Below are 57671 nucleotides of genomic sequence, written 5' to 3'. Positions count from 1 at the left end.
CCTGGCCTGTGAGCTGCACCGCGACTGGCGCAACGATGTGGAAGGGCTGGGGGCGCTGTTCTCCAACCATATCCCGGACTACCGCAACCTGATCACCAGTTACACCACCCTGACGGCTGGCAAGTAACCGGGAAGGAAGCTGACGCTCAACGCGTCAGCTTCGTTGCGCTTGTCTGTGTCATTCCCGCCAGATATCCCGCACCTAAGGCGCTAGCCGCCAAGCAGTCAGACCCGTTCGAAAATCACCGCGATGCCCTGTCCACCGCCGATGCACATGGTGGCCAATGCGTAGCGGCCCTGAATGCGGTGCAATTCATGAATGGCCTTGGTCGCAATGATCGCGCCGGTTGCGCCCACCGGATGGCCCAGCGCGATGCCTGAACCATTGGGGTTGACCTTGGCCGGGTCCATGTCCAGCGCTTGCATCACGGCGCAGGCTTGGGCTGCGAAGGCGATATTGGCTTCGATCACGTCCATGTCGTTGATGCTCAAACCAGCGCGTTTCAGGGCCAGTTTCGTCGCCGGAATCGGGCCCAGCCCCATCAGTTCGGGTTCCACCCCGGCATGGGCGTACGCCACCAGGCGCGCCATGGGCGCGAGGTTGCCCGAGGTCACGGCGCTGGCGCTGGCCAACACCAGGGCGGCGGCACCATCGTTCAGGCCCGAGGCGTTACCGGCCGTGACCGTGCCGTCTTTCTTGAAAGCCGGGCGCATGCTTGCCAATTGCTCAAGGGTGGTGGCGCGCGGGTGTTCATCGACACTGAACAGCGTGCTGCCTTTGCGTGTCGTGATCTCGACCGGGGCTATTTGCTGATCAAAAAAGTGGTGTTCGAGTGCATGAGCGGCGCGCTGCTGATCGGCGTAGGCCAGGGCATCCTGGGTTTCGCGGTTGATGCCGTTGCGTTCAGCGATGTTCTCGGCAGTGATGCCCATGTGCATGCCTTGAAACGGATCGTGCAGCACCCCGAGCATGTAATCCTGCATCAGCCCGTTGCCCATGCGCGCCCCCCAGCGTGCAGCAGGCAGCAGGTAGGGCCCGCGGCTCATGGATTCCACCCCGGCGCCGATGGCAAATTCGGCGTCACCGAGCATCACGGTGTGGGCTGCTGAAATCACGGCTTGCAGGCCCGAGCCGCAGAGGCGATTGACGTTGAAGGCCGGGGTCTCTTTGGGGATGCCTGCGCGGATCGCCGCGACCCGCGCCACGTAGGCGTCGTGGGGGTCAGTAGGGATGACATTGCCCATCACCACGTGGCCGATGCGTTCGGGATCAACCTGACTGCTGGACAGCGCGGCCGTCACGGCAACGGTGGCGAGGTCGCACAGGGGCACGTCTTTCAGCGCGCCGCCGAAGGTGCCAATGGCGGTGCGCCGAGCGCTGAGGATAAAGATGTCAGAGGTGTGCATGAGGCGTCCTTATTGTTCTTGTTGATCTGTGGGGCCGGATTATTTCACAGCGCCAACGGCTGCGGACTAGTCCGTTTGAGGGGGAATTCGATAAGTGGCAATGCCTATAGATGGACGTTGCCGCTTCGCCGTCTACGCTGTCGGTTTCGCGGAGCCTGGCGATCAGGCCTTGCTCTCCCATCCCGATGCAAAGGAAATGCATGCCATGTCTACCGTAGACCGAAATGCGCTGATCGGCGCCTGGAAACTGGTGAGTTTTGTGGAGCGCGATACCAACACCGGTGTTGAATCCCACCCCATGGGCACGACCCCGGAAGGGATCATCCTGTATACGCCTGACGGCTATATGTCGGCGCAATTCTGTCCGCCCGGCCGCAATGACCTGGCCAGCAATGACCCGTTTGATGCCAGTGAACATGAGTACAAAGAAGCGGGTAAAACGTACTTTGCCTACAGCGGCCCGTTTTATGTGGATGAAGCGCGCGGACTGCTGGAGCACGAAATGTTTGTCAGCTTCTTTCCCAACTGGCGTGGGCAACGTCAAGTGCGTACCTGCCGCATTGAAGGCGACATGTTGTACCTGGCGCCGGACGTGCCCGTGAACTTCAATGGCTCGATGAAGCTCGCCAACCTGGCCTGGAAACGGGTCAACCCCAACCTCTAGCCCCTACGGCGTCAGGCCTTCAGCAGGGTGCGAAACGCGTCGATCGGTACAGGGCGACTGTGCAAATAGCCCTGATAGATGTGGCATTCCAGGCTCTGTAAAAACTGCAACTGCTGTTGCCGTTCGACGCCTTCGGCCACCACCTTGAGCTGCAGGCTATGGGCCATTGCCACGATGGCGCGGATGATTTCCGCGTCATTCGGGTCGTTGATGGCATCGCGCACGAATGACTGGTCAATTTTCAGCGTGTCGACCGGCAAGCGCTTAAGGTGCGTCAGCGACGAGTAACCGGTGCCAAAATCGTCCATCGCAAAGCTCACGCCCATGGCCGTGAGCTGATGCATTTTAGCGATGGTGTCTTCCAGGTTCTGGATCACGATGCCTTCGGTGATTTCCAGTTTGAGCATGGAACTGGGCAGGTCATGGGTCAGCAGGCTGCGTTGAACGCGATCAACGAAGTTGCTCTGGCGAAACTGGCGCGGGCTGATGTTCACGCACAAGCTGAAATCTTTGGCCTGGATCAGGCCGTCATTGAGCAAGGCACCGAAATCGCGGCAGGCTTGATCCAGAATCCAGGTGCCGACTTCAAGGATTAACCCGCTGTCCTCAAGGATTTTGATGAACTCGCTTGGCGACTGCGGCCCCAGTTGCGGGTGTTGCCAGCGCACCAGCGCTTCGGCGCCCACGATGCGTTGGGTGCGTGCATCGACCTGCGGCTGATAGTGCAGACTGAATTCGTTGCGTGCCAAGGCGGTGCGCAAATCACTTTCGATGCGCATGCGCTCACTGGCGGCGGCCTGCATGTCGGGGTGAAACAGTTGCGTGGTGTTGCGCCCCGAATCTTTGGCCCGGTACAGGGCAATGTCGGCGCGCTTGAACAAGTCGGCCGGGTTGGCGCCGTGGTCGGGAATCAGCGCGATGCCGATACTGGGGGTGACTTGCAGGCGCTGGCCATCGAGAAACATCGGCTCGGCCAACAATTCGCGTAGCGTGTCGGCCGTGGCGCGCACGTGCCGGGTCACTTCCTCCAGCGAGCCGTGCAGGCCGCTGAGCAAGACCACAAACTCGTCGCCGCCCAGTCGCGCCACGGTGTCTTCGACCCGCACGCTGGCTTCAAGCCGGGCGGTGATGATTTTCAGCACCGCATCGCCCACCGGATGCCCGAGCGAGTCGTTGATGTGCTTGAAGTGATCCAGGTCGAGGAACAGCAGGGCCCCGCGCATGTCATGCCGCGACAGCAGGGCGCTTTGCTGGGTCAGGCGATCCATCAGCAAGGCCCGATTGGGCAGGTTGGTGAGCGGGTCGTGATAGGCCAGATGACGCACCTGCGCCTGCGCGGCTTTCAATTGACTGATGTCACGGGCGATCAGCAGCAGGCAAGCGGTGTCGTTGAGGGTGATGCGTTCGATGGAGATCTCCACGTTAAGCAGATCGCCACGGCGTGAGCGCCCGAGGATTTCACGGTTGCTGATACGGCCTTTTTCTTCCAGTTCGTCCAGCAGCGCCTGACGCAGCGAGCTGTCACCCCAGATCCCCAGTTCGTAAGGGCTGCGGCCCATGACTTCGGCGCTGGTATAACCGGTCAGCCGGGTAAAGCCGTCGTTGACCTCCAGGTAACAGCCGGTGGCGTAGTCGCTGATGGTGATGGCGTCGGGGCTTGAGTGAAACGCCTTGGCGAATTTCTCTTCGCTGGCTTTAAGCACGGCTTCGGCCCGCTGTTGCTGGGTGATGTCGCGCAAGGTGGCGACCATGCAGGCGTGCCCATCCAGTTCGATGGAACGGCTGGACACCACACACGTCAGGGGGTCGGTATTTTTGTGCAATAACGAGACGGTCAGGTTGTGCTGCGCCGGGCCCTGAATGGCAGCCAGCAAGGGTCGTAAATGTGTGGCCTGGTGGTCGGGGTCTGCGCGCAGATCGTTCATGTCCCAGCCAAAGGTCTGACTGAAACTGGCATTGATCTCCATCACCTCACCGCTGACGGCCTGCAGCACGCAAATGGGGTCGGGGCTGGTCTGAAACACGCTGGCAAACTTTTCTTCGGAAGCGATCAGGCGTTGCTCGCGCTCCACTTGTTCGGTGATGTCGAGCAGGGTGCCCGCCATGCGCAGTGGCTGACCATCGTCGTCACGGTACAGGCGGGCGCGGCTTTCCAGGTAACGCGAGGCACCGTTTTCGAGCTGAACCCGGTAGGTCAGTTGGTAATTACCGGCCGGGCCTTCGCGCAAGGAGCGGTAGGCGTTGCGCATGTTGTAGCGTTCCTCGATGGGCACCCCTTCAAAAAACGCCTCGAACGATTCGTTGAACGCCACAGCCTCCAGACCGTGTAACTGGGCGGCGCGCGCCGAGCCGTAGAGCTGGCCGCTGGGAATGTGCCAGTCCCAGGTGCCCATCTGCGCTGAATCGAGGGCCAGGTCCAGTCGCTCCTGGCTGTCCTTGAGCGCTTGCTCGGCCTTGATGCGTTCGCTGGTGTCGAGAAACGTGCTGACCAGGTATTCCTCACCCTCCAGTTCGACTTTTTGGGCGCTGAGGATCCCGCCATGCAACTGGCCGTTACGGCCGCGCAATTGCACTTCCATGTCCACCGGTGCCTGTTCGCGGCGGATCGCCTGGATGAAAGCGTTGCGTTGCTGCGGGTCGGGCCACAGCCCCAACTCCAGCGTGGTCCGGCCAATGGCGTGCTGAACCGGCCAGCCGAGCAGGCTTTCAAAGCAATGGTTGGCTTCGCTGATCAGCCCGTCTTCAAGGCGCACCAACAGCACCATGTTCGGTGACAGGTGAAACAGGGTGGCAAAGCGTTCTTCCGAGTTGTTCAGGGCTTGCTGGCGCTGGCGTTGTTGGGTGACTTCTTGCAGGACGCCCATCATGCGGGGCTTGCCATCGGCGGTGGGCACCCGGCTGCCCCGGATCTCCAGCCAGTGCAGGGTGCCGTCTGGCCAGCGAATGCGGTGGTGAGTGCTGCGCTCCTGGGGGGCATTTTTGATCACCGCATCAAAGGCCTGCTGAGCCTTGGGCCAATCATCGAACGGCAAGGCCGATAACTGATTGAGGTTGCCCGGCAAGGTCTGGGTTGCCGGCAGGCCGAACAAGGCGTGGGAGCCCTCGGACCAACTGATGTCGCCGCTTTCCATGTCCCAGCACCATGCACCCAATTGCGCCGCTTTGAGCGCAGCGAGCAATTGCGGGGTCTGACGCCAGTTTTGTTCCAGCGTTACCGGATCGGTAGAGGGCAAACCGCTAGTAAGGTGCACAGGGTCAGCGGGTGTTGGCATTGGCTGCGGTCCTTGAACGGAAAAAGCGTCAGTACGGTCATGCGTCAGGCGCAGTGTGCCGCGTATCGACCTGGCCATCCAGCAGTGTCATGAAAGCGTGTGCGGCATTCGATAAAGTGCGTTCGGTATGCAAGATATAGCCTAGCTGGCGCGTCAGTTGTATGCCCGGCAAGCGGATCGATGCCACTTGCTCGTCGAGCATGGTGCGCGGCAGCACGCTCCAGGCCAGACCGATGGACACCATCATTTTGATGGTTTCCAGGTAGTTGGTGCTCATGGCGATATTGGGGGTCAACCCTTGTGCCTCGAACAGCCGCTGCACAATGTGGTGGGTAAAGGTGTTACCACCCGGAAACACCGCCGGGTGGTGTGCGATGTCTGCCAGGCTGATTGGCCCTTTGTGGGTCAGCGAGTGCTCAGGCGCGACGACAAAATCCAGCGGGTCATCCCACACCGGCACGGCGCGAATCAGTGAATGCGGTTCGGGCGCCAAGGTAATGACCGCCAGTTCGGCACGGCCATGGAGGATTTCTTCGTAGGCCACTTCTGAATCGAGGAACTGAATATCCAGCGCGACCTTGGGGTAAGTGCGGGTGAATTCACGCAGCAGGGGCGGCAAGCGGTGCAAGCCAATATGGTGGCTGGTAGCCAGTGTCAGGCGGCCGCTGACTTCTCCGTTGAGGTTGTTGAGCGCCCGGCGGGTGTCGTCGAGCACGTTGAGTATTTGATAGGCGCGGGGCAGCAGCGCACGGCCGGCCTCGGTCAGGCTGACTTCGCGGCCGAGTCGGTCGAACAGCCTGAGCTTGAGTTGTTGCTCAATGCTGGCGATGCGTTTGCTGATCGCCGGCTGGGTCAGGAACAACCGTTCGGCGGCACCCGAAAAGCTGCCGGTTTCTGCAATCGCAATGAAGGCATTGAGATTTGCGAGGTCCATGTTTCGAATTCCCTTTGGTTATCCAAACTATAAAAATTATGAATTTGAGTTATTGACTTTAACGCCATAGGATCGACCTCACAAGCCAAGTGGTTATTGGCGCAGAAAGTAGCTGATGAGGAACCGTGTGATGGCCGGCAAAACGCTTTACGACAAGCTCTGGGATTCGCATTTGGTCAAGCAGCGCGACGATGGCTCGGCGCTGATCTATATCGACCGTCACATCATTCATGAAGTGACCTCGCCGCAAGCGTTCGAAGGCTTGCGTCTGGCAGGGCGCAAGCCTTGGCGCATCGATGCCAATATCGCGACCCCGGACCATAACGTACCGACCACGCCGGAGCGCAAAGGCGGGATTGAAGCGATTGCCGATCAGGTTTCCCGTTTGCAAGTGCAAACCCTGGACGACAACTGCGACGAGTACGGCATCACCGAATTCAAAATGAACGACGTGCGTCAGGGCATCGTTCACGTGATCGGCCCTGAGCAGGGCGCCACATTGCCGGGCATGACCCTGGTCTGCGGCGACTCGCACACCTCGACCCATGGCGCGTTCGGCGCCTTGGCCCACGGTATTGGCACGTCTGAGGTCGAACACGTACTGGCCACCCAATGCCTTGTCGCTAAAAAAATGAAGAACATGTTGGTGCGCGTAGAAGGCCAACTGCCATTTGGGGTGACAGCCAAGGACATCGTGCTCGCGGTCATCGGCAAAATCGGCACGGCCGGTGGCAATGGTCACGCCATTGAGTTCGCCGGAAGCGCGATTCGCGACTTGTCCGTTGAAGGCCGCATGACCATTTGCAACATGGCCATTGAGGCGGGCGCGCGCGTCGGTCTGGTGGCAGCCGATGAGAAGACAGTCGATTACGTCAAGGGCCGCCCGTTCGCCCCCAAAGGCGCGGAGTGGGACCAGGCGGTTGAGGCCTGGAAATCACTGGTGTCGGATGCCGACGCAGTCTTCGACACGGTGGTCGAACTGGATGCGACCCTGATCAAGCCGCAGGTCAGCTGGGGCACTTCGCCGGAAATGGTGTTGGCCGTGGATCAGAATGTGCCCGATCCGGCGCAGGAAGCCGATCTGGTCAAGCGCGGTTCGATTGAGCGTGCGTTGAAGTACATGGGGTTAAGCGCCAATCAGGCGATCACGGATATCCAGCTGGATCGTGTGTTCATCGGATCGTGCACCAACTCGCGCATTGAAGACTTGCGCGCGGCGGCCGTGATCGCCAAAGGCCGCAAGGTGGCCTCGACCATCAAGCAGGCGATTGTGGTGCCGGGCTCGGGGTTGGTGAAGGCTCAGGCAGAAGCTGAAGGGCTGGACAGGATTTTCCTTGAAGCGGGTTTCGAATGGCGTGAGCCGGGGTGCTCGATGTGTCTGGCGATGAACCCTGACCGCCTTGAGTCGGGCGAGCACTGCGCTTCGACCTCCAACCGTAACTTTGAAGGGCGTCAGGGCGCCGGAGGCCGCACCCACTTGGTGAGCCCGGCAATGGCCGCTGCCGCGGCGGTAAACGGTCGTTTCATCGACGTCCGCGAATTGATTTAAGGAGCGCAGCATGAAAGCTTTTACCCAGCACACCGGTCTTGTTGCGCCTTTGGACCGTGCCAATGTGGACACGGACCAGATCATTCCCAAGCAGTTTTTGAAATCCATCAAGCGCACCGGGTTCGGCCCCAACTTGTTTGATGAGTGGCGCTACCTGGACGTGGGCCAGCCTTATCAAGACAACTCCAAACGGCCATTGAACAAAGATTTCGTGCTCAATGCCGAGCGTTACCAGGGCGCCAGCGTGTTGCTGGCGCGTGAAAACTTCGGCTGCGGTTCAAGCCGTGAACACGCACCGTGGGCGCTGGAAGAATATGGCTTTCGCAGCATCATCGCGCCGAGTTATGCCGATATCTTCTTCAATAACAGCTTCAAGAACGGTTTGTTGCCGATCATCCTGAGCGACGCCGAGATTGACGAACTGTTTGCTCAGGTTGAAGCCACACCGGGTTATCAGCTCAAGATCGACCTTGAGGCGCAGACGGTCACCCGCCCGGACGGCAAAGTGCTGAGCTTTGAAATCGATGCGTTTCGCAAGCACTGCCTGCTTAACGGTCTGGATGACATCGGTTTGACCTTGCAGGATGGCGATGCCATCGCTGCGTTTGAGAGCAAGCATCGCGCCAGTCAGCCCTGGTTGTTTCGCGACTGATTGCAAGCCCATGACCTGAAGGACACTCCAATGACCCGCACCGCTCAGCACAGTCAAGTCGTACAGAAACAGTTCGGTGAGCAGGCGTCGGCCTACCTGAACAGCACTGTTCATGCCCTGGGCGCCGAGTTTGCGCTGCTCCAGGCGGAGTTGGCCGGCAAGTCGGCGGCGCGGGTGCTGGACCTCGGCTGCGGGGCCGGGCACGTCAGTTTTCACGTGGCGTCGCTGGTCAAGGAGGTGGTCGCTTACGACCTTTCGCAGCAGATGCTGGATGTGGTGAGTCGCGCGGCCCTTGAGCGCGAGTTGCCGAATATCCGCACCGTACGCGGCGCCGCAGAGCGCTTGCCCTTTGCTGACGGCGAGTTCGATTACGTGCTGAGCCGTTATTCGGCCCATCACTGGAGCGATCTCGGTCAGGCCTTGCGCGAAGTACGGCGGGTACTCAAGCCCGGCGGTGTCGCTGCATTCATTGACGTGATGTCGCCGGGCAGCCCTTTGTTTGACACGTATTTGCAAACGGTTGAAGTGTTGCGCGACACCAGCCATGTGCGCGATTACGCGGCGGGTGAGTGGCTTGAGCAGGTCAGCCAGGCGGGGTTGCACACGCGCAGTACGCAGCGCCAGCGTTTGCGATTAGAGTTCGGCTCCTGGATTGCCCGTATGCGCACGCCCGACACCCTGAGCCACGCCATCCTCGCCTTGCAACAGTCCATGGGCGCCGAAGTGCGTGAGTATTTCGAGATTGACGCCGATGGCTCGTTCAGTACCGATGTGCTGGTGCTGTGGTGCGAAAAGTAAGCACGTCACACGATTAAAATTTTCGGATGCGCCTGCGGGGGCATCGATAGACAAAAAAAAGAGGAACCCATGAGCAAGCAGATTCTGATTCTTCCAGGTGACGGCATTGGTCCAGAAATCATGGCTCAGGCGGTCAAGGTGCTGGAGCTGGCCAACGACAAGTTTCAACTCGACTTCGCGTTGACCCATGACGTGATCGGCGGCGCCGCCATTGACCAGCATGGTGTGCCGCTGGCCGATGAGACCCTGGCCCGTGCCCGTGCGGCGGACGCGGTACTGTTGGGCGCGGTGGGCGGCCCTAAATGGGACACCCTCGAACGTGACATCCGTCCTGAACGGGGCCTGCTGAAAATTCGTGCGCAATTGGGGCTGTTCGGCAACTTGCGTCCTGCGATCCTTTACCCGCAACTGGCGGACGCATCGAGCCTCAAACCGGAAATCGTCGCGGGCCTGGACATCCTGATCGTTCGCGAATTGACCGGCGGCATTTACTTCGGTGCGCCACGCGGAACCCGCGAGCTGGACAATGGCGAGCGTCAGGCCTACGACACACTGCCCTACAGCGAAAGCGAAATTCGCCGCATTGCGCGGGTCGGTTTCGACATGGCCCGAGTGCGCGGCAAGAAGTTGTGCTCAGTCGACAAGGCCAACGTATTGGCGTCCAGCCAGTTGTGGCGTGAAGTTGTCGAGCAAGTGGCCAAGGAGTACCCGGACGTCGAATTGAGCCACATGTACGTCGACAATGCCGCGATGCAACTGGTTCGCGCGCCCAAGCAGTTCGACGTGATCGTCACCGACAACCTGTTCGGCGACATCCTCTCCGACGAGGCATCGATGCTCACCGGCTCCATCGGCATGCTGCCGTCGGCCTCTCTGGATGCCAATAACAAGGGCATGTACGAGCCGTGCCACGGTTCTGCGCCGGACATCGCGGGGCAGGGCATTGCCAACCCGCTGGCCACGATTTTGTCGGTCTCCATGATGCTGCGTTACAGCTTCAATCAGCAGGCAGCCGCCGATGCCATCGAGCAGGCGGTCAGCCTGGTTCTGGATCAGGGTTTGCGTACGGGTGACATCTGGTCGGCGGGGTGTACCAAGGTCGGTACACAGGAAATGGGCGATGCAGTAGTCGCCGCGCTGCAGAATCTGTAATCTCTCGGGCCCGTTACTTCCTGTTGGTGGAAGTAACGACCCCACTTTTTGTTAAAGGTGTAGTTGCGATGAAACGTGTAGGTCTGGTCGGTTGGCGCGGTATGGTCGGTTCCGTGCTCATGCAGCGGATGCTGGAAGAGCAGGATTTCGATCTTATTGAGCCGGTGTTTTTCACCACCTCCAATGTCGGTGGACAAGGTCCGTCCGTGGGCAAGGATATTGCTCCGCTCAAGGATGCCTACAACATTGAAGAGTTGAAAACCCTCGATGTGATCCTGACCTGCCAGGGCGGCGACTACACCACTGAGGTGTTTGCGAAGCTGCGTGAGGCAGGCTGGCAAGGTTATTGGATCGATGCTGCATCGAGCCTGCGCATGCAGGATGACGCGGTCATTATTCTGGACCCGGTCAACCGCAAGGTGATTGACCAGCAGCTGGATGCCGGCACCAAGAACTACGTGGGCGGCAACTGCACCGTGAGTTTGATGCTGATGGGCCTGGGCGGTCTGTTCGAGGCCGGTCTGGTGGAATGGATGAGCGCCATGACCTATCAGGCGGCTTCCGGTGCCGGCGCGCAGAACATGCGCGAGCTGATCAAGCAAATGGGCGCAACCCACGCCGCAGTCGCCGATGAACTGGCCAACCCGGCCAGCGCCATTCTCGACATCGACCGCAAAGTGGCGCAGGCCATGCGCAGCGATGCGTACCCGACCGAGCACTTCGGTGTGCCGCTGGCAGGCAGCCTGATCCCGTGGATCGACAAAGAACTGCCTAACGGCCAGAGTCGTGAAGAGTGGAAGGCGCAGGCCGAAACCAACAAGATTCTGGGTCGCTTCAAAAACCCGATTCCGGTTGACGGCATTTGCGTGCGCATCGGCGCCATGCGTTGCCATAGCCAGGCGTTGACCATCAAGTTGAACAAAGATGTGCCGATTGCCGACATCGAAGGGCTGATCAGCCAGCACAACCCTTGGGTCAAGCTGGTGCCCAATCAGCGTGAAATCAGCATGCAGGAGCTGAGCCCGACCAAAGTCACCGGCACCCTGAACGTGCCGGTCGGCCGTCTGCGCAAGCTGAACATGGGGTCGCAGTTCCTCGGCGCCTTCACGGTCGGTGACCAGCTGTTGTGGGGCGCGGCCGAACCGCTGCGCCGCATGCTGCGGATTTTGCTGGAGCGTTAATCCGCGCCGGTGATTTCAGACCCGCCCCTCGCAAGAGGCGCGGGTTTTTTTGTGCGCCGACGATGCACACCCTTTACAGCGCGCTGTGCGTTGCCTGGCGGGGTGGCGCCCGGTACAGTGCCGCTCCCACTGTTTCGCCTGAGGTAGATCCATGAGCCAGTCCTTTGATATCGCCGTCGTTGGCGCCACCGGCACTGTCGGCGAAACCATTGTGCACATTCTTGAAGAACGTGATTTTCCCGTCGGTGAGCTGCATTTGCTGGCCAGTCTGGAGTCCGCCGGAAGTTCGGTGCCTTACCGGGGCAAGAACGTGCGGGTGCGTGAAGTCGACGCATTTGATTTCACTCAGGTACGCATGGTGTTTTTTGCGGCAGGGCCTGCGGTCACGTTGAGTTTTGCCGACAAAGCCCGTGCAGCGGGGTGTGCCGTCATCGACCTGTCTGGAGCCTTGGCGCAGGCTCAGGCGCCTCAGGTCGTGCCGGAGGCCAATGCGCAGAAGCTGCAAGGTTTACCCAAACCCGTACAAGTCAGTAGCCCAAGCCCTTCGGCGACAGCGCTGGCGGTGGTGCTGGCCCCTTTGCGTGGGCTGCTGGACATTCAGCGGGTGAATGTCACCGCGTGCCTGGCGGTCTCGGCACAAGGGCGTGAAGCGGTGTCGGAGCTGGCGCGTCAGACGGCAGAGCTGCTTAATTTGCGCCCTTTGGAGTCGACGTTCTTTGACCGGCAAATGGCGTTCAATTTGCTGGCGCAGGTTGGCAAGCCAGATGCCCAGGGCCATGTGCCGCTGGAGAAGCGTCTGGTCAGCGAGCTGCGCGACGTGCTGGGCATGCCTGGTCTTAAGGTGTCGGTAACCTGCGTGCAGGCGCCGGTGTTTTTTGGCGACAGCTTCAGCGTCTCGGTGCAATTGGCAGGCCCGGTGGATCTGGACGCGGTTAATGCATTGCTCGAAGCAGCCGATAGCATCGAACTGGTCGAGGCGGGCGACTATCCTACAGCTGTGGGGGATGCGGTCGGTCAGGACGTTGTGTATGTAGGTCGTGTTCGTCACGGAGTTGACGATACTTCTGAACTTAATTTGTGGTTGACGTCAGATAACGTACGAAAAGGCGCCGCCTTGAACGCCGTGCAGGTGGCCGAGTTGTTGATAAAAGACCAACTGTAAAAGATACTTGGCGTCAATTTGCAAAATGATTCTAGCCAGACGGCCAATCGTTGCAGTTCAGTTGCTGTCAGGGCTCGCAAGGCGTAATAGGAGAACCGACCCGGTGGTGGTGTAATCCGGGCGGGGTCTTCAGGCAGCAGCTATACAGATCCCGTGGGACGGGGTCTGTACCAATAAGGAAGAGGCTATGGTTCAAGTTCGCAAATTAGTGTTAGCAATCGCCGCCGCTTCGGCGCTGTCATCCGGCATGGCACAGGCGCTTGGGCTCGGGGAGCTGACGCTGAAGTCGACGCAGAACCAGCCGCTGCTGGCTGAAATCGAATTGCTGGATGTCAAGGACTTGACCGCTGCCGAAGTGGTCCCCAGCCTGGCACCGGCTGAAGAGTTCTCCAAGGCAGGCGTTCAGCGCCCTGCGTTTCTGGATGACCTGCGCTTTACCCCGGTGATCAACCCGGAGGGCAAAAGCGTGTTGCGTGTGACCTCCAGTCAGCCGCTGTCAGAACCTTTCGTCAAATTTCTGGTGCAGGTCATGTGGCCCAATGGCCGCTTGCTGCGCGATTACAGCGTGTTGCTTGACCCGGCCAAATTTTCGCCGCAAACGGCTGCCGCTGCTGCAGCCACCCCGGCGGCTGCACCTGCGGGCAGCCCGGCGCAATACACCACCAGTGCCCGTGACACCCTTTGGGAAATTGCCGCGAAGGCGCGCAATGGCGGATCCGTCCAGCAAACCATGCTGGCGATTCAGGCGCTCAATCCCGATGCGTTTATCAATGGCAACATCAACCGCCTGAAAACCGGTCAGGTGCTGCGCTTGCCGGATGCGTCGCAAAGCACCCAATTACCGCACGCCAAGGCCTTGGCTGAAGTGGCCTCGCAGAACGCCGACTGGCGCAGCGGGCGTCGCACTGTGCCGTTGGCCCAGCAGTTGGATGCAACCGGGCGTAAAACCCCGGCGCTGGCAACGCCCAAAGAGGCGGTGGGCGACAATTTGAGCCTGGTCTCAGGGCAGGCGGCCAAGGGGGCTGGCAAAGGCGCGGCAGGTGATGTCAAACATTTAAGCGACAAGCTGGCGATGACCCAGGAAGGCCTGGATGCCAGCCGTCGAGAGAATGCCGAGCTGAAAAGCCGGATGCAGGATCTGCAAAGCCAGCTCGACAAGTTGCAACGTTTGATTGAGTTGAAAAACGATCAGTTGGCCAAGCTGCAGGCAGAGCCTGTGCCAACCGATCCTGCTGCGGCGATTCCGGCGCAATTGGCGGCGCAGGCAGCCGATGCCCCCGAAGCTGACATTCCGCCAGCCACTGAAGGAACACCGGCCACCGCCGTCCCTCCGGCGCCGGTGGATGACGCACAAGACCAGGAACGCAGTATTCAGGACCTGCTGGCCAGTCCGTTGCTGCTGGGTCTGGTCGGTGGCGGGGCCGTGTTGCTGTTGTTACTGCTGATGTTGCTGCTGGCGCGTCGCCGTAAAGCGCAACAGGCCGCCGAAAAACACCTGCGCATGGCGCGTGCGCTTGAAGAAGAGTCGGATTTCGCGGCTGATCTGGATATGCCGGAAAGCAGCTTTGAAGGCCTTGAAGTTCCGCCTCCAAGCGTCAAGCTCGCACCTGCACCTGCACCTGCACCTGCACCTGCACCTGCACCTGCACCTGCACCAGTTGTTGAGTCTGTGGCTCCCGCGGTTGCGGCAGCCACTGTCGCCGCGGCGGCAGTCGTGGCAGCGGCCACACAGTCCAAACCCGACAGCGATGTGCTGGACGAAGCCGAGCACCTGATTACCCGCCGCCAATTCAATGAGGCGCAAGAGCTGCTCACTTCAGCCATTGAGCAGGCGCCGCAACGCAGTGATTTGCGTCTGAAGCTGATGCAGGTCTATGGCGAACTGGGCGAGCGTGACGCGTTTATTGCCCAGGAGCGCCAGTTGGTTGCCAATGGCAAAAATCACGCTGAAGTCGAGCAGCTCAAGGCGCGCTATCCGGCCATGGCAGCTGCCGCCGCTGCCGGTATTGCTTCGGCGGCCCTGGCTGCCGAGCTGGATGCCCAGTTCGTCAAAGACATGCTTCAGGAAGAGCCGAATGCAGAGGCGCCCGTTTCCGCCGAGCCGGTGAGCGAGGCATTCGATGAAGATTTCGATCTGAGTCTGGATGATCTGGAGGCTGCATCCCCAGCGGTGGTTGCTCCGACTGTGGAACCTCAGGCTCCGGCACCTGCCGATGATGAGTTGAGCTTTGAGGCCGTGCTCGCCCAGCAGGCTGAAGCCCAGGCCGCCCATGATGACCTTGCTGACTTTGATTTGAACCTGCCGGACGATGAGCTTTCTGCTCCGACCCTGGCGGATGAGGATGTGCTGGGTCTGGAAGACGAGCTCAAGGGGTTGTCTGATGCCGAGACGCCGTTATTCGACATCAATGGCGTCGATGATCTGGATCTGCCCGCGGATTTCGACCTGTCATTGGCGGACGAAGAGGCACCGGCGGCGCCTGACAGCTTTTCGGTGGAGCTGGATGAAGTGAATGCCGAGCTGGAGCGTTTGTCGCAAAGCCTGGAACATCCACCGATTGCCGAGCCGTTTGTCGATACCGACAAATTTGCTGCTGACGATGCCGTGGAGCAGGGCGATGAACCCGAGTTCGACTTCCTGTCCGGCACGGACGAAACCGCTACCAAGCTCGATCTTGCGCAAGCGTATATCGATATGGGCGATGCGGAGGGTGCGCGGGACATCCTGATTGAAGTGCTTGGCGAAGGGAATACTGCGCAGCAGGCCGAGGCGAAAGAGATGTTGTCTGGGTTGGTCTGATCGCCAGCCCGTCATGCCAGCGGCAGCCAGGGTGGCTGCCGTTGTCGTTTTTGCGAGGTGGGCGCGGGTGCGTCTAATCATCGGTGTGGCGTATTTGTTTCATGGCGTCTTGGCGCGTGCGCCTTATAATGCCCGCCTTTGCGTACATGAGCAGGCTGTAAGTCCTTGGCAAATTTAGATAACGCAGCCGCTGAAATGGCTGCCGAAGGTTTTTCCCGCATCGCGCTGGGCGTTGAATACAAAGGGTCGCGGTACAGCGGCTGGCAGCGTCAGGCCAACGGGGTGCTGACCGTTCAGGAAACCCTTGAAGAGGCGCTGTCAAAAGTCGCCGCGTCCCCGGTTTCATTGTTGTGCGCAGGGCGTACCGATGCCGGTGTGCATGCCTGCGGGCAAGTGGTGCACTTTGACACGCAAGCTGAGCGCTCGCTCAAGGCGTGGGTGATGGGGGCCAATATCAATTTGCCCCATGACATCAGTGTGAGCTGGGCCAAAGTCATGCCGGCGCATTTTCATGCGCGGTTCAAAGCCATCGCGCGGCGCTATCGCTATGTCATTTATAACGATCAGATACGGCCGGCTCATTTGAATCAGGAAATCACCTGGAACCATCGTCCGCTGGATGTCGAGCGCATGGCCGAGGCGGCGCAGTACTTGTTGGGAGTGCATGACTTCAGCGCTTTTCGCGCCGGTCAGTGCCAGGCCAAATCACCGATCAAAGAAATGCATCACCTGCGGGTCACCCGTCACGGGCAGATGATTGTGCTGGACATCCGCGCCAGTGCGTTTCTGCATCACATGGTGCGCAATATTGCCGGCGTGCTGATGACCATTGGTGCCGGTGAGCGACCGGTGGAGTGGATCAAAGAGGTGCTGGAAAGCCGTCAACGTCGTTTGGGGGGTGTCACGGCGCACCCTTACGGCCTGTACCTGGTGCAGGTCGAGTACCACGATGAGTTTCAGTTGCCTGACCGGTACATCGGTCCGCATTTCCTGACCGGTTTTAGCGAACTGGCCGGCTGACGCCCGCGCACGCTTTTGTTACCATCCGCCACTTTCATGCACCAACCCGGAGGTGGAGTCGACATGTCAGCCGTTCGCAGCAAGATCTGCGGTATTACCTGCATAAAGGATGCGCTGGCCGCTGTAGAGTCCGGAGCGGATGCGATTGGCTTTGTGTTCTATGCCAAAAGCCCGCGCGCTGTAAGCGTTCAGCAAGCTCGCGCAATCATTGCGGCATTGCCTCCCTTCGTCACCACGGTCGGTCTTTTCGTCAATGCCAGCGCGTGTGAGCTCAACGAAACCCTCGACGCCGTACCGCTAGATCTTTTGCAGTTTCACGGCGACGAAACGCCGGAGCAGTGCGAAGGTTTTCACCGGCCTTATATAAAAGCGCTGCGTGTGAAGGCCGGCGATGACATTGCGCAAGCTTGCGCGCGGTATGGCAGCGCCAGCGGAATTTTGCTGGATGCCTACGTTGAAGGTGTGCCGGGGGGAACCGGCGAGGTCTTTGACTGGTCTTTGATACCTCGGGACCTGAGCAAGCCGATCATTCTGGCTGGCGGTTTGACACCCGATAATGTGGCAGACGCCATTCACCGCGTTCGTCCGTATGCCGTTGACGTGAGCGGCGGCGTTGAAAAGAGCAAGGGCATTAAGGATCACGACAAAATACGTGCCTTCATGCAGGCGGTTCGTGGAACAAACTGACGCGTGATGTGACGGTTGGCAGTCTGCCACCGTCCATCATTACCGCTGCCGTAAAGCGTGCGGGCCCGGTCGTTGGACGGGCAGAAATTAAAGTGGCAACCGCTCTGGAGCGTGTTGTCGGGAAGGCTGAGGGTTGCAGGGAGATGCCGGTTCGCCATGGGCTGACCGCAGGTGACTGCAATCATCGCCACACACCTAATGAATTTAGCTCAAGGGCATACACGGGGCCTGAACCAGGTGTTCAAGCCGCCCCGGTACTGGAGAAAAAAAGCATGAGCAACTGGTTGGTAGACAAACTGATTCCTTCGATCATGCGTTCGGAGGTCAAGAAGAGTTCGGTACCTGAAGGCCTGTGGCACAAATGCCCGTCCTGCGATGCAGTGCTTTATCGCCCTGAGTTGGAAAAGACCCTGGACGTTTGCCCTAAATGCAACCACCACATGCGCATCGGCGCGCGTGCACGCATTGATATCTTTTTGGACGCCGACGGCCGTGTCGAGCTGGGTGCCGACCTGGAACCGGTTGACCGCCTGAAGTTCCGCGACAGCAAAAAGTACAAGGATCGTCTGGTCGGCGCGCAGAAACAGACTGGCGAGAAAGACGCGCTGATTTCCATGAGCGGCACCCTGTTGGGCATGCCGGTCGTGGTGTCTGCCTTTGAATTCTCGTTCATGGGTGGCTCGATGGGTGCCATCGTTGGCGAGCGTTTTGTACGTGCCGCCAACCATGCGCTGGAAAACCGCTGCCCGATGATCTGCTTCGCGGCGTCCGGTGGCGCGCGCATGCAGGAAGCCCTGATTTCCCTGATGCAAATGGCCAAGACCTCCGCCGTGCTGGCACGCTTGCGCGAAGAGGGCATTCCGTTTATTTCCGTGTTGACCGATCCGGTGTACGGCGGCGTTTCGGCCAGTCTGGCGATGCTGGGCGATGTGATCGTTGCCGAGCCCAAGGCGTTGATCGGTTTTGCCGGCCCGCGTGTCATCGAGCAGACCGTGCGTGAAAAACTGCCGGAAGGTTTCCAGCGCAGTGAATTCCTGCTGGAACATGGGGCCATCGACCTGATCGTTTCGCGTCAAGAGCTGCGCCCGCGCCTGGGCAGCCTTCTGGCACAAATGATGGGCTTGCCGACGCCGGTGTACGTCGCGCCTCCTGTTGAAGCCATCGTTGTACCGCCGGCTCCGGCAAACCTATGACCCGGCGCACCCTTGGCCAATGGCTCGCTTACCTTGAGCAGTTGCATCCATCGGCCATCGACATGGGCCTGGAGCGCTCGCGAGAAGTAGCGAACCGTATGGGGCTGATCAAGCCAGCGCCTCGGGTGGTGACGGTCACGGGCACGAACGGCAAAGGCTCAACCTGTGCGTTTGTAGCGTCTTTGCTGCAAGCGCAAGGCCTGAAAGTGGGGGTGTATAACTCCCCGCATTTGCTGCGTTACAACGAGCGGGTGCAAATCGCGGGCGTTGAAGCGACGGACGAGCAGTTATGCGAAGCCTTTGCTGCGGTCGAGGCAGGTCGTGGTGAAATTTCCCTGACGTACTTTGAAGTCGGCACGCTGGCCGCTTTCTGGTTGTTCCAGCGGGCCGGGCTCGATGCGGTGGTGCTGGAAGTCGGGCTGGGCGGTCGGCTTGATACCGTCAATCTGGTGGATGCCGACCTGGCGTTGGTCACCAGCATTGGCGTCGATCATGTGGAATACCTGGGCAATACCCGAGAGTCTGTCGCGTACGAAAAGGCCGGTATCTTTCGTTCAGGCAAGCCTGCCCTGTGCGGTGATTTGAATCCGCCCCAGACGTTGCTGGATAAAGCCCATGAACTGGGTTGTCCGCTCTTTATTCGCGGCCGTGATTTCGACCTGGCTACCACCGAACAGGTGTGGCACTGGCGTGGACTGAGCGCGGACGGGAGCGTTATTGAACTGCGCGATCTGCCCCTGCTTGACTTGCCCATGGAAAACGCTGCCCTGGCGTTGCAAAGCTACGCGCTGAGCGGCTTGCCATGGCAGCCGGAGCGCATTGCGCAGGCGCTGCAGGCAACCCGTGTGACCGGCCGACTTGATCGTCGCTCGTTCAAGTGGCAGGGTAAAACCCTGAATCTGCTTCTGGATGTGGGTCACAACCCGCATGCCGCGCAGTATCTGGTTCGGCGCCTGATGCAGCGCGCGGTGACAGGCAAGCGCCTGGCCGTGTTTGGTTTGCTGGCAGATAAGGACCTGGACGGGGTGGTGGGTGAGTTTTCGGTGCCGGTCGAGCACTGGGCGGTAGCGCCGCTGGACACCCCCCGAACTCGCCCGGCGGCTGAGGTGGCGGCTGTCCTGCGACGTCAGGGCGCCTCTGTTTCAGAGCATGGCAGTGTCATGGCTGCGCTGGAGGCTCAGTGCGGGCGGGCCAGTGAGGCGGATGAAATTCTGTTGTTCGGGTCATTCTATTGTGTCGCCGAAGCCCTTGAATGGCTGGAGCGGCGCGCCACGGAGGAGGCTGCACATGGCTTTGCTGGATAAGGCGTACAAGCAGCGCATGGTGGGCGCGCTGGTGCTGGTGGCATTGGCGGTGATTTTTTTGCCAATGCTGTTTTCGCGTCAGGATGAGCAGCGTCAGATTCAGGTCGATGCCCCCACGGCGCCTCAAGTGCCCGTGATGCCGCAGGTTCAGGTTGAGCCGGTTGCAGTGCCCGAGCCGCAGGTCATTCCCGAAGAGCCTGCCCCGGTCGAGCAGGCCGTGGTGGCTGCGCCGCAACCGGAAGCTGTCGTGGTACCGCCGGTGGTCGCCAAGCCCGCTGTCGCGCCCAAGCCGCCAGCGGTCACCCCCGCACAAACGGTGGCGCAAGCGCCAGCCAAACTCGATACCACGCAAAAACGTGTCGATGGCAATGGTTTGCCAATCAGTTGGTCGGTGCAGTTGGTCAGTCTGTCCAATCGTGCCAGTGCCGATAACCTGCAAAAAACCCTTCGCAATCAAGGGTATAACGCATACGTTCGGAGCTCTGGCGGGATGAACCGGGTTTTTGTAGGGCCTTTGTTGGAGCGTGCAGAAGCCGACCGGCTGCGCGATTTACTGGGCAAGCAGCAAAATCTCAAGGGTTTTGTGGTTCGCTTTCAGCCTGAACGTGGCTGAGACTGAAAAAAGGTTCAATCTGTTACGTAATGCGCGTTCAAAGCGCCTTACCTGTGAGGCGGTGCTCTGCTAAAATGCGCCGCCTTATCTGTCTGTAGGCTGCACCGTGCCATTTACCTGGGTTGACTGGGCGATCGTTGCAACGATTGCCATTTCTGCACTGATCAGTTTGAAGCGTGGCTTCGTCAAAGAGGCATTGTCGCTGTGCACCTGGATCATTGCCGGTGTTGTCGCCTGGATGTTCGGTGGTTCCCTGTCGGAATATCTCTCTGCCTACATCGAAACACCTTCCGCCCGTGTCATCGCCGGGTGCACCATCATGTTTGTCGCCACCTTGCTGGTCGGCGCAATGATCAATTTTCTTATCGGCGAACTGATTCGCGTCACCGGGTTGTCCGGGACCGACCGGTTCCTTGGCATGGCCTTCGGCGCCGCGCGTGGCGCATTGCTGGTGGTCGTGGCGGTCGGGTTGTTAAGCCTGGGGCCGGTACAGCAGGACTCGTGGTGGCAAGAGTCACGGCTTTTGCCACAATTTCTATTGGTTGCCGACTGGTCGAAAAACCTCATTTTGGGGTTGAGCAGTCAGTGGCTCGCCAGCGGTATCAGCGTACCCGCTGATATTCCGTTCAAGGAGCACCTCTTGCCGGCTACCCAGCCCAAGTGAGCGGTGTTCAGTTCAGATCCATAAAGTAGGGGTTGCGTCGCATGTGTGGCATCGTCGGTATCGTCGGTAAGTCGAACGTCAATCAGGCGCTGTATGACGCGCTAACCGTCCTCCAGCACCGCGGCCAGGATGCTGCCGGTATTGTAACCAGCCATAACGGCCGGTTATTTCTGCGCAAGGACAACGGGCTGGTTCGTGACGTGTTTCATCAGCGTCACATGCAGCGCCTGGTCGGGAATGTTGGCATTGGCCACGTTCGCTACCCGACTGCAGGTAGCTCGACTTCAGCTGAAGCTCAGCCGTTTTATGTGAACTCGCCCTATGGCATTACCCTGGCGCATAACGGCAACCTGACCAACGTTGAGCAACTGGCCAAGGAGATCTACGAATCTGACTTGCGCCACGTCAACACCAACTCCGATTCGGAAGTGCTGCTGAACGTGTTCGCGCACGAGCTGGCCCAGCGCGGCAAGCTGCAGCCGACCGAAGAAGACGTGTTCGCCGCCGTCACCGACGTGCATAACCGTTGCCGTGGCGGTTACGCCGTGGTTGCGATGCTGACCGGTTACGGCATCGTCGGTTTCCGCGACCCTAACGGCATTCGCCCGATCGTGTTCGGCCAGCGTCACACGGACGAAGGCGTGGAATACATGATCGCCTCTGAAAGCGTTTCGCTGGATGTACTGGGTTTCACCCTGATTCGCGACCTGGCGCCCGGCGAAGCGGTCTACATCACAGAAGATGGCAAGCTGCACACCCGCCAATGCGCGGCCAACCCGCAGTTGACGCCGTGCATCTTTGAGCACGTTTACCTGGCGCGTCCGGATTCCATCATCGACGGCGTTTCGGTCTACAAAGCCCGTCTGCGCATGGGTGAAAAGCTGGCTGACAAGATTCTGCGCGAGCGCCCTGAGCACGACATCGATGTAGTCATCCCGATCCCGGACACCAGCCGTACGGCGGCTCTGGAGCTGGCCAACCACCTGGGCGTGAAATTTCGCGAAGGCTTCGTCAAAAACCGCTACATCGGCCGTACCTTCATCATGCCGGGCCAGGCGGCACGCAAAAAATCCGTGCGCCAGAAGCTCAATGCCATCGAACTTGAGTTCCGTGGCAAGAACGTGATGCTGGTCGATGACTCGATCGTGCGCGGGACCACCTGCAAGCAGATCATTCAAATGGCCCGCGAAGCGGGTGCCAAGAATGTGTATTTCTGCTCGGCCGCACCGGCGGTTCGCTACCCGAACGTGTATGGCATCGACATGCCGAGTGCGCACGAGTTGATTGCACACAATCGCACCACCCAGGATGTCGCTGATCTGATCGGCGCAGACTGGCTGATCTATCAGGACCTGCCTGACCTGATCGACGCCGTGGGCGGTGGCAAGATCAAGATCGAGAAATTCGATTGCGCGGTGTTCGATGGCAAGTACGTGACGGGTGACATCGATGACAACTACCTGGACCGTATCGAGCGTGCGCGCAACGATGCCTCCAAGGTGATTGCGCAGGGGGTGGGTGCCACCATCGGCATCTACAACAACTAACGCTTCACCGAACCGGCCCCAAGGGGCCGGTTTGCATTTTTCCGATACGCAAAGTAGCCAATACACAGCAGTCATTACAGCAAGGAGTGGGCAGCATGAGTCAGGATTGGGATGCCGGTCGGCTGGACAGCGACCTTGAAGGCGTAGCGTTCGACACCTTGGCCGTACGTGCGGGTCAGCACCGTACACCTGAGGGCGAGCACGGCGACGCCATGTTCCTGACCTCCAGCTACGTGTTCCGCACCGCAGCCGATGCGGCCGCGCGGTTCTCGGGCGAGGCAGCCGGCAATGTCTATTCGCGTTACACCAACCCCACGGTGCGCGCCTTTGAAGAGCGCATTGCGGCATTGGAAGGTGCCGAGCAGGCAGTGGCCACGGCCACAGGCATGGCGGCGATCCTGTCGGTGGTCATGAGCCTGTGCAGCGCGGGCGATCATATTCTGGTGTCGCGTAGCGTATTCGGTTCGACCATCAGCCTGTTCGAAAAGTATTTCAAGCGTTTTGGCGTGCAGGTCGACTACGTGCCTCTGGCCGAGGTGTCGGGTTGGGATGCCGCGATCAAGCCCAACACCAAATTGCTGTTTGTCGAGTCCCCCTCGAACCCGTTGGCTGAGCTGGTCGATATCGCCGCGCTCGCTGAAGTAGCCCATGCCAAGGGCGCGATGCTGGTGGTGGACAACTGCTTCTGCACCCCGGCCTTGCAGCAACCGCTGAAGTGGGGGGCCGACATCGTGGTGCATTCGGCCACCAAGTTCATCGATGGGCAGGGCCGCTGCATGGGCGGCGTGGTCGCCGGTCGTAGCGAACAGATGAAAGAAGTGGTGGGTTTCCTGCGCACCGCGGGGCCGACCTTGAGCCCGTTCAATGCCTGGATCTTCCTTAAGGGGCTGGAAACCCTCAACCTGCGCATGCGTGCCCACTGCGCCAGCGCATTGGCCCTGGCCGAGTGGTTGGAGCAGCAGGACGGCATCGAGACAGTGCATTACGCCGGTCTCAAGAGCCATCCGCAGCATGCTTTGGCCCAGCGCCAGCAGCGCGGCTTTGGCGCCGTGGTCAGCTTTGAGGTCAAGGGGGGCAAGGAGGGTGCCTGGCGCTTTATCGACGCCACTCGCCTGATTTCCATCACCGCCAACCTGGGTGACAGTAAAACCACCATCACGCATCCCGCCACAACGTCCCACGGTCGCCTGGCACCTCAGGAGCGTGAAGCCGCCGGTATCCGTGACAGCCTGATCCGCATCGCGGTGGGTCTTGAGGATGTGGCTGATTTGCAGGCGGACTTGGCACGAGGCCTTGCCGCACTGTGACGGACCTGATTCTCGAAACATCGGCGGGCGGAAACGGCCGCGTGGCACTGGTGACCGGGGCTGCGCGGGGCATTGGCCTGGGGATTGCCGCCTGGCTGGTCAGCGAAGGCTGGCAGGTGGTGATCACGGACATTGACCGCGCACGCGGCTCCAGAGTGGCCAAGGTGCTGGGCGAAAACGCCTGGTTTGTGGCGATGGATGTGGCACAGGAGTCGGACGTTATTCAGTGCGTGGCGCAGGTGCTGGGGCAGTTCGGGCGTCTGGATGCGCTGGTGTGCAACGCCGCCATTGCGGATCCGCACAACATGACCCTTGAAAGCCTCGACCTCGAACACTGGAACCGCGTACTGGCGGTCAACCTGACCGGGCCGATGCTGCTGGCCAAGCATTGCGCCCCGTACCTGCGGGCGCACTGCGGTGCCATCGTCAACCTGGCCTCCACCCGTGCCCGCCAGTCCGAACCCGACACCGAGGCGTATGTCGCGAGTAAAGGTGGTTTGCTGGCGTTGACGCATGCACTGGCGATCAGCCTTGGGCCGGAAATCCGGGTCAATGCGGTGAGCCCGGGCTGGATTGATGCCCGCGATCCGTCCGTGCGCCGTGCTGAGCCACTGGCCGATACCGATCATTCGCAGCATCCCGCGGGCAGGGTCGGGACAGTGGAAGACGTGGCGTCGATGGTGGCCTGGTTGCTGTCGCGCAATGCCGGGTTTGTAACGGGGCAAGAGTTCGTGGTCGATGGCGGCATGAGTAAAAAAATGGTGTACGACGCTTAGCTGCCGTCTAATTAGAGGATTCACAAGGTGGTAGAGCCATAGTCAGGGATTATCGATTTCTGCTTTTTTTTAAAAAAGTTCAATCTCGTCCTTGACTTAGCTTCGATAGGTGCGTAAATTTCGCGGCCTCAACGAAGCAAAGGGTGATTAGCTCAGCTGGGAGAGCATCTGCCTTACAAGCAGAGGGTCGGCGGTTCGATCCCGTCATCACCCACCACTTCTTGAGTTTCTCGCAAGAGAAAGGTCGTTCTGAAGAGAACACCAACCGACGCGCAGCGGTAGTTCAGTCGGTTAGAATACCGGCCTGTCACGCCGGGGGTCGCGGGTTCGAGTCCCGTCCGCTGCGCCATATTTTTACAAATCAGGTGATCCTGATTTGCGATTGAAAAGCACCGAAGCCTTTCAGTCACGGTTTAACTGTTCCAAACGGACGCAAGTCCGAGCGATACGCAGCGGTAGTTCAGTCGGTTAGAATACCGGCCTGTCACGCCGGGGGTCGCGGGTTCGAGTCCCGTCCGCTGCGCCATATTCGCCTCAGAGCCCTTGAACTCTCTGAAGCTAAAAATCAAGCGACCTCAGGGTCGCTTTTTTTGTGCCTGCGATTTTGCATCCCGCCCACCCAATACACGTTCCAGCCATTTCCCTTCCCCTGTGCAGCGTATCCGGCATGGATCCCAGTCAAACAAGCTGAATGGCCTCTTTTTCCCTATTCGATCGAATGGCAAGCGTCTAATCAGCTACTTTCCCGGACGTGTCAATTTTCCAGCGAATCCAGTTGGATTTTCTAGTTCGCGCTAAAGTCGTCAAAAAAACGGCGTTTATTCCGGTTTGATATAAAAAAACCAATTGGATCTCCGAATTTTGGATCCATAGGATTGCCCGCAATTGGTGCGCAGTGCTGTGTCCGATTGACTGCTCAGGGGCCATACCTCATTGCGTCGGCAACGCCGTCGCCAGGGCTATTCCCGTGTTCAATCCGCCTAGGACGCATGATCGCCTTGAGAATGCCGAGGTGACCGCACTGCAATAACTGCCCTGGATTCGGTCATTAAGGTCAAACGTTCGTTATGGAGCATAAGTTTCGCAGGAGGCGTGCGTGTACCGTCGCTTTACGCCTGTTTGCAGCGTTTTCACTGTGCATCACCGGCACCGCCAGCCAAGCGGCTGAACCCGCGCCCCGCAGCGTGGCGTTCTGGTACGCAGAAAATCCCCCGCTGCAGGAGCTGGCACAGTTTGAATGGGCGGTCGTTGAGTCCGGTCATGTGTCCACCGCAGACGTCGCGCGTATTCGCCAACTAGGCAGTCAGCCGTTTGCCTATCTCTCTGTAGGCGAGTTCGATGGCGACCGTGGGAGCCTGACTGAACTCGGGCTGGACAAAGGCGCCAGTGCCAAGCGCAACAAGGCCTGGAACAGTCAGGTGATGGACCTGACATCACCGCAATGGCGCAATCATCTGTTCGAGCGTGCTCATCAATTGCAAGCGCAAGGGTATGCCGGTCTGTTTCTCGACACGCTGGACAGCTTTCAACTGCTGCCGCCATCGCAATGGCCCGGCCAGCAAACTGCGCTGGCCAGTTTTCTGCGTGAACTGCATGCCCGCGAACCGAAGCTCAAGCTGTTCTTTAACCGCGGTTTCGAAGTGTTGCCTGAACTCGACGGAGTGGCCGCTGCCGTGGCGGTCGAGTCGATACACGCAGGCTGGGACGCCGGGGCCAAGCGCTATCGGCCTGTCTCGCAAGCCGACCGCGAGTGGCTGGAGACCCATCTCAAACCGCTGCGCGACAAAGGCATGCCGCTGGTCGCCATTGATTACCTGCCGCCGAGCCAGCGCGAGCAGGCACGCAAACTGGCCCGTCAATTACGCGATGAAGGCTTTATCCCGTTCGTGACCACCCCGGAACTCGACTACCTGGGCGTCAGCACCCTTGAAGTCCAGCCGCGCCGGATCGCCATGCTGTATGACCCGCGTGAAGGGGATCTGACGGTTAACGCCGGGCATGTGATGCTCGGTGGCCTGCTCGAATACCTGGGCTACCGGATTGACTACTTCCCGGTCGACAAACCGCTGCCGGCCCATCGTTTCAAGGGCGTGTATGCCGGGGTGGTGAGCTGGATGAACACCGGCCCACCGCAGGATGCACAGCATTTCAATGCCTGGATCACCCAACGTCTGGATGAAGACGTGCCACTGGTGTTTCTGGCCGGCATGCCGATTGAAAACGCCGTGCTGCTCAAGCGCCTCGGGTTGCACCAGTCAGTGCAGAGTGCCCCGACCTCGCTGACGTTGCTGTCGCAAGACGCGTCGTTGATCGGCAGTTTCGAAGCGCCTTTAAGGCTGCGCACCCGCGAACTGACGCCGTTGTCGATTTTGCCGGGTGGCCCGAAGCCGGGTCTGTTACTGGCCGACGACAAAGGCAACGAATTTGCGCCGGTCGCCATTGGCGAGTGGGGCGGCATGGTCATGGCGCCGTATTTGGTGGAGTCCAATGGCGAAGCCAGCCGCTGGATCATCGATCCGTTCGCGTTCATTCAGCGCGCATTGCGCCTGCCACTGCAACCGCACCCCGACACCACCACCGAAAACGGCCGACGCATTGCGACGGTTCACATCGACGGTGACGGTTTTCCGTCCCGCGCAGAGATCCGGGGCACGCCCTACGCAGGGCAGTCGGTGCTGGACCTGTTTATCAAGCCTCATCCGTTCCTGACCTCGGTGTCGATCATCGAAGGGGAGATCTCCCCACGCGGCATGTTCCCGTTCCTGGCCAAAGAACTGGAACCCATCGCCCGGACTATTTTTGCTGACCCCAAGGTCGAGGTGGCCACCCATACCTTTAGCCACCCGTTCTTCATGCAGCCGGAAAAAGCCATGAAAGAAGACGGCTTCCATCCCGAATATGGCCTGAACATGAAAATCCCGGGGTACGACAAAATCGACTTTCGTCGCGAAGTGTTTGGTTCGCGCGATTACATCAACAACAACCTGACCACCGCGCAAAAGCCGGTGAAGATGATTTTCTGGCCAGGCGATGCGTTGCCCGACGAAGCCACCCTTCAATACGCGTATGAAGCGGGCCTGCAAAATGTGAACGGCGGCACCACCATCATCACCCACGCCAACCCGTCACTGACCGGGCTCTCGCCGCTGTTGCGGCCCACCGCAGGCGGCTTGCAGATTTATGCGCCGATCATTAACGAAAACATGTACACCAACTTATGGAAGGGCCCGTTCTACGGCTTTCGCGACGTCATCGACACGTTCGAGTTGACCGACTCACCGCGCCGTTTGCGCGGCCTGCACCTGTATTACCACTTTTATTCCGGCACCAAGCAGGCCTCGATCAAGGTCATGGATGACATCTACGCCTTCATGATCAAGCAACAGCCGATCTCGCTTTGGATGAGCGACTACCTGCCACGGGTGCGCGGCCTGTATGAATCGAGCCTGGCGCGCACAGCCGACGGTGACTGGCAAATACTCGGCATGAACGCCTTGCGCACCGTGCGCATCGACCCGCAGATGGGCTGGCCCGACATGACCCGCTCTCAAGGTGTGGCCGGGGTCCGCGACCTGCCGCAAGGCCGATACGTGCATTTGAGCCGTGATCGCGCCTTGCTGGCCCTGCGCCCGGATCGCGACCCGCGCCCGGCATTGGAGGAGGCCAACGTGCCGCTCAGCGCCTGGCGATATGAGGACGACGGCCGTATCACGTTCGCGTTTGCCGGTGAGTTCGACATTGAGTTTTCAGTGCGGGCCGCAGGGCCGTGCCATGTCGAGATCAAAGGGCAGCGCTATTCCCCCCGGGCGGAAAATGGCCTGTGGTTCTTCACATTACCGATGAAGCAGGTGAGTGATGCCCAACTCCTCTGCCAGTAAGAAAACCCGCCTGCTCAATCCATGGGCGCTGGGGGTGGTGGCCGTGGCGGTCGGCGGACTGCTGTGGATGACCTTTCAACAGGAAAGCGTGTTCCTGCCGGATGACCGTCAGCCGGACGCCGTCTCGGCCAACTACGCGGAACTGTTGCTCACCGCGCACCCGCAAGACGATGCGTTGCGGATCAAGCTGTTGGACTTGCTGATTACCCTGGGCGAGTACCCCAGAGCGCGCAAACACCTGAACCAATGGCCGCACCCCAATACCACCGTGGCGCGCCTGTACGGGTTGCAGCTCGATCAACTGATGTTGCCCAAGGACGCCGATGACGCCGCCCGCACCGCGTTGGTCGAGCGCTTGAGCACACTGGATCGTGCTCAGTTGCCGATAGCGGCACTGGAGCGGATGGCTCGTTTGCTGTTGGTCCTGCAAGCGCCGGGCCTGGCGGGGCAGTGCTATGCCGAGCTGGCCGAGCGAGACCCGGCCAGGCGCCTGGCGTGGTTAAGCAGTGCCGCGCAGTGGTCGATGGCGGGTCAACAACCCGGCCGTGCCGCCGACCTGTACCTGCAACTGGAAGCGTCCAGCAGTACGCCCGCACAGCACAAACACTACCTGCGCCAAGCCTTCGATGCTTTGATCGCGGCAGACCGCGGGGCTGAAGCGGCGGCGCTGTTAAGCCGACAAGTGGCGCAACTCGACGATCCGGTCAGCGATCCGCATTGGCTGGAACAAGGCGTTGAAGCGGCCATCGCCCATGACCAGTTGCAGGAAGCGCAAGCGCTGCTCCAGCAGTGGCGCACCTTGCAGCCGGGCAACCTTGCCGCGTTGCGCAAGGAGTTCCGCTTGCGCCTGGCGTTTGGCGATCAGGACGGCGCCTGGCGTGTGGGGCAAGAGCTGTTGCAGATCGAAGCCGGCGATGCTGCGTTCCTGCAGCAAATGGCCCGACTGGGCGAGTGGAAGGGCGACAACTATCAGGCGCTGGATTACTGGATGGCCTACCTCAAACTGCAGGATGACCCGGCGGCGTATGAGCATGCATGGCGGTTGTCGATCCAGTTGTTTGATTTCGACCACGGCATCCCGTTACTCACCCGCCTTCTGGACACACGCAGCCTGACCGGCCCCGAGCTGGATGCGCTGGTGTTTGCCCACGAACAGCGGGGCACGCCGCAACTGGCCGAGGCGGTGCTGCGTGCCAGTTTAAAAAAATACCCGGAGCAGCGTCTGGCCTGGGTGCGCCTGAGCCAGAACCTGGAAAACACCGAGCAATACCCGGCCAAGACCGTGGTCATGCAGGCGATGGCAAAGCATTTTCCGATCACCGTCACCGAGCGCGTGGACTGGGCCGGGTCGCACCTGAGGTTTTTTGATACCCAAGGGGCGTGGCAGGTGCTGGACATCGATAACCAGGGCATTGAAGACCCCGAGTATTGGGCGCTGCGCGCGGCATTGGCGTGGGAGTTGGAGCGCGACGATGACTTGCAGCCAGCCCTCGAAAGGCTGCTGGCCATCAAGGGCTCGCTGCATTACGGCGAAGAGGAGCAACTGGCCAACCTGTACCGCAAGCGTGCGCCGCACAAGGCACTGGCGCTGATGATTGCAAGCTGGAACAAAACCCATAACCCGCAGCGTCTGGTGGTGGCGTTGCAAGTGGCGCAGGAGCTGCAGGACTGGGCTCAAGTGAGTGCATTACTCGACAGCGCGCAGGCATGGCCCCAGGCCAACGATCAGGAACAAGTGCTGGCGGCCCGCGCGGCGTTGGCCGTACACGAGCAACGCTTCGCCGAGGCTGAGCACCTGCTCAAGCAGGGGTTGGCGCGTTACGACGATGACAACCTGTTTCGCGAGCGCTTGCTGTGGCTGTACATCGATCAGGGCCGCACGGCTGAGATTGGCCCATTGCTGCAAAAATGGCGGGCGCGGGCGCGTAACGACAACCTGCTGTGGTTGCCATTTGCCAGTGCCAGCCAGATGGTTGGGCGCACCCGCGAGTCGCTGGCCTGGTATCGCCTGTACCTCAAGGCCAACCCACAGGATTGGCTGGTGCAGGCCGGTTATGCCGATGCGCTGGAAGCGTCCGGCGCGTTGGCAGCCGCGCAGCGTTTGCGCTTGCAGTTGACCCGGACCGTGGACCTGCAACCGGGGCTTGAAGCCTCTCAACGTTATTCGATGTGGCTGCGCCTGTTGGCCAGCAGCTATTCGGCGCGTTTGGCCCAGAACAAGGCGTTGCAATGGCAGGACGGCTCGCCGGCCATGTTGCAACTGTGGTTCGAGCGCCTGCTGGCGCGGCTGGACGAAACCAATCAATCGGCCCAGAAAAATGACTGGCTGGCCTGGGCGCGCAGCCAGGGCCTGAAAGTCGACCGCTTTGAACTGATCCAGCAAGCGCTGCGTGACCGCAATCGCGACATGCTCAAGCAACTGCTGGCCAGCGGCGAACTGGACCCGGCGCAACAAGTCGAGGCCCTCAGTCAACTGGGCCATGACGGTCACGCCCTGAGCGTGGGGTTGTCGGCCTTGGGGGACGAGCAGTCGGCCCTGATTCGCGAGCAATTGCGGCGTCAGGCCGTCGAGATTCTTGACCGCACGCCGCAAGGCATTCAGTTGAGCTGGCAGGGCAAGGATTTTGGCGGGCTGGACATTGCCGGTCCGCAACTGACGGTCGCGCGCCACCTCAATGACGACTGGTACGCCAGCCTGGTGCTGGGCCAGGGGCGCTATGACAGCGATCAACTGCGCGATGGCGAGTTGGGTCAGGAGCGCAACGCGCTGCTCACCTTGCGCCGTCAACTGAGTGACGGCAGTTACAGCCTGATTGCCGACCTCAGCACCCGCAAGGATCACGACCGCAACGGCGTTGGCCTGAGCCGCGCGTGGCAATTGAGTGCAACCGATGAGATCGAAACCGGCCTCGACTGGCATCGCCAGAGCGACGAAACCGGACTGATGCGCGCCTTCGGTCAGCACGACGGGGTGTGGGTCAAAGGTCAGCACGGTTTTTCGGCGCGGGACCAATTGAGTTGGGCGCTGTCGCATAACCGCTTTTCGACCCGTACAGGCGATGCGCTGGGCTCCGGGCAGGAGGCCAAGCTGGAACTGGCCCATACCCTGGAATTCGAAGGCCCCAACTGGGTGGTGCGTGCCGGTGCCGATTATCAGCGCAATGCCCTCAAAAGCGGTGAGCTGAACGACCTCACGGCCTTCCTCAAACCGATCTACGAGCCAGAGCCCATCGAAGATGACGAGGGCCAGGTGATTGGCGCGCGCGCCGTGGACGTTACGTCGCCGCTCACGGCCCGTGACTTGCTGCAAGCGCGTTATGGCCAGGTGTATGTCGGCAGTTCATGGCGGCGTGGCATGCCGGGAGCGTTAAACCGCACCAAGGCGCAATACACCTGGCTGGTGGACGTGACGGCGGGCTGGCAGTGGGTCGACAAAACCTTCAACTGGGGCGTGGACACGGGCCTGGGCATGGAGGTGCTGGGCGATGACGAACTGGCATTCACGTTCGGTTACCAGTCTTCGCCTCAGGGCGGCGCGGGTGCCGGTGGCACGTTGGGCGTGAGCTATGGCCTGCGGTTTGGGCGCTGATCTATCAATGATGATGTGGAGAAATACGATGCAAACAATCCGAAACCTGACGCTGGTCATGAGCGTGTTGCTCATCGCCGGGTGCAGTAGCTTCACCGGTAAAAACAGCCCGACCTTGTCCCGCAGTGCCCAGTGGGGTGTGGTGCCGCTGGTCAACTATTCGCAAACCCCGCAGGCGGGTGAACGCAGCGAGCAAATCCTGCTCAGCGTGTTGAGCAGCAAAGGCTTGCACCCCCAGATGTACCCGGTGGGCGAGCAGGGCGAGCAAGCCCTGCTGGACGACAACGAGCGCTTGAGCGGCGCCATGGACTGGGCGCGTCAGCAGAAGCTCGATTACGTGGTGGCGGGCAGCGTCGAAGAGTGGCAGTACAAGAACGGTCTGGATGGCGAACCGGCGGTGGGGATCAGCCTGCGGGTCATCGAACCGGCCACCGGCCGTGTGCTGTGGAGCGAAAGTGGTGCGCGCGCCGGTTGGTCACGTGAAAGCCTGGCCGGTTCTGCGCAGAAAGTGCTGAACAAACTGGTCGGCGGCCTTCGGATCGAGTAACTGAGATGAATTCCCCCCATATGGATTTCAGCCTGGCGCCAAGAACTCAGGGCTTCGGCTCTTGGCTTGAGACGCTGGTCATCACCGCGCTGGCGCTCGGCCTTGGCTTGTGGCTGACCCCCGACGATCCGCTGCAAGTGCGTGGCGAGTTCCCTTGGCCCCTGCTGGCGCCGCTGTTGATCAGCGTGCGCTACGGGTTTGTGCGAGGGGTCAGCAGCGCGTGCCTGATCGTGATGGCGTTTTTCGTCTTGCGCCAACAGGGGTGGCCGCTGTACGCCGAGATTTCGCCTTCATTCATCGTTGGCATTTTGGTCTGCACCATGGTGGTGGGCGAAGTGCGCGACTTGTGGGACCGGCGTTTGCAGCGTTTGCAGATGGCCAACAATTATCGCCAGTACCGCCTCGACGAGTTCACCCGGCACCATCAGGTGTTGCGGGTTTCCCATGACCGGCTGGAGCAGCGGGTCGCGGGCAGCGATCAAAGCCTGCGCAGCTCATTGCTGGGCTTGCGCGAACGGTTGCGCACGCTGCAAGGCACCCCGCAACCGCTGGTGGCCCTGGCCGAACCGATTGTGGCGATCCTGGGTCAGTACGGTTCGTTGCGGGTGGCGGGCCTGTACCCGGTGGATGCGCAACGCCGGGTTCAAGATGAGCCCTTGGCCACCCTCGGTGTGATGGGCCCGCTGTCGGTGCACGACCCGCTGATTACCTTGTGCCTTGAACGCAACGAGTTGGTCAGTGTGCGCAGCAACCTGACTGACAACGGCGAGCAGAGTGATTTTTCGTCGTTGCAGGTTTGCGTGCCGCTGATGGACACCGAGGGGCGAGTGCTGGCGATTCTGGCCGTGCGCCAGATGCCGTTCTTCGCGTTTCAGGAGCGCACCCTGAGTTTGCTCGCATTGCTGGCCGGGCATATCGCTGACTTGCTGAGCAGTGACCACCTCAGCCTGCAACTGCCGGATGCTGACGCGCAACATTTTGCCCAGCAACTCAAGCGATCCTTGATCGATGTGCAACAGCACGACTTGTCAGCGTGCCTGTTCTTCTTCGAGCTGACCGAACCCAACCCGCCATTGCTCAGCCTGTTTGAACGCAGCCAGCGCGGGCTCGACCTGCAACTGAACATGCGCAACCAGCGCGACCATGATGGGCTGCTGGTGCTGTTACCGCTGACCAGTGCCGAGGGCGCCGAAGGTTACCTGACGCGTCTGAACACGTTGGTGCACGAGCATTTCGGCCAGCAACACACCTTGCAAAGCCTGGGCGTGCGCACATTCGCGTACACCCTGGAGCCCGCGTGCGAGCGCGGCGGCTTGCGTAACTTCCTGTACAACGAGTGTGGCCTGAATGATCAGCAAGTGGCTATTTAGCCTTGGGGTAATGCTGGAGGCGAGCAGTTGGTCCAGCCTCTGGGTCGACCTGCCGCCGGGGCAGGCGTTCGTGCTGTATGTGATCGCCCATGGGATGGCCAGTGGCATGCTGTGCGCCGGGGTCTGGATGCTGCTGCCCGCGCGCTATCGCCAGCCCATGCCCTGGAGCCCGCTGTTTTTGTTTTCACTGGTGTTTTTTATCCCGGTGGTCGGCGCCTTGGGCGTCGCGTGTGTGATCTTCCCGGCGCTGTATTGGCCGCGCCCTCGTGAACAGCAAGCCTGGCAGGCGCTGGGCATCCCGAAGTTGCCGTTCCGGTCGCAGCCGCTGCATTCGCCGATGTTTCGCGATGGCGGTTTGCAGGACGTCCTGCGTCACGCACCCGACCCGGATCTGCGCCTGTCGGCGCTGCTGAGCACGCGGCGCATGCCGGGCAGAGACGCGATCCCGATCCTCAAACTGGCCTTGGCCGACCCCAGTGATGACGTGCGTTTGCTGGCGTATTCGATGCTCGACAAGCAGGAAAACGACATCAACCAGCGCATCCAGGCCGACCTCAAACAGCTGCCCTTCGCCAAACCGCCAGCCCGGGCGGCCTTGCACGCGACACTGGCGCGCTGGTACTGGGAGCTGGCCTACCTGGGGCTGGCCCAAGGCAGTGTGCTCGAACACGTGCTCAATCAGGCGCGCGAACATGCCGAGCAAGGCTTGCGCGCAGGTGAGGGCGGCGAGTTGCACCTGCTGGCAGGGCGTATTGCGCTGGAAATGGATGCGCTGGACAGTGCGCTGACGCATCTGGACGCCGCCGAACAGGCCGGTATCGACGCCTCGCTGTTGATTCCGTTTCACGCTGAAATTGCCTTCAGGGCCGGGCATTACGCGCAAATTCCGTCTTTGCTGGCGGCCTTGCCCGCCGACCTGTTGCGTCGCCCCCCCTTTGCCGACCTCGCTAGGTGCTGGTTATGAACACACCCCCACATGATGCGCCAATGGCGGATGTTTGCCTGTTGCTGGAAGGCACCTGGCCGTACGTACGCGGCGGGGTCTCGAGCTGGATTCACCAGATGCTGCTGGGATTGCCCGAAGTCACGTTTTCGGTGCTGTTCATCGGCGGGCAACGTAACGCCTATAGCCGCCGCAACTACGACATCCCGCCGAACGTGGTGCACATCCAGGAGGTGTTCCTTGAAGATGCGTGGCAAGGTTGCTCGTCGGGCACCACCAGTGAGCAGGCCATTGCCCCGGAACTGGCCAACCTGTACCGATTTTTGCACCACCCGGACGCGCCCAGTGTGGCGCAGGGCCAACAGCTCCTCGACGCTTTGGCCCAGGATCGCCTCAGCCTGGCGGACGTGCTGCGCAGCCGCGCCAGTTGGCACACCCTGAGCGAGGGCTATCTCAAGCACTGTGGCGATCCGTCGTTCGTCAATTATTTCTGGACCGTGCGCTCGATGCAGTCGCCCTTGCTGATGCTGGCCGAGGCCGCCCGCGACATGCCCAGGGCGCGGGTTTTGCATGCGATTTCCACCGGGTATGCGGGGCTCGTGGGCTGCATCCTCAAGCAGCGCTGGGGCTGTCGTTACCTGCTCAGCGAACACGGCATTTACACCAAGGAACGCAAAATCGACCTGGCCCAGGCCAGTTGGATCGCGGAAAGCAGCGAGCAGGCCCTCAATGGCAGCCTGGACACCGGCACCGGTTACATGCGCACCCTGTGGATCCGCTTCTTTGAACGCATCGGGCGGTTGGTGTACGACCACGCCGACACCATCATCGCCTTGTATGACGGCAACCGTCAGCGGCAGATCAAGGACGGCGCGGATGCGGCGCGCACTCAAGTGATCCCTAACGGCATCGACTTGCCGAAATGGACGGCCGCGTTGCAGGCCCGCCCCGACGGCATCTTGCCGGTGGTGGGGCTGATTGGTCGCGTGGTGCCGATTAAGGACGTGAAAACCTTTATCCGCGCCCTGCGCGGCGTGGTCAGCGCCATGCCGCACGTGCAGGGCTGGATTGTCGGCCCCGAAGAGGAAGACCCGGCTTACGTCAGCGAGTGCCGCAGCCTGGTGGCCAGCCTGGGGCTGGAAGACAACGTGCTGTTTCTGGGTTTCCAGAGCATTCAAAACATCCTGCCGCAATTGGGGTTGATGGTGCTGACCTCCATCAGTGAGGCCCAGCCACTGGTCATTCTGGAAGCCTGGGCGGCGGGGATTCCCGTGGTCTCCAGCGACGTGGGCTCGTGCCGTGAGTTGATCGAAGGCGGCATTGCCCAAGACCGCGACCTGGGGCTGGCCGGGGAAGTGGTGGCGATTGCCGATCCGCAGGCCACTTCCCGCGCCATTCTCGGTCTGCTGCGCGACCCGCAACGCTGGCAGGCCGCGCAAGCCAGTGGTTTGCAACGGGTGCATCGTTATTACGGAGAAAATCTGATGTTCGAGCGTTATCGCACCCTGTACCGCGCAGCCATGGAGGCGGTGTAAATGGCTGGCATCGGTTTTGAACTGCGCAAAATCCTGTCGCGCGACACGTACACCGCGACCTTGCATGCCTATGTATACGCCGGGCTGATCAGCTCGGGGCCGTGGGTGCTGTCGATTGTCAGCGTGATGCTGGTGGGGGTGTTGAGCCTCGGGTTGTTGATGCCGGAAATGCTGGTCCGGCAGTTTCTGATCACCGTGACTTACCTGATGGCCACCTCGTTGATCCTCACGGGCGGCCTGCAACTGTTTTTCACCCGTTTCGTCTCCGACCGGCTGTTTGAACGCAAATTCTCGCGGATCTTGCCCAATCTGGTGGGTGTGCTGCTGCTCGTCACCCTGAGTTCGGGGGGGCTGGGCGCGCTGTTGCTGTGGGCGCTGTTTGACGAGCCGTTGATGTACCGGCTGCTGGTGCTGGCCAATTTTGTGACCCTGTGCAACCTGTGGCTGGTGATCATCTTTCTGTCGGGGATGAAGGCCTATAACCGGATTTTGCTGGTGATGCTGGTGGGCTATGCGCTGATGGTTCTGAGTGCCTGGCTGTTGAGCTTCATGGGGATCAACGGTTTGCTGCTGGCGCTGTTGATCGGCCACGGTGCGCTGCTGTTCCTGTACCTCTACGACATCCTGCGCGAATACCGCGCCGATACACTGGTGGCGTTCGACTTTCTGGACCGCCGTCAGGTGTTCACCAGCCTGCTGTTGACTGGGCTCTGCTACAACCTGGGGATCTGGATCGACAAGTTCATCTTCTGGTTCAACCCGGCCACCTCCAGCGCGGTGATCGGCCCGATGCGCTCGTCGGTGCTGTACGACTTGCCGATCTTCCTCGCGTACCTGGCGATCATCCCCGGCATGGCGGTGTTCCTGGTCCGTATCGAAACCGACTTTGCGCAGTGGTACGACCGTCTGTTCCGGGCGATCCGCGAAGGGGAGACGTTGCAGCATATCGGCCAGATCAAGACAGAGATGACGCTGTCGATCCAGCAAGGGCTGCTGGAGATTTGCAAAGTGCAGGGGCTGACGGCGGTGCTGTTGTTCCTGTTTGCGCCGCACCTGCTCCAATGGCTGGGGATTTCCAGTTACTACTTGCCGTTGTTTTACATCGATCTGGTGGGGGTGAGCATTCAGGTGGTGTTCATGGCGCTGCTGAACGTGTTTTTCTACCTCGACAAGCGGGCCATCGTGCTCAAGCTGTGTGTGATGTTTGTGCTGCTCAACGGCGCTTTGACCCTGCTCAGCCTGTACCTGGGCCCGAGTTTCTTCGGTTACGGGTTTACCTTGTCGTTGCTGGTGTGCGTATGGGTGGCGTTGCAGCAGTTGTCGACGGCGCTGGATGACCTTGAGTACCACACCTTCATGCTCAGCCATTAAGCGGGAAACGCGGCCTGCGAGTACGGTGGTCATTGGCCTGTCCAGCGACCACAGGCCGCATCTTCGACTTGTTCTGGACACGTCATCCGATCAAACTGCGCGCATTCGCCCGTACTGTTCTCTTCAGGATGTTCAATGTCTATGTCATTCCCCTTGCGTACCGCGGTTGTGGCCTTTGTGCTGAGCGGCCTCGCAGGTTGCTCGACGCAGAAAACCGCGATCTATGAGCATGAAAACTTCGATGACTCCGGCACGTTCTCGCGCAATTACCCGGTGGCCGACAAGGCGTCGTGCGAGGCCGCACGCCGCGCCTTGCTCAGTCAGGGTTACATCATCACCAGCCGTGATCCGAAAATGATCAGCGGCCATAAAAGCTTCCAGCAAACCGGTGAAAGCCATCTGGAGATCAGCTTTAACGTGGTCTGTGCCGATGACGGCGGGGCGGCGCATCACTCCACCATGTTCGCCAATGCCTTGCAGGACCGTTATGCGCTGAAGAAGGTCAACAACTCCGCCAGCCTGGGGGTCGGGGTGTTGGGCTCGGTGTCGATGCCAATCGGTTCAACCGATGATTCGATGGTTAAGGTGGCCAGCGAAACCGTGTCGTCGGCGCAGTTTTATGACCGTTTCTTCTCCCTGGTAGAAGTCTTTCTGCCCAAAGAGGTGAAGAAAGCCGCGCATATCGAAGAAAAACCCGAGGCTGATCTGGGGGTGCCCGAGACCGCGCCTGCCAAAGTCGACGCGGCACCTGCGGCACTGACGCCTCAAACCCCGGCCGTCGTCGCGCCCGCCGTAACGCCGGTGAGCGCGCCGCCAGCGGTCGAGCCCGTAGGGTCGCAGCCGGTGGTTCCACCCGCAGAAGCAGCCCCCATCACGCCGATTGAAGTTCCTGTCACCCCTGAGGTGAGCGCGCCGACCGCACCAGCGGCCCCGGCGCCGGACGCGCCTGTGCCTGAAACGCCGCACCCGGTGACAGAGCCCGCACCCGTCACGCCACCGGTCAGCCCGGAACCTGCTCCAGCGCAATAAATCGGGCCGTTAAATCTGAAATGATCTGCTACGTTTACGGTTGAGCGATAAAAGTGTTTGCGAAGGTGTCACGATTCCTTCATGCGGGCACTTTACGCTCGAACGAACACGACAACAGACACAGAAGGATGCCGACATGGACGATTATCAGGAAGAACTGCTGGAGTATCAGGCGTCCCAACTGGACCCGCTGGAGCCCGCCGACGACGCCACCGAGCTTTGATCGGCATTGCGCACGGTCGCCTTAGGCCGACTGGCGCTGGCGGCGGCGGAACTCTCCGGGTGTTTCAGCGTTCCAGCGCTTGAAGGCACGCTGAAACGCCTCGGCTGAGGCAAACCCCAATAAATACGCGATTTCGCCAAAGGCCAGTTCGGTGTCCCGGATATAGGTCATGGCGAGGTCGCGGCGTGTGTCATTGAGAATGGCGCGAAACTGCGTGCCTTCCTCCGTCAGCTTGCGGCGCAGGGTCCAGGTTGGCAGTTTTAGGCGTGCGGCCACTTCTTCCAGATCAGGTTCCCGACCACCGTTGAGCAGCGGTCCCAACAACTGGGTGATGCGCTCGCGCAGGCTGCGGGTGCGGGTCAGTTGCTCCAGTTCGCGCTCGCACAACTGCAGCAGGTACGCCCAGGTGCTGGGGCAATGCTGCGGGTTGCGCCGATCGAGTGTGGCGTGATTGAGGCGTAACTGGTTGGTGTCGGCCCGAAAGCGCACCGGGTTGTGGCTCAGCACGCTGTACTGCTCGGCGTATTCAGGTTCGCTGAACTCGATCTCGATGTGTTCGCAGGTCAACGGGCGGTCGGCCACGGCGGACAATTGATGCAGCCAGCCCGAGATGATCGAATCCACCACGAAGCGGTTATAGGCGTTGTACGGGCTGATGGAGTAAAAGCGCAGCCAGGCGCCCTGGGCATCTTCGTGCAGGCTCGACTGGCCACGGTAGTTGGAACCGTACAGGGCCTCGAAGCGGATCAGGGTGCGCGCTGCTTCCCGTACCGTCGGGGCTTGCGCGGCCGTGACACCGGCCAGCCCGGCCTGACTCAGGCGGCTCAGTTGCCCCATGCGCAAACCCAGCGCGGGGTCGCCGGTCAAGGCAATCGCCGCATGCCCCAGGCGCATGTAGCGCGGGATCGAGAGCCGCGCCATCGGCTGGCTCAAGCGCGCCGGATCAAGGCCGTACTGGTCGAGCAAAGGCAGGGGGTCATGACCGCAGCTGCGCACCGCATCCGCCAGCTGCTGCACGAAACCGACCGACAAATCCCCCAAACGCATCGGCAACGGCTTCATCGGCTACAGCCAGAGGTTGAGCAAACGTGCCGTGGAGACGGGCCTGTCCGGGCTGGTGATGCCGTTGCGGCTGATAAAGCTCTGGCCGACGCTGTGTTTGTCCCAGAACCGGCCTTGGGAAAACACCGTGATCCCGGCTTCGGCGGTGCTGGTGGGCACGCTGCTGATCAGGGTCAGACGATGCCAGGCCGCGCCCTCACTGACTTCGCCGGGTTTGAGGCTGATTTCGCTGGGCGTCGACACGCTTTTATAGCCGCCCCACGGGTTATCCCACGTGTCTTTGCCGGTCACGAAAGCGGGCACCGCGATCAATTGCGCCTGTTGCTCGTTCAGCACCCGGTAGTTGTCGGGGTACCAGCTGTCGCTGCCCACCAGAATCCCGAGCCGCCCGGCCGGGGTGTCCACCACGTTCAACTGGTGGTCCGGGCTGGGCTGGATGTAGCTCTGTTCTTCGTAGGTGGGCAGCAACTGGCGCTGGGGCTTGCCTATCGGCGTGCCATGGCGGTCGAACACCACGCTGCTGTTGTACAGCGCGCCGGTGCCCGCTTGCAGGGTGCCGTTCTCGATGCGGGGGTCGGGCAGGGCGATGCTGCCTGCCACCAGGGTGATACCAAATTCTTTGGCCAGCCCGCCGAACAGGGTCTGATAATCGGCGGCCATGGGGTTGGCTTTCATGCGCAAGTGGGCGTCGTTGAGGCGGCTTTCGCCTTCGGCCCCCAGCCAGGCGCGAGCAAAGCTCAGCGGGTTGCTGATGGCCAGCCAGTGCATGGCCTCATTCAGGTTTGCGGCTTGATACAGCTCGTCTTTTTCACCGCGAAACATCAGCCATGAGCCAATGTGTTCGGGCATCACCACGATGGTTTTCTCGTTGAGCAAGCCAGCGTCGCGGGCCTTGTTCAAGTAAGTCGCCAGCTTCAGATGCAGGAGATCAAGGCTTTGATAATCGCGGGGCGACAGCAACGGCTCGATCCCCAGCAGGTTGCCACGCCCGGTGTCGACGCCGTCGTTAAGTGCCAGTTCGACCCGCAAGTCGGACAGGTAATGGCCGACGTCGCGTTGCTCGGTCCAGTACGCGTACCCGCCTGCAGCGGCGGCAACGGCGATCAGTAAGGTGCAGCCAATTAATTTACGCATGAGAAATAGAGCAGACAGCCAGTGCGGGATTCGGCGTCTAGGGTAGGTGGCGCCTGCGCACTTGCCAAGAGGGGCTGCGCAATTGGGTTAATAATTTGTCACTTTGGGTCATTGAGTGGGGTCGGGCGGGGCTTTACTGTGCCTGTCATTCAACGACGGGCGCCGCAGAGCTTCCCGCGTTCCGTGAATCAGCCTGTTGTGGAGCAACCTGATGACTGCCACTCACTACCCGCATTTACTGGCCCCGCTGGATCTGGGCTTCACCACGTTGCGCAATCGCACCCTGATGGGCTCGATGCACACCGGCCTTGAAGAAAAGCCCGGCGGCTTTGAGCGCATGGCCGCTTATTTTGCCGAACGCGCCAGGGGCGGCGTCGGCCTGATGGTCACCGGCGGTATCGCCCCCAACGATGAAGGTGGCGTGTACAGCGGCGCGGCCAAGCTCAGCACTGCGCAAGAAGCCGAGAAGCATGTGGTTGTGACCCGCGCGGTCCACGACGCCGGGGGCAAGATCTGCCTGCAGATCCTCCACGCCGGGCGTTATGCCTACAGCCCGCGCCAGGTTGCGCCGAGCGCGATTCAGGCGCCGATCAACCCGTTCAAACCCAAAGAGCTGGACGAAGCCGGGATCGAGAAGCAGATCAGCGATTTCGTCACCTGCGCCCGTCTGGCCCAGAGCGCCGGGTACGACGGCGTCGAAATCATGGGCTCCGAAGGCTATTTCATTAACCAGTTTCTCGCGGCACACACCAACCACCGCACCGACCGTTGGGGCGGCAGCTACGAAAACCGCATGCGCCTGCCGGTGGAAATCGTGCGCCGGGTGCGCGAAGCGGTCGGGCCGAATTTCATCATCATTTATCGCCTATCGATGCTGGACCTGGTGGAAGGCGGCAGTGTCTGGGACGAAATCGTGCAACTGGCGCAGGCCGTCGAGCAGGCCGGTGCGACCCTGATCAACACCGGTATCGGCTGGCACGAGGCGCGCATCCCGACCATCGCCACCAAAGTGCCGCGCGGTGCGTTCAGCAAAGTCACGGCCAAATTACGCGGTGCGGTCACGGTGCCGCTGATTACCACCAACCGCATCAACACCCCCGACATTGCTGAACAGATTCTGGCCGAGGGCGATGCCGACATGGTGTCCATGGCGCGACCGTTTTTGGCCGACCCCGAGTTCGTCAACAAAGCCGCTGCCGGGCGCAGTGATGAAATCAATACCTGCATCGGTTGCAACCAGGCATGCCTGGATCACACCTTTGGCGGCAAGCTCACCAGTTGCCTGGTCAACCCGCGCGCCTGTCACGAGACCGAACTCAACTACCTGCCTGTCACCCATGTGAAAAAAATCGCCGTGGTCGGTGCCGGGCCAGCCGGGTTGTCGGCGGCGACTGTCGCGGCCGGGCGCGGGCATCAGGTGACGCTGTTCGATTCGGCCAGCGAGATCGGCGGCCAGTTCAACGTGGCCAAGCGCGTGCCGGGCAAGGAAGAGTTCGTCGAGACCCTGCGCTACTTCAAACGTTTGCTGCAGACCACCGGGGTCGAGGTGTGCCTCAACACCCGCGTGGGGGTTGAACAGTTGGTAGCGGGCGGGTTTGACGACATCATTCTGGCCACCGGTATTGCGCCGCGCACCCCCGATATTCCGGGCGTAGATCACCCTAAAGTCCTGAGTTATCTGGACGTGATCCTTGGGCGCAAACCAGTGGGTGCCAGCGTGGCGGTGATCGGCGCGGGCGGGATCGGCTTCGACGTGTCGGAGTTTCTGGTGCATCAGGGCGTGTCCACCAGTCTGGACCGCGAGGCGTTCTGGAAGGAGTGGGGCATCGACACACGCCTTGAAGCCCGCGGCGGTGTGGCCGGTATCACCCCTCAGGTTGAGGCGCCTGCGCGTCAGGTCTTCCTGTTGCAACGCAAGAAAACCAAGGTGGGCGACGGGCTGGGTAAAACCACCGGCTGGATCCACCGCACCGGGCTTAAAAACAAGCGCGTGCAAATGCTTAACAGCGTTGAATACCTGAGCATTGACGACGACGGGCTGCATATCCGCATCGGCGACGGCGAGCCGCAATTGCTGGCCGTGGACAACATCGTGATCTGCGCCGGGCAAGACCCGCTGCGTGACTTGCAGGCCGGGCTCGAGGCGGCCGGGCAGTCTGTGCACCTGATTGGCGGCGCGGATGTGGCGGCCGAGCTGGATGCCAAGCGCGCGATCAATCAGGGCTCGCGTCTGGCGGCCGAGTTGTAAGCGCGGCGGTAGCGGCCATCAAAAAGCCGATAGTTTAAACTCCGTTCATTTTTGAGCGGAGTGTGCCGTGCGTGTGCCGTTGATTGATTGGGAGCCCTATGCGCCCTTGCAGCCTTTGCACCTCGACTGGCTGGCGAAGGCCGGGGTTGAGGTTGCTGTCTTGCGTCTGGACCTGATCGACCCGCTGGTCAGTGGCAACAAGTGGTTCAAGCTCCATCAGCCGCTGCGCGCGGCCCATGCAGCGGGGGCTCACGGGTTGATCAGCCTGGGCGGCGCTCACTCCAATCATCTGCACGCCTTGGCGGCGGCGGGCAAACGCTTTGGTTTTACCACCGTCGGCCTGCTGCGCGGGCACCCTCAAGAAACCCCCACCACCCGTGATCTGCAAGACTTCGGCATGCACCTGCATTGGCTGGGGTTTGCCGGTTATCGTGCCCGGCATGCGCCTGATTTCTGGCGGCCGTGGCAAGCGCAGTACCCGCAGTTGCAGGCCGTGCCCGAGGGCGGCGCCAGTTTGGCGGGCGCGCAGGGCTGTTCACCATTGGTCAAGCAGGTGCGTGAGCAAGTGGCCGCGCTTGGCTGGGCGGATTACGACGCGTGGTGGCTGGCCGCGGGGACGGGCACCACGCTGGCCGGTCTGGTGCTGGCTGAAGCCGGGCAGCGCAGGGTCTATGGCGCCATGGCGGTACCCGAAGACCACGGGGTGGCGCCCACGGTGCGCGCCCTGTTGCAGCAGGCGGGCAGCCCTGTGGGTGACTATCAGTTGATCGAGGCCAGTCGTGGCGGTTTCGCGCGGGTCGATGAGGCGCTGATGGCGTTTATTCGGCGCAGCGAGTTGGACAGTGGCGTGCCTTTGGAGCCGCTGTACACCGGCAAGGCGTTGCTGGCGCTCAAAGAGGCAGTGGACGCGGGGCATGTGAGGCGAGGCATGCGGGTGGTGTTTGTGCACACCGGCGGCTTGCAGGGCCGCCGGGGGTTTGCGCCAGCTGTTTAGTTGCGTTTAGGCAGCATGCGCAACAGCGTGTTGTCTTTCATCACGTAATGATGAAACAGCCCGGCCAGCGCGTGCAGGCCGATCAGCCAGTAGCCGAGGGTGCCGCCCAGCTCATGCCAGCCCTTGATCTGTTTGGCGGTGTCCACGTCCTTGAGGGTCAGGGGTGGCAGGTCGAATCCGTAAAAGAACACGGACTTGTCGTTGTAACTGAGCACCAGATAACCCATCACCGGCATGGCGATCATGAACACGTACAAGGCCCAGTGCACCAGCGTCGCCAAAGCGGTTTGCCAGGCGGGCGGGGGCGGGGTGATCTTTGGCGCCACGCCCAGGGTACGTGCCAGCAACCGTAGCCACACCAGCGCAAACACGGTCAGGCCGAGCATGAAGTGGGCATCTTTCATCAAGTTGCGACCGTCGCTGTCTTTCGGGAAAATCCCGCGAAATTCAATGGCGGCGTAAATCAGTACAAACAGCAGCACCATCACCCAATGCAGGGCGATGGACATACGACTGTAACGGTCGGTGGAGCTTTTCCAGGACATGGGTGTTCCTCACGGTTCAGGTCTTGAGCCTCCGCTCTTGTATGACGGAGTTCCTTTACAGTAATACGTTTGCGTACATTTGCGCTGAGATGCATCAGTTTTCAGGGTTGCCTGGCACATGCGGCCATAGATCCGAGACCAGAAACAGGCGCTCGGCTTCTTCCCAATCACCGTCGGGCGTGGGCGTCAGGCGCACCAACAGCTGCGCGGGAGCCTGCGGGTGCAGTTCGGCCAGCCAGACCTGCAATTGCGCGTCCCCCCAAAGCCCGTCTGGCCCATAGTGCGCAGGTGCAAGCCAGGCATGCCGCGGCAAGGGCTGCCAGCACCCGGCGGGCCTTTGGCGGACAAACGCGGGCCAGTCGCGCTGGTGCAGCCAGCGGCCGCGTAAATGCAGCGGATGCGCGCCGGCCGGAGGCTGCGCTTCACCGGGCCACGGATACAGCAGGTAACCGCCCAGCCACAGGTGCGCACTGACATGCTGAATGTCCAGGGCGGCCAGAATCTCGCGGCATTCTGGGCGGCTGGACATCGGTAACTGATGCTGACTGAAATGCGTGAGCTTGCGGTCCAGCCGGTCATTGCTGCCCGGCCCCAGCCAGAGCGCCGGGTCGTGCCCGTCGCCGTGTGGCGGGCCGAGGTAAAGTTTGATCGCCAGTTCCAGATGATGCGCGCCGTCACGGTCACGTATCAGCATGTCCAGCTCGCCCAGCGTATGCCCGCCCACGCGAATGGGCAGGTTGGCGGCCACCAGCTCGACACCGGGGGCGTGGGTTATGGCGAACTGCCACAGCCGCTCGTAGTAACGCCCCAGCCTGCGGGTGGTGGCCAGCGCCAGCCACTGCTGCAATGGCTCGCTGTGCCGGTCAAGGTCGCGCAGCCAGTTTTCCAGCCAATGTGGCGCCTGGACCCAGTCGCTACCGGTCAACGGGTGGCGCTGAGGCCAGGGCGTTTGGCTGAGCATGGGCGGGGCCAGAATCACCCACGCCAGATCACGCACCTCGGGGTGACGTAACTGGCGGGGCAGGTTGAGCAAGTCGGGGAAGAGGATCATTCTGCGAGCATAGCCTTTTGCTCACGGGCTGAAAGGGTTTTGTCTATCGTGTCCTTTCGCCCATAATCGCTGTTTTCGCCCGTCACGTACCCCGCAGGAGCCTCATGGAGCACTTTCGTAATATCGGCATCATTGGTCGTTTGGGCAGTTCTCAAGTGCTCGACACGGTTCGCCGACTGAAAAAATTCCTGCTCGAGCGGCACATGCACGTGATCCTCGAAGACACCATCGCCGAAGTGCTGCCCGGCCATGGCCTGCAAACCTCGTCGCGCAAAATGCTCGGTGAAGTGTGCGACATGGTGATCGTGGTGGGCGGCGATGGCAGTTTGCTCGGCGCCGCCCGTGCGCTGGCGCGGCACAATGTCCCGGTGCTGGGCATCAACCGTGGCAGCCTGGGCTTTTTGACCGATATCCGTCCCGATGAACTGGAAGTCAAAGTCGCCGAAGTGCTTGACGGCCACTATCTGGTGGAAAACCGGTTTCTGCTGCAGGCCGAAGTGCGCCGTCACGGCGAAGCCATTGGCCAGGGCGACGCCCTCAATGACGTGGTGCTGCACCCCGGCAAGTCCACGCGCATGATCGAATTTGAATTGCACATTGACGGGCAGTTCGTTTGCAGCCAGAAGGCCGACGGCCTGATCGTCGCTACCCCCACCGGCTCCACCGCCTACGCCATGTCGGCTGGCGGCCCGATCATGCACCCCAAGCTGGATGCCATCGTCATTGTGCCCATGTACCCGCACACCTTGAGCAGCCGCCCGATTGTTGTGGACGGCAACAGTGAACTGAAAATCGTGGTGGCCAAGGACATGCAGATTTACCCGCAGGTGTCCTGCGACGGTCAGAACCATTTCACCTGCGCGCCGGGCGACACCATCACCGTGAGCAAAAAGGCGCAAAAGCTGCGCCTGATTCACCCGCTGGACCACAACTACTATGAAGTGTGCCGGACCAAGCTTGGCTGGGGCAGCCGACTGGGCGGCAGGAGCGACTGATGCTCGATCCGGCGCGCAGTTACGATCTGATCGGTGACGTGCATGGCTGTGCTCATACCCTTGAGCATCTGTTGGAGCGTCTGGGCTATCGCAAACTTGCCGGTGTCTGGCGGCACCCGCAGCGCATGGCGGTGTTCCTCGGCGACATCATTGACCGTGGCCCGCGGATCCGCGAATCGCTGCATATCGTCTATGACATGGTGCAAGCCGGTCAGGCGCTGTGCCTGATGGGCAACCACGAATTCAACGCGCTGGGCTGGTGCACCCCGGCCCCGGCGGGCAGTGGCAAGCAGTTTGTGCGTGAGCACAACCCGCGCCATACCCGGCTGATCCACGAAACCCTGGAGCAATTTGCGCACTACCCCGGCGAATGGCGGGAGTTCGTGCAATGGTTTTACGACATGCCGCTGTTTGTCGACGCCGGACGGTTCCGCGTGGTGCATGCCTGCTGGGACGCCGACGTCATTGCGACCTTGCGTGCACAATTTCCCGATGGCTGCATCGATGAACATTTCCTGCAAGCGGCGGCCGAGCCTGAAAGCTTTGCCAGCATGAGTTTTAACCGCCTGCTGCGCGGCACCGACATGCGCCTGCCCGACGGCATGACACTGACCGGCGGGGATGGCCTGACGCGTTCGTTCTTCCGCACCAAATTCTGGGAAGACGACCCCAAAACCTACGGTGACATTGTGTTCCAGCCAGACGCCTTGCCGGAACGGGTGGCCCGTAAGCCGCTGTCGCCCTCCGAAAAAGGCGCCTTGCTGCGCTATGGCATTGAAGAGCCGATGTTGTTCGTCGGGCATTACTGGCGCAGCGGCAAACCCGCGCCGATCCGGCCTAACCTGGCCTGCCTGGATTACAGCGCCGTGTTGTACGGCAAGTTGGTGGCCTACCGTCTGGATCAGGAAAAACGCCTCGATCCGCACAAATTTGTATGGGTGGACGTTGATCGCCCGGAGGCTATTCAATGAGTGCTGTTGAGGTTTTACGCTTACCCCTGTCGGTTGACCTGAGCGGATTTGTCAGCCTGCTCCAGCGCATGCACGTGCCGCATCGGGTCAGCGAAGAGGCAGGCGAGCAAGTGGTCTGGGCGCCCGAAAGCATTGCCGGAGAGGTGCGCAGCCTGTACGCACGCTTCCCTCAAGGCGACCCCGAAGGCCACGTGCCGATTGTCGATCGCCCGCCGGCCATGGCACGCCCGGGGTGGGTCCAGCAACTGCGTGACAGCCCGGCCACCGCGACTATCCTGCTGCTGTGCGTGATCGTGGCCGTGGTGACGCAACTGGGTGAAAACCTGTCGGTTCTCAGCGGGCTGACGTTCCTTGATTTCAGCATCCGCGGCCAATACATCCAGTTCACACCTTTGTCGGATAGCCTGGCGGCAGGGCAGTGGTGGAGATTGTTCAGCCCGATGCTGATTCACTTCGGTTTCCTGCACATCGCCATGAACGGCATGTGGTACTGGGAACTGGGTCGACGCGTTGAACTGCGTCAGGGCAGCATCAACCTGATCGGGTTGAGCTTGTTGTTCAGCCTGGTGTCCAACTTCGCCCAATACCTGTTTGGCGGCCCGAGCCTGTTCGGCGGCATGTCCGGCGTGCTGTACGGCTTGTTGGGGCATGTGTGGATTTACCAGCTCATGGCGCCGAACCCGTTGTATCGCCTGCCTCGCGGGGTATTGGTGATGATGCTGGTCTGGCTGGCCGTGTGCATGTCCGGACTGGTATCGCTGATCGGTTTCGGCCAGATCGCCAACGCCGCTCACGTCGGCGGGTTGTTGATCGGTTGCCTGACCGGCTTGCTGGGCGGGCTGTGGGCGCGCCGCAAGCAGGCTAAATGAAACACCTGGGGTTGCTGCCTTGCGCGGGCAGCGACCGCATACACCTCATCTGATGTTCAAGAGCGGAAACGAACCATGTCCTCTTTCAACGAAATGATCCAAAACATCACCCCCGAGATCTATCAGAGCCTGAAACTGGCCGTGGAAATCGGCAAATGGGCGGACGGCAACAAACTGACCGCCGAACAGCGTGAGCTGTCGTTGCAGGCCATGATCGCCTGGGAAGTGCAAAACCTGCCCGAAGAACAACGTACCGGTTACATGGGCCCGCAAGAGTGCAGCTCCAAATCCATTTCGGTGCCTAACATCCTGTTCAAATCGGATGCTATCCATTGATTGAGATTGGTCGCGGTGCAATCAGCAAGATGTCGGCCAGCCTTGAGGCGCCGACCGTTCAATACGCATTTCGGCTAGGCGATACCGAGGTGCCGGTCAATCCGTTGATCGGCAGCAGGTTGCGTCTGGAGTACCTGGGCACCATCAATTGCACCCATTGCGGACGTAAAACCAAGAAGAGTTTCAGCCAGGGCTACTGTTACCCGTGCATGACCAAGCTGGCGCAGTGCGACGTCTGCATCATGAGCCCCGAGCGTTGCCACTATGATGCCGGCACCTGCCGCGATCCGTCGTGGGGCGAGCAGTTCTGCATGACTGACCACGTGGTGTACCTGGCCAACTCCTCGGGGGTTAAAGTCGGCATTACCCGTGCCACGCAACTGCCCACCCGCTGGCTCGATCAGGGCGCCAGCCAGGCGCTGCCGATCGTGCGGGTCGCCACGCGCCAGCAATCGGGGTTTGTCGAAGACCTGTTCCGCTCTCAGGTGGCAGACCGTACCAACTGGCGTGCACTGCTCAAGGGTGATGCGGCCCCGGTGGACCTCGTTGCCGTGCGTGAGCAACTGTTTGAAAGCTGCGCCCAGGGCCTGCAACAGCTGCAGGAGCGATTTGGTCTGCAGGCGGTCCAACCGTTGCAAGGCGTCGAGCCTGTCGAGATTCGTTACCCGGTCGAGCAGTACCCGAGCAAGATCGTGAGCTTCAACCTGGACAAAGACCCGATCGTGGAAGGCACGCTGATGGGGATCAAGGGCCAATACCTGATCTTCGACACCGGCGTTATCAACATTCGCAAATACACGGCCTACCAGCTGGCCGTGCATCAGTAAAAGGACTCCAGCATGCGCACCGAACAACCCAAAATGATCTACCTCAAGGACTATCAGGCGCCCGAGTATCTGATCGACGAAACGCACCTGACCTTTGAATTGTTCGAGGACCACTCGCTGGTTCATGCGCAACTGGTGATGCGCCGCAATCCGGCCCGGGGCGAGGGCCTGCCGCCACTGGTGCTGGATGGGCAGCAGCTGGAACTGCTGTCGGTCAAACTCGATGACGTGGAGCTGACCGACGCCGACTATCAGCTCACCGACAGCCATTTGACCCTGCACCCGCAATGCGCGCAGTTTATGGTGGATACCAGCGTCAAAATCCACCCCGAGACCAATACTGCACTTGAAGGCCTGTACACGTCCGGCAGCCTGTTTTGCACCCAATGCGAGGCTGAGGGCTTCCGCAAAATCACCTATTACCTCGACCGTCCCGACGTGATGAGCATCTTCACCACCACGGTGATCGCGGACCAACACAAATACCCGGTGCTGCTGTCCAACGGCAACCCGGTGGGCAGCGGCCCTGTAGAAGACGGTCGGCACTGGGCGACCTGGGAAGACCCGTTCAAGAAACCGGCCTACCTGTTTGCCCTGGTGGCCGGTGATCTGTGGTGCGTCGAAGACACCTTCACCACCCGGAGCAACCGCGAGGTGGCGTTGCGCATTTATGTCGAACCGGAAAACATCGACAAATGCCAGCACGCGATGAACAGCCTGAAGAAATCCATGCGCTGGGACGAAGACACCTACGGCCGTGAGTACGATCTGGACATCTTCATGATCGTGGCCGTCAACGACTTCAACATGGGCGCCATGGAAAACAAGGGCCTCAACATCTTCAACTCCAGCGCCGTGCTGGCCCGTGCCGAGACCGCCACCGACGCCGCGCACCAGCGCGTCGAAGCGATTGTGGCCCACGAGTACTTCCACAACTGGTCAGGCAACCGCGTGACCTGCCGCGACTGGTTCCAGTTGTCGCTCAAGGAAGGTTTCACCGTGTTCCGCGACGCGGGTTTCTCGGCGGACATGAACTCGCCCACGGTTAAACGCATCCAGGACGTGGCCTACCTGCGCACCCACCAGTTCGCGGAAGACGCCGGCCCCATGGCCCATGCGGTGCGCCCGGACAGCTTTATCGAGATTTCCAACTTCTACACCCTGACCGTCTACGAAAAAGGCTCGGAAGTGGTCGGCATGCTCCACACCTTGCTGGGGGCCGAAGGCTTCCGTAAAGGCAGCGACCTGTATTTCGACCGCCACGATGGTCAGGCTGTCACCTGCGACGACTTCATCAAGGCCATGGAAGACGCCAATGGCGTGGACCTGACCCAGTTCAAGCGCTGGTACAGCCAGGCCGGTACGCCGCGCCTGAATGTCACTGAACACTACGATGCCGCTAAACAGACCTACAGCCTAACCTTCGCCCAAAGCTGCCCGGCCACCCCCGGCCAGACTGAAAAACTGCCGTTCGTGATCCCGGTGGCGCTGGGCTTGCTGAACGCCAACGGCGTGGAACTCCCGCTGCACCTGCAAGGCGAGTCGGCGGCGGTGGGCACCCACCGGGTGTTGTCGGTTACCGAGGCGCAACAGACCTTCACCTTTACCGGCATGGCCCAACAGCCGCTGCCGTCCTTGCTGCGCGGCTTCTCGGCGCCGGTCAAATTGCACTTTCCGTACAGCCGCGACCAACTGATGTTCCTCATGCAACACGACACCGACGGTTTCAACCGTTGGGAAGCCGGCCAGCAGTTGGCGGTGCAAGTGTTGCAAGACCTGATTGTCCAGCATCAGCGCGGTGAAGCGCTGGTCATGGACCCGCGTCTGGTAGCCGCCTTGCGCAGCGTGTTGGGCAATGAGCAACTGGATCAGGCGATGGTGGCCGAGATGCTGTCTTTGCCGGGCGAGGCTTACCTGGCCGAAATCAGCGAAATCGCTGACGTCGACGCCATTCACGCGGCCCGTGAGTTTGCCCGCCAGCACCTGGCTGAAAGCCTGCATGAGGCTTTGTGGGCGCGCTATCAGGCGAACCGCGAGGTGTCCAAAGCCACGCCGTATGTGGCGCAAGCCGAACACTTTGCCCGCCGCGCCCTGCAAAACATCGCGCTGTCGTACCTGATGCTTACCGGCAAGCCGCAAGTACTGGCTGCGGCTCTGGAGCAATTCGAACACAGCGACAACATGACAGAGCGCCTGACGGCGCTGGCGGTGCTGGTCAACTCACCGTTCGACGCCGAGAAGGCCAAGGCGCTGGCCAGTTTTGCCGAGCACTTCAAAGACAATCCGCTGGTCATGGACCAGTGGTTCAGTGTGCAGGCTGGCTGCACCTTGCCCGGTGGATTGGAACGGGTGAAGGCGTTGATGCAGCACCCGGCGTTCACCCTCAAGAACCCGAACAAGGTCCGGGCGTTGATCGGGGCGTTTGCGGGGCAGAACCTGATCAACTTCCATGCGGCGGACGGCTCCGGCTATCGCTTCCTGGCGGACTTGGTGATCCAGCTTAACGCCTTCAACCCGCAGATCGCCTCGCGGCAGTTGGCGCCACTGACCCGCTGGCGCAAATACGACAGCGCCCGTCAGGCGCTGATGAAGGCCGAACTTGAGCGCATCCGCACCTGCGGTGACCTGTCCAGCGACGTGTTTGAAGTGGTGAGCAAAAGTCTGGCGTAAACACGCCGGGCGAGGTTTCGCCCCGGTCAACTGACGGGGCGGGGCGAAGCATGAGCGGTGGGGCCAGTCAGTGACTGTGCCCCAGCACCACGTCCAGCGCCGTGCGCGCGTCATCGAGTTGAACCAGCGTTGCATGGCGCGCACCCAGCGCGTCATGGTTTTCGATGGCGGTCAAAATTGCCTTGTGCCGGGGCAGCGCCAATTCATGCAGGTTGGGGCGGCGGTTCGAATGCTTCAACGCCTCGCGCAGTGCCAGTGACAACATGTTGCACAAATTGGCCAACAGGTCGTTGTGGGTGGCATCGGCAATGCGGCTGTGAAAATCCAGGTCGGGTTGCAGCAGGGCTTCGGGCGTGGGGGCGTTTTCCATGCGCTCGTAGGCTTCGCGAATCGACGCCACGTCCTCGTCGGTCGCATGTTGGGCGGCGAGGGCCGCGACGGCAGGTTCAATGATGCTGCGCACGCTGGTGAGCAAGGCAAAAAACTCATTTTGCGGCGAGCACTGCATCAGCCAATGCAGCACGTCCGGGTCGAGCATGTGCCATTCGCGGCGCGGCTTGACCACGGTGCCGACCCGGGGTTTGGAGTAGACCAGCCCCTTGGCCAGCAATACCCGGGTCGCTTCGCGCAACACCGGGCGGCTGACGGCATACTCCTCGCACAGCAAGGCTTCGGCCGGCAATTTGTCATCGGGTTTGAAACGCCCGGAAACAATCTGCATGCCGAGTTCTTGAACGATGCGCGCATGCATGCTTTTGCGCTCGGAAGGCTGACGGTAATCCATTGGGGGCGAGTCGATCCTGTCGGTGAAAAGCGCCGATCATAGCAGGCGCGGACTCAAGGCTTATACACCTCACATTGACGTCGACGACGAAGCCGCTGGCCGCGTCGTCGACGGTGGCATGGACTCAATGGGAATGGCGTGGCACCTCGGCGCCACGGCAGCCCACCAGGAAGTCAAAATCACAGCCCTGATCGGCTTGCATCACGTGATCGATGTACAGCTGACGATAGCCGCCGACCAGCAGTTTTTGCGGGGGCTGAATGTCCGCCAGCCGGGCCGCCAGTTCAGCGTCCGGGATGTCCAGGTGCAAACGCCCGGACGCGCAGTCCAGCTCGATCCAGTCACCTTCCTGCACTGCCGCCAAAGGCCCGCCTGCCGCTGCTTCCGGCGCGACGTGCAACACCACGGTGCCGTACGCGGTGCCGCTCATGCGCGCATCCGAGATGCGCACCATGTCGGTCACGCCCTGGGCCAGCAACTTGGCGGGCAGGCCCATGTTGCCGACTTCCGCCATGCCCGGATAACCCTTGGGCCCACAGTTTTTCATGACCAGAATCGAGTCGGCGCTGACCTTGAGCTCAGGGTCGTTGATGCGCGCCTTGTACATGTCGAAGTTTTCAAACACCACCGCCTGACCGCGGTGTTTCATCAACGCCGGGGTGGCGGCCGAGGGTTTGAGCACCGCACCCAAAGGCGCCAGATTGCCGCGTAGCACACAGATGCCGCCGTCTGCCACCAACGGGTTGTCGAGGGTGCGGATCACTTCGTCGTCGCCATAAATCGGTGAGTTTTTCACGTTGTCCCACAGGCTCTGGCCATTGACGGTCAGCGCGTTCGGGTGCGGGATCAGGTCATGCTCGCCCATGCGCCGCAGTACGGCAGGCAGCCCCCCGGCGTAGTAGAACTCTTCCATCAGAAAACGCCCGGACGGTTGCAGGTCCACCAGGGTCGGCGTGCCGCGCCCGATGCGGGTCCAGTCGTCCAGTTCCAGGTCTACGCCGATGCGTCCGGCAATGGCTTTGAGGTGGATCACGGCGTTGGTCGAGCCGCCAATCGCGGCGTTGACCCGGATCGCGTTTTCGAACGCTTCTTTGGTCAGCACTTTGGACAGGCGCAAGTCTTCGCGCACCATCTGCACCGCGCGCATGCCCGACATGTGAGCCAGCACATAGCGCCGCGCATCCACCGCCGGAATGGCCGCGTTGTGCGGCAGCGAGGTGCCCAATGCTTCGGCCATGCAGGCCATGGTCGAAGCGGTGCCCATGGTGTTGCACGTACCGGCCGAACGCGACATGCCCGCTTCTGCCGAGAGGAATTCGTCGAGGCTGATGTTGCCCGCTTTATAGGACTCGTGCATTTGCCAGACGATGGTGCCTGCGCCGATGTCCTTGCCTTTGTGCTTGCCGTTGAGCATCGGGCCGCCCGTGACCACGATGGCTGGCACGTCGCAGCTGGCGGCGCCCATCAGCAGGGCGGGGGTGGTTTTGTCGCAGCCGGTGAGCAACACCACGCCATCGATCGGGTTGCCGCGAATGGCTTCTTCGACGTCCATGCTCGCCAGGTTGCGGGTCAGCATGGCGGTAGGGCGCAGGTTGGATTCGCCGTTGGAGAACACCGGGAACTCAACGGGAAAGCCCCCGGCCTCGATCACGCCGCGTTTGACGTGTTCGGCAATGGTACGAAAGTGCGCGTTGCACGGGGTCAGCTCCGACCACGTGTTGCAAATGCCAATGATCGGCTTGCCTTGAAACTGGTGGTCGGCAATGCCCTGATTCTTCATCCAGCTGCGGTACATGAAGCCGTTTTTATCAGCGCTGCCAAACCATTGGGCGGAACGCAGTGGCGGGGTTTTATCAGACATGGCGGCTCTCTTATTGTATGACTAATTGATTTTTATGACCCTAAAGTAGCGCTTAAAAAGCCAGTTTGGAAGTGTTGTTGAGTAAATAGTATTACTATATAGTCGATTCGACTGAGAGCTGATCCTGGTGTGTATTCACCTGAGGCCACTCCAGAGGTGCCATAACAAAAACAATGGGAGACCGTCTCATGAGCCAGGAACTCCGGCTTATTCGTCGCATCACGCTCAAACTGATTCCCTTTCTGGTCTTGCTCTACCTGATTGCCTACGTGGATCGCTCGGCAGTGGGCTTCGCCAAACTGCACATGGGGGCCGACGTCGGCATTGGCGACGCCGCCTATGGACTGGGCGCGGGCCTGTTCTTCATCGGTTACTTCCTGATGGAAATCCCCAGCAACCTGATGCTTGAGCGCTTCGGCGCGCGACGCTGGTTTGCCCGCATCATGATCACCTGGGGCGCCATCACCATTGGCATGGCCTTTGTGCAGGGGCCTCACAGTTTTTATGTGATGCGTTTTCTGCTGGGGGTGGCCGAAGCCGGGTTCTTTCCGGGCGTTCTGTACTACATCACCCAATGGTTCCCGGTGCGCCACCGGGGCAAGATTCTGGGGCTGTTCATCCTTTCGCAACCCATCGCCATGATGATCACCGGGCCTATTTCCGGCGGTCTGCTGGGCATGGACGGCGTGCTCGGCCTGCATGGCTGGCAATGGCTGTTCATCGTGATCGGCACCCCGGCGATCCTGCTGACCTGGCCGGTGCTGCGCTACTTGCCGGACGGCCCGCAACAGGTCAACTGGCTGGAGCAGGGTGAAAAAGACTGGTTAATGGGTGAGCTGGAAAAAGACCTGCAAGCCTACGGGCAGACCCGGCACGGCAACCCGTTGCATGCCTTGAAAGACAAGCGCGTGCTGCTGCTGGCGCTGTTCTACCTGCCGGTCACGTTGAGCATTTACGGGCTCGGGCTGTGGCTGCCGACGCTCATCAAACAGTTTGGCGGCAGCGACCTGACCACCGGTTTTGTGTCGTCGGTGCCTTATGTGTTCGGCATCATCGGCCTGCTGTTTATCCCGCGCAGCTCGGACCGCCTCAACGACCGCTATGGCCACCTCGGCGTGCTGTACGTGCTGGGCGCCATTGGCCTGTTCTTCAGTGCCTGGCTGACCGTGCCGGTCATGCAACTGGCCGCGCTGTGCCTGGTGGCGTTTGCGTTGTTTTCCTGCACGGCGATTTTCTGGACCTTGCCCGGGCGTTTCTTTGCGGGGGCCAGTGCCGCGGCCGGAATAGCCCTGATCAACTCGGTGGGCAACCTGGGCGGCTACATCGGCCCGTTCGTGATTGGCGCGCTCAAGGAATACACCGGGCACTTGGCCTCTGGCCTGTATTTCCTGTCGGGCGTGATGGTCTTCGGCCTGTGCCTGACCGTCGTGGTGTACCGCCAACTGGAACGCAAGCACGTGCTCAACCCCAGTCAATTCGCGGCCAGCGCCCAGCCTGCCACCCATCCCTGAATTGCCCCAGTGAGGCTCAACATGCGTTTAGTACAGTTTGAATTGAACAATGGCCAGCGCCGCGTGGGCGTGGTGCAGGACGACCTGATCCGCGAAGTGACCGGTTGCACCAGCGTGCGCGAGGTGGCACTGGCCGCGATCGACGCCGGGGTGTCGCTGGCACAGCAGATCGAAGCGCTGGGGCTGGGCATCACCCATGACTATCAGGCGTTGCTGGCTGAATGCCGGATCTTGCCGCCGCTGGATCACCCGGACCCGGCCCACATGTTGATCAGCGGCACCGGGCTTACCCACCTGGGCAGCGCCTCGGCCCGGGACAAAATGCACCAGCAGGCCCACGACGACACCGCACTCACCGACACCATGCGCATCTTCAAATGGGGCGTGGAGGGTGGTAAGCCCGACGCAGGCGAGGCCGGGGTGCAACCCGAATGGTTTTACAAGGGCGATGGCAGCATTGTCGTGCGGCCGGGCGAACCGTTCCCGCTGCCGCCGTTTGCCGAAGACGCCGGTGAAGAGCCAGAAATCGGCGGCCTGTACGTCATCGGTCATGACCGCAAGCCGTACCGGCTGGGCTTTGCCGTGGGCAATGAGTTCTCCGACCACGTGATGGAGCGCAAAAACTACTTGTACCTGGCCCATTCCA

The 57671-nt window shown here is 60.9% G+C and carries 46 protein-coding genes and 3 tRNA genes (2 of these 49 only partly in view); 40 read left to right on the top strand and 9 right to left on the bottom strand.

The annotated features are described in order from the left end of the window. Positions 1-127, top strand: partial view of an isochorismate family cysteine hydrolase YcaC gene (gene ycaC, locus BKD70_RS19350; RefSeq protein WP_047275586.1) — the 3' end only. Its footprint begins 500 nt before the window's first position; 127 of the gene's 627 nt are visible here — the last part of the coding sequence; the start codon falls outside the window, past its left edge; it ends in the stop codon at positions 125-127. 98 nt (positions 128-225) lie between these two features. On the opposite strand, the gene BKD70_RS19345 is transcribed toward ycaC, so the two are convergent. Next, positions 226-1407 (bottom strand): acetyl-CoA C-acyltransferase family protein, encoded by a 1182-nt coding sequence (locus tag BKD70_RS19345; protein WP_047275584.1) that lies wholly within the window; start codon positions 1405-1407, stop codon positions 226-228. A 205-nt stretch (positions 1408-1612) separates the two neighbouring features. On the opposite strand from BKD70_RS19345, the gene BKD70_RS19340 reads away from it, so the two are divergent. Next, complete coding sequence (locus BKD70_RS19340; protein ID WP_047275582.1) at positions 1613-2071, top strand: lipocalin-like domain-containing protein; 459 nt, start codon at positions 1613-1615, stop codon at positions 2069-2071. 11 nt (positions 2072-2082) lie between these two features. Here the strand turns inward: BKD70_RS19340 and BKD70_RS19335 are convergent, their stop codons facing one another. Continuing rightward, positions 2083-5343: a bifunctional diguanylate cyclase/phosphodiesterase gene (locus BKD70_RS19335; RefSeq protein ID WP_047275580.1), complete on the bottom strand. Its 3261-nt coding sequence runs from the start codon at positions 5341-5343 to the stop codon at positions 2083-2085. A gap of 37 nt (positions 5344-5380) precedes the next feature. Further along, positions 5381-6277: a LysR family transcriptional regulator gene (locus BKD70_RS19330; protein ID WP_047275578.1), complete on the bottom strand. Its 897-nt coding sequence runs from the start codon at positions 6275-6277 to the stop codon at positions 5381-5383. Positions 6278-6407: 130 nt separating this feature from the next. On the opposite strand from BKD70_RS19330, the gene leuC reads away from it, so the two are divergent. From leuC to BKD70_RS24845, 28 genes are all read left to right on the top strand, one after another. Further along, positions 6408-7826 carry a 3-isopropylmalate dehydratase large subunit gene (gene leuC, locus BKD70_RS19325; protein ID WP_047275576.1) on the top strand — a complete coding sequence of 473 codons (1419 nt, stop codon included), beginning with the start codon at positions 6408-6410 and terminating at the stop codon, positions 7824-7826. Between the two features lie 10 nt (positions 7827-7836). Continuing rightward, positions 7837-8478 (top strand): 3-isopropylmalate dehydratase small subunit, encoded by a 642-nt coding sequence (gene leuD, locus BKD70_RS19320; protein ID WP_047275575.1) that lies wholly within the window; start codon positions 7837-7839, stop codon positions 8476-8478. A 30-nt stretch (positions 8479-8508) separates the two neighbouring features. Further along, the gene (locus tag BKD70_RS19315) at positions 8509-9276 is read left to right on the top strand and encodes a class I SAM-dependent methyltransferase (protein ID WP_047275573.1); all 768 of its coding nucleotides are present in this window, start codon (positions 8509-8511) and stop codon (positions 9274-9276) included. A 69-nt stretch (positions 9277-9345) separates the two neighbouring features. Continuing rightward, a complete protein-coding gene (gene leuB, locus BKD70_RS19310; RefSeq protein ID WP_047275570.1) occupies positions 9346-10428 on the top strand; it encodes a 3-isopropylmalate dehydrogenase in 1083 nt (360 codons plus the stop codon). 68 nt (positions 10429-10496) lie between these two features. Continuing rightward, positions 10497-11609 (top strand): aspartate-semialdehyde dehydrogenase, encoded by a 1113-nt coding sequence (gene asd / locus BKD70_RS19305; RefSeq protein WP_047275568.1) that lies wholly within the window; start codon positions 10497-10499, stop codon positions 11607-11609. Positions 11610-11760: 151 nt separating this feature from the next. Then, positions 11761-12771 carry an aspartate-semialdehyde dehydrogenase gene (locus BKD70_RS19300; RefSeq protein ID WP_047275567.1) on the top strand — a complete coding sequence of 337 codons (1011 nt, stop codon included), beginning with the start codon at positions 11761-11763 and terminating at the stop codon, positions 12769-12771. Between the two features lie 187 nt (positions 12772-12958). Next, positions 12959-15571 carry a FimV/HubP family polar landmark protein gene (locus BKD70_RS19295; protein ID WP_047275564.1) on the top strand — a complete coding sequence of 871 codons (2613 nt, stop codon included), beginning with the start codon at positions 12959-12961 and terminating at the stop codon, positions 15569-15571. A gap of 195 nt (positions 15572-15766) precedes the next feature. Continuing rightward, entirely contained in the window at positions 15767-16591 is an 825-nt protein-coding gene (truA, locus tag BKD70_RS19290) for a tRNA pseudouridine(38-40) synthase TruA (protein WP_047275562.1), read from the top strand. Between the two features lie 63 nt (positions 16592-16654). Beyond that, complete coding sequence (locus BKD70_RS19285) at positions 16655-17278, top strand: phosphoribosylanthranilate isomerase (protein ID WP_047275560.1); 624 nt, start codon at positions 16655-16657, stop codon at positions 17276-17278. 272 nt (positions 17279-17550) lie between these two features. Continuing rightward, positions 17551-18471 (top strand): acetyl-CoA carboxylase, carboxyltransferase subunit beta, encoded by a 921-nt coding sequence (gene accD / locus BKD70_RS19280; RefSeq protein WP_047275558.1) that lies wholly within the window; start codon positions 17551-17553, stop codon positions 18469-18471. Next, complete coding sequence (gene folC / locus BKD70_RS19275; RefSeq protein WP_047275556.1) at positions 18468-19775, top strand: bifunctional tetrahydrofolate synthase/dihydrofolate synthase; 1308 nt, start codon at positions 18468-18470, stop codon at positions 19773-19775. Before accD ends, folC begins: the two co-directional genes overlap by 4 nt. Then, entirely contained in the window at positions 19759-20388 is a 630-nt protein-coding gene (locus BKD70_RS19270) for an SPOR domain-containing protein (protein ID WP_047275554.1), read from the top strand. The genes folC and BKD70_RS19270 overlap by 17 nt, the downstream gene beginning before the upstream one ends. Before the next feature lie 106 nt (positions 20389-20494). Then, positions 20495-21052 carry a CvpA family protein gene (locus BKD70_RS19265; protein WP_047275552.1) on the top strand — a complete coding sequence of 186 codons (558 nt, stop codon included), beginning with the start codon at positions 20495-20497 and terminating at the stop codon, positions 21050-21052. 41 nt (positions 21053-21093) lie between these two features. Next, positions 21094-22599, top strand: a complete 1506-nt coding sequence (gene purF / locus BKD70_RS19260) for an amidophosphoribosyltransferase (protein ID WP_047275550.1) — start codon at positions 21094-21096, stop codon at positions 22597-22599. 95 nt (positions 22600-22694) lie between these two features. Further along, positions 22695-23906, top strand: a complete 1212-nt coding sequence (locus BKD70_RS19255; RefSeq protein ID WP_047275548.1) for an O-succinylhomoserine sulfhydrylase — start codon at positions 22695-22697, stop codon at positions 23904-23906. Positions 23907-23914: 8 nt separating this feature from the next. Then, a complete protein-coding gene (locus BKD70_RS19250; RefSeq protein ID WP_371914011.1) occupies positions 23915-24682 on the top strand; it encodes an SDR family oxidoreductase in 768 nt (255 codons plus the stop codon). Positions 24683-24823: 141 nt separating this feature from the next. Next, a tRNA-Val gene (locus BKD70_RS19245) sits at positions 24824-24899 on the top strand. Between the two features lie 55 nt (positions 24900-24954). Then, positions 24955-25031: transfer RNA gene (locus tag BKD70_RS19240), tRNA-Asp, on the top strand. Positions 25032-25131: 100 nt separating this feature from the next. Continuing rightward, positions 25132-25208, top strand: a tRNA-Asp gene (locus BKD70_RS19235). Between the two features lie 541 nt (positions 25209-25749). After that, positions 25750-28560, top strand: a complete 2811-nt coding sequence (locus BKD70_RS19230; protein ID WP_047275545.1) for a bifunctional glycoside hydrolase 114/ polysaccharide deacetylase family protein — start codon at positions 25750-25752, stop codon at positions 28558-28560. Then, positions 28538-32149, top strand: coding sequence for a tetratricopeptide repeat protein (locus BKD70_RS19225; protein ID WP_047275543.1), 3612 nt, complete (start codon positions 28538-28540; stop codon positions 32147-32149). The genes BKD70_RS19230 and BKD70_RS19225 overlap by 23 nt, the downstream gene beginning before the upstream one ends. Positions 32150-32177: 28 nt before the next feature. Next, positions 32178-32696, top strand: coding sequence for a hypothetical protein (locus BKD70_RS19220; protein ID WP_047275541.1), 519 nt, complete (start codon positions 32178-32180; stop codon positions 32694-32696). Between the two features lie 5 nt (positions 32697-32701). Next, complete coding sequence (locus BKD70_RS19215) at positions 32702-34066, top strand: PelD GGDEF domain-containing protein (RefSeq protein ID WP_047275539.1); 1365 nt, start codon at positions 32702-32704, stop codon at positions 34064-34066. After that, positions 34044-35030, top strand: a complete 987-nt coding sequence (locus BKD70_RS19210) for a HEAT repeat domain-containing protein (RefSeq protein ID WP_047275538.1) — start codon at positions 34044-34046, stop codon at positions 35028-35030. The genes BKD70_RS19215 and BKD70_RS19210 overlap by 23 nt, the downstream gene beginning before the upstream one ends. Continuing rightward, complete coding sequence (gene pelF, locus BKD70_RS19205; protein ID WP_047275536.1) at positions 35027-36544, top strand: GT4 family glycosyltransferase PelF; 1518 nt, start codon at positions 35027-35029, stop codon at positions 36542-36544. The genes BKD70_RS19210 and pelF overlap by 4 nt, the downstream gene beginning before the upstream one ends. Then, positions 36545-37915 (top strand): exopolysaccharide Pel transporter PelG, encoded by a 1371-nt coding sequence (gene pelG / locus BKD70_RS19200; RefSeq protein WP_047275534.1) that lies wholly within the window; start codon positions 36545-36547, stop codon positions 37913-37915. It abuts the gene before it with no gap. A 135-nt stretch (positions 37916-38050) separates the two neighbouring features. Next, positions 38051-38944 carry a DUF2242 domain-containing protein gene (locus BKD70_RS19195; RefSeq protein WP_047275532.1) on the top strand — a complete coding sequence of 298 codons (894 nt, stop codon included), beginning with the start codon at positions 38051-38053 and terminating at the stop codon, positions 38942-38944. A gap of 40 nt (positions 38945-38984) precedes the next feature. Next, entirely contained in the window at positions 38985-39167 is a 183-nt protein-coding gene (locus BKD70_RS24845; protein WP_139047512.1) for a hypothetical protein, read from the top strand. A 21-nt stretch (positions 39168-39188) separates the two neighbouring features. On the opposite strand, the gene BKD70_RS19190 is transcribed toward BKD70_RS24845, so the two are convergent. Then, positions 39189-40229, bottom strand: coding sequence for an AraC family transcriptional regulator (locus BKD70_RS19190; RefSeq protein ID WP_047275530.1), 1041 nt, complete (start codon positions 40227-40229; stop codon positions 39189-39191). Positions 40230-40232: 3 nt separating this feature from the next. Beyond that, positions 40233-41363 (bottom strand): carbon-nitrogen hydrolase family protein, encoded by a 1131-nt coding sequence (locus BKD70_RS19185; protein ID WP_047275528.1) that lies wholly within the window; start codon positions 41361-41363, stop codon positions 40233-40235. Positions 41364-41574: 211 nt separating this feature from the next. Between BKD70_RS19185 and BKD70_RS19180 the strand changes: the two genes are divergently transcribed. Together BKD70_RS19180 and BKD70_RS19175 are read left to right on the top strand one after the other, a co-directional pair. Continuing rightward, entirely contained in the window at positions 41575-43611 is a 2037-nt protein-coding gene (locus BKD70_RS19180; protein ID WP_047275526.1) for an NADPH-dependent 2,4-dienoyl-CoA reductase, read from the top strand. A 67-nt stretch (positions 43612-43678) separates the two neighbouring features. Then, a complete protein-coding gene (locus BKD70_RS19175) occupies positions 43679-44605 on the top strand; it encodes a 1-aminocyclopropane-1-carboxylate deaminase/D-cysteine desulfhydrase (protein ID WP_047275524.1) in 927 nt (308 codons plus the stop codon). Here the strand turns inward: BKD70_RS19175 and BKD70_RS19170 are convergent. Both BKD70_RS19170 and BKD70_RS19165 read right to left on the bottom strand, forming a co-directional pair. Continuing rightward, on the bottom strand, positions 44602-45150 hold the full coding sequence (locus BKD70_RS19170; RefSeq protein ID WP_047275522.1) for a cytochrome b: 549 nt from the start codon (positions 45148-45150) through the stop codon (positions 44602-44604). The genes BKD70_RS19175 and BKD70_RS19170 overlap by 4 nt on opposite strands. A gap of 94 nt (positions 45151-45244) precedes the next feature. Next, entirely contained in the window at positions 45245-46201 is a 957-nt protein-coding gene (locus BKD70_RS19165; protein WP_047275520.1) for a DUF1853 family protein, read from the bottom strand. A 104-nt stretch (positions 46202-46305) separates the two neighbouring features. Between BKD70_RS19165 and BKD70_RS19160 the strand changes: the two genes are divergently transcribed. From BKD70_RS19160 to pepN, 6 genes are all read left to right on the top strand, one after another. Next, complete coding sequence (locus BKD70_RS19160; protein ID WP_047275519.1) at positions 46306-47196, top strand: NAD(+) kinase; 891 nt, start codon at positions 46306-46308, stop codon at positions 47194-47196. Next, a complete protein-coding gene (locus tag BKD70_RS19155) occupies positions 47196-48167 on the top strand; it encodes a metallophosphoesterase (protein WP_047275517.1) in 972 nt (323 codons plus the stop codon). Before BKD70_RS19160 ends, BKD70_RS19155 begins: the two co-directional genes overlap by 1 nt. Beyond that, positions 48164-49036, top strand: coding sequence for a rhomboid family intramembrane serine protease (locus tag BKD70_RS19150; RefSeq protein WP_047275515.1), 873 nt, complete (start codon positions 48164-48166; stop codon positions 49034-49036). The genes BKD70_RS19155 and BKD70_RS19150 overlap by 4 nt, the downstream gene beginning before the upstream one ends. A gap of 75 nt (positions 49037-49111) precedes the next feature. Continuing rightward, positions 49112-49372 carry a YeaC family protein gene (locus BKD70_RS19145; protein ID WP_047275513.1) on the top strand — a complete coding sequence of 87 codons (261 nt, stop codon included), beginning with the start codon at positions 49112-49114 and terminating at the stop codon, positions 49370-49372. After that, a complete protein-coding gene (locus BKD70_RS19140; RefSeq protein WP_047275511.1) occupies positions 49369-50199 on the top strand; it encodes a DUF2797 domain-containing protein in 831 nt (276 codons plus the stop codon). The genes BKD70_RS19145 and BKD70_RS19140 overlap by 4 nt, the downstream gene beginning before the upstream one ends. A 12-nt stretch (positions 50200-50211) precedes the next feature. Further along, entirely contained in the window at positions 50212-52869 is a 2658-nt protein-coding gene (gene pepN / locus BKD70_RS19135; RefSeq protein ID WP_047275509.1) for an aminopeptidase N, read from the top strand. A gap of 67 nt (positions 52870-52936) precedes the next feature. Here the strand turns inward: pepN and BKD70_RS19130 are convergent, their stop codons facing one another. Together BKD70_RS19130 and BKD70_RS19125 are read right to left on the bottom strand one after the other, a co-directional pair. Next, positions 52937-53653 (bottom strand): FadR/GntR family transcriptional regulator, encoded by a 717-nt coding sequence (locus tag BKD70_RS19130; protein WP_047275507.1) that lies wholly within the window; start codon positions 53651-53653, stop codon positions 52937-52939. 124 nt (positions 53654-53777) lie between these two features. After that, complete coding sequence (locus BKD70_RS19125; protein ID WP_047275505.1) at positions 53778-55514, bottom strand: IlvD/Edd family dehydratase; 1737 nt, start codon at positions 55512-55514, stop codon at positions 53778-53780. A 188-nt stretch (positions 55515-55702) separates the two neighbouring features. On the opposite strand from BKD70_RS19125, the gene BKD70_RS19120 reads away from it, so the two are divergent. Beyond that, positions 55703-57025: an MFS transporter gene (locus BKD70_RS19120; RefSeq protein WP_047275503.1), complete on the top strand. Its 1323-nt coding sequence runs from the start codon at positions 55703-55705 to the stop codon at positions 57023-57025. Positions 57026-57046: 21 nt separating this feature from the next. Further along, on the top strand, positions 57047-57671 hold the 5' portion of the coding sequence (gene araD1, locus BKD70_RS19115) for an AraD1 family protein (RefSeq protein WP_047275501.1). It continues 368 nt past the right edge of the window; the window shows 625 of its 993 coding nt (coding positions 1-625); its start codon is at positions 57047-57049; its stop codon lies beyond the right edge, outside the window.

Origin of the sequence: Pseudomonas sp. BS-2016 (assembly GCF_001806145.1) — a bacterium.
GTDB lineage: Bacteria > Pseudomonadota > Gammaproteobacteria > Pseudomonadales > Pseudomonadaceae > Aquipseudomonas > Aquipseudomonas lundensis.
Note: the sequence above shows the minus strand (reverse complement) of the source record. Positions and strands in the feature narration are given on the sequence as shown.

What these genes read in the sequence shown, in the direction of transcription:
- BKD70_RS19155 (WP_047275517.1), top strand. Translation starts at nt 47,196, where the DNA reads ATGCTCGATCCGGCGCGCAGTTACGATCTGATCGGTGACGTGCATGGC.
- BKD70_RS19295 (WP_047275564.1), top strand. Translation starts at nt 12,959, where the DNA reads ATGGTTCAAGTTCGCAAATTAGTGTTAGCAATCGCCGCCGCTTCGGCG.
- accD (WP_047275558.1), top strand. Translation starts at nt 17,551, where the DNA reads ATGAGCAACTGGTTGGTAGACAAACTGATTCCTTCGATCATGCGTTCG.
- BKD70_RS19255 (WP_047275548.1), top strand. Translation starts at nt 22,695, where the DNA reads ATGAGTCAGGATTGGGATGCCGGTCGGCTGGACAGCGACCTTGAAGGC.
- BKD70_RS19165 (WP_047275520.1), bottom strand. Translation starts at nt 46,201, where the DNA reads ATGATCCTCTTCCCCGACTTGCTCAACCTGCCCCGCCAGTTACGTCAC.
- truA (WP_047275562.1), top strand. Translation starts at nt 15,767, where the DNA reads ATGGCTGCCGAAGGTTTTTCCCGCATCGCGCTGGGCGTTGAATACAAA.
- BKD70_RS19225 (WP_047275543.1), top strand. Translation starts at nt 28,538, where the DNA reads ATGCCCAACTCCTCTGCCAGTAAGAAAACCCGCCTGCTCAATCCATGG.
- leuC (WP_047275576.1), top strand. Translation starts at nt 6,408, where the DNA reads ATGGCCGGCAAAACGCTTTACGACAAGCTCTGGGATTCGCATTTGGTC.
- BKD70_RS19150 (WP_047275515.1), top strand. Translation starts at nt 48,164, where the DNA reads ATGAGTGCTGTTGAGGTTTTACGCTTACCCCTGTCGGTTGACCTGAGC.
- BKD70_RS19160 (WP_047275519.1), top strand. Translation starts at nt 46,306, where the DNA reads ATGGAGCACTTTCGTAATATCGGCATCATTGGTCGTTTGGGCAGTTCT.
- BKD70_RS19120 (WP_047275503.1), top strand. Translation starts at nt 55,703, where the DNA reads ATGAGCCAGGAACTCCGGCTTATTCGTCGCATCACGCTCAAACTGATT.
- BKD70_RS19335 (WP_047275580.1), bottom strand. Translation starts at nt 5,343, where the DNA reads ATGCCAACACCCGCTGACCCTGTGCACCTTACTAGCGGTTTGCCCTCT.
- folC (WP_047275556.1), top strand. Translation starts at nt 18,468, where the DNA reads ATGACCCGGCGCACCCTTGGCCAATGGCTCGCTTACCTTGAGCAGTTG.
- BKD70_RS19180 (WP_047275526.1), top strand. Translation starts at nt 41,575, where the DNA reads ATGACTGCCACTCACTACCCGCATTTACTGGCCCCGCTGGATCTGGGC.
- BKD70_RS19190 (WP_047275530.1), bottom strand. Translation starts at nt 40,229, where the DNA reads ATGAAGCCGTTGCCGATGCGTTTGGGGGATTTGTCGGTCGGTTTCGTG.
- BKD70_RS19285 (WP_047275560.1), top strand. Translation starts at nt 16,655, where the DNA reads ATGTCAGCCGTTCGCAGCAAGATCTGCGGTATTACCTGCATAAAGGAT.
- leuD (WP_047275575.1), top strand. Translation starts at nt 7,837, where the DNA reads ATGAAAGCTTTTACCCAGCACACCGGTCTTGTTGCGCCTTTGGACCGT.
- BKD70_RS19270 (WP_047275554.1), top strand. Translation starts at nt 19,759, where the DNA reads ATGGCTTTGCTGGATAAGGCGTACAAGCAGCGCATGGTGGGCGCGCTG.
- BKD70_RS19330 (WP_047275578.1), bottom strand. Translation starts at nt 6,277, where the DNA reads ATGGACCTCGCAAATCTCAATGCCTTCATTGCGATTGCAGAAACCGGC.
- purF (WP_047275550.1), top strand. Translation starts at nt 21,094, where the DNA reads ATGTGTGGCATCGTCGGTATCGTCGGTAAGTCGAACGTCAATCAGGCG.
- BKD70_RS19145 (WP_047275513.1), top strand. Translation starts at nt 49,112, where the DNA reads ATGTCCTCTTTCAACGAAATGATCCAAAACATCACCCCCGAGATCTAT.
- BKD70_RS19315 (WP_047275573.1), top strand. Translation starts at nt 8,509, where the DNA reads ATGACCCGCACCGCTCAGCACAGTCAAGTCGTACAGAAACAGTTCGGT.
- BKD70_RS19125 (WP_047275505.1), bottom strand. Translation starts at nt 55,514, where the DNA reads ATGTCTGATAAAACCCCGCCACTGCGTTCCGCCCAATGGTTTGGCAGC.
- BKD70_RS19300 (WP_047275567.1), top strand. Translation starts at nt 11,761, where the DNA reads ATGAGCCAGTCCTTTGATATCGCCGTCGTTGGCGCCACCGGCACTGTC.
- BKD70_RS19130 (WP_047275507.1), bottom strand. Translation starts at nt 53,653, where the DNA reads ATGGATTACCGTCAGCCTTCCGAGCGCAAAAGCATGCATGCGCGCATC.
- BKD70_RS19215 (WP_047275539.1), top strand. Translation starts at nt 32,702, where the DNA reads ATGAATTCCCCCCATATGGATTTCAGCCTGGCGCCAAGAACTCAGGGC.
- BKD70_RS19185 (WP_047275528.1), bottom strand. Translation starts at nt 41,363, where the DNA reads ATGCGTAAATTAATTGGCTGCACCTTACTGATCGCCGTTGCCGCCGCT.
- leuB (WP_047275570.1), top strand. Translation starts at nt 9,346, where the DNA reads ATGAGCAAGCAGATTCTGATTCTTCCAGGTGACGGCATTGGTCCAGAA.
- BKD70_RS19170 (WP_047275522.1), bottom strand. Translation starts at nt 45,150, where the DNA reads ATGTCCTGGAAAAGCTCCACCGACCGTTACAGTCGTATGTCCATCGCC.
- BKD70_RS19195 (WP_047275532.1), top strand. Translation starts at nt 38,051, where the DNA reads ATGTCTATGTCATTCCCCTTGCGTACCGCGGTTGTGGCCTTTGTGCTG.
- BKD70_RS19340 (WP_047275582.1), top strand. Translation starts at nt 1,613, where the DNA reads ATGTCTACCGTAGACCGAAATGCGCTGATCGGCGCCTGGAAACTGGTG.
- pepN (WP_047275509.1), top strand. Translation starts at nt 50,212, where the DNA reads ATGCGCACCGAACAACCCAAAATGATCTACCTCAAGGACTATCAGGCG.
- BKD70_RS19345 (WP_047275584.1), bottom strand. Translation starts at nt 1,407, where the DNA reads ATGCACACCTCTGACATCTTTATCCTCAGCGCTCGGCGCACCGCCATT.
- BKD70_RS19230 (WP_047275545.1), top strand. Translation starts at nt 25,750, where the DNA reads ATGGAGCATAAGTTTCGCAGGAGGCGTGCGTGTACCGTCGCTTTACGC.
- asd (WP_047275568.1), top strand. Translation starts at nt 10,497, where the DNA reads ATGAAACGTGTAGGTCTGGTCGGTTGGCGCGGTATGGTCGGTTCCGTG.
- BKD70_RS19220 (WP_047275541.1), top strand. Translation starts at nt 32,178, where the DNA reads ATGCAAACAATCCGAAACCTGACGCTGGTCATGAGCGTGTTGCTCATC.
- pelF (WP_047275536.1), top strand. Translation starts at nt 35,027, where the DNA reads ATGAACACACCCCCACATGATGCGCCAATGGCGGATGTTTGCCTGTTG.
- BKD70_RS19210 (WP_047275538.1), top strand. Translation starts at nt 34,044, where the DNA reads ATGATCAGCAAGTGGCTATTTAGCCTTGGGGTAATGCTGGAGGCGAGC.
- pelG (WP_047275534.1), top strand. Translation starts at nt 36,545, where the DNA reads ATGGCTGGCATCGGTTTTGAACTGCGCAAAATCCTGTCGCGCGACACG.